42 protein-coding genes, 2 tRNA genes and 9 pseudogenes (1 of these 53 running past the window's edge) are annotated in these 57,671 nt (G+C 57.6%); 15 read left to right on the top strand and 38 right to left on the bottom strand.

The annotated features are described in order from the left end of the window. From hemB to lonB, 12 genes and pseudogenes are all read right to left on the bottom strand, one after another. A protein-coding gene (gene hemB / locus SD70_RS14525; RefSeq protein WP_041048251.1) for a porphobilinogen synthase crosses the window boundary here: on the bottom strand, nucleotides 1-682 show its 5' portion. 317 nt of this gene lie to the left of the window's left edge; the window shows 682 of its 999 coding nt (coding positions 1-682); its start codon is at nucleotides 680-682; its stop codon lies off the left edge, out of view. A gap of 41 nt (nucleotides 683-723) precedes the next feature. Further along, the gene (cobA, locus tag SD70_RS14520; RefSeq protein WP_041048250.1) at nucleotides 724-2,265 is read right to left on the bottom strand and encodes a uroporphyrinogen-III C-methyltransferase; all 1,542 of its coding nucleotides are present in this window, start codon (nucleotides 2,263-2,265) and stop codon (nucleotides 724-726) included. Nucleotides 2,266-2,279: 14 nt separating this feature from the next. Further along, nucleotides 2,280-3,235, bottom strand: a pseudogene (hemC, locus tag SD70_RS14515) (hydroxymethylbilane synthase). Between the two features lie 56 nt (nucleotides 3,236-3,291). Next, nucleotides 3,292-4,257: a precorrin-2 dehydrogenase/sirohydrochlorin ferrochelatase family protein gene (locus SD70_RS36950; protein ID WP_052487445.1), complete on the bottom strand. Its 966-nt coding sequence runs from the start codon at nucleotides 4,255-4,257 to the stop codon at nucleotides 3,292-3,294. Nucleotides 4,258-4,261: 4 nt separating this feature from the next. Next, nucleotides 4,262-5,095, bottom strand: coding sequence for a cytochrome C assembly family protein (locus tag SD70_RS14505; protein ID WP_041048249.1), 834 nt, complete (start codon nucleotides 5,093-5,095; stop codon nucleotides 4,262-4,264). Between the two features lie 24 nt (nucleotides 5,096-5,119). Next, a pseudogene (gene hemA / locus SD70_RS14500) lies at nucleotides 5,120-6,537 on the bottom strand (glutamyl-tRNA reductase). Between the two features lie 198 nt (nucleotides 6,538-6,735). Next, nucleotides 6,736-7,272 (bottom strand): hypothetical protein, encoded by a 537-nt coding sequence (locus SD70_RS14495; RefSeq protein ID WP_052487444.1) that lies wholly within the window; start codon nucleotides 7,270-7,272, stop codon nucleotides 6,736-6,738. Between the two features lie 109 nt (nucleotides 7,273-7,381). After that, complete coding sequence (gene speD / locus SD70_RS14490; protein ID WP_041048248.1) at nucleotides 7,382-7,783, bottom strand: adenosylmethionine decarboxylase; 402 nt, start codon at nucleotides 7,781-7,783, stop codon at nucleotides 7,382-7,384. 406 nt (nucleotides 7,784-8,189) lie between these two features. Further along, nucleotides 8,190-8,777 carry a hypothetical protein gene (locus tag SD70_RS14485; RefSeq protein WP_041048247.1) on the bottom strand — a complete coding sequence of 196 codons (588 nt, stop codon included), beginning with the start codon at nucleotides 8,775-8,777 and terminating at the stop codon, nucleotides 8,190-8,192. Nucleotides 8,778-10,165: 1,388 nt separating this feature from the next. After that, nucleotides 10,166-10,786 carry a ribosome biogenesis GTP-binding protein YihA/YsxC gene (gene yihA, locus SD70_RS14475; RefSeq protein WP_041048245.1) on the bottom strand — a complete coding sequence of 207 codons (621 nt, stop codon included), beginning with the start codon at nucleotides 10,784-10,786 and terminating at the stop codon, nucleotides 10,166-10,168. A gap of 28 nt (nucleotides 10,787-10,814) precedes the next feature. Next, nucleotides 10,815-13,153, bottom strand: a pseudogene (lon, locus tag SD70_RS14470) (endopeptidase La). Nucleotides 13,154-13,406: 253 nt separating this feature from the next. Further along, entirely contained in the window at nucleotides 13,407-15,122 is a 1,716-nt protein-coding gene (gene lonB / locus SD70_RS14465; protein WP_041048244.1) for an ATP-dependent protease LonB, read from the bottom strand. Between the two features lie 182 nt (nucleotides 15,123-15,304). Here lonB and SD70_RS14460 point away from each other — a divergent pair, with 182 nt between their 5' ends. Beyond that, the gene (locus tag SD70_RS14460) at nucleotides 15,305-16,078 is read left to right on the top strand and encodes an N-acetylmuramoyl-L-alanine amidase family protein (protein ID WP_082053363.1); all 774 of its coding nucleotides are present in this window, start codon (nucleotides 15,305-15,307) and stop codon (nucleotides 16,076-16,078) included. On the opposite strand, the gene SD70_RS14455 is transcribed toward SD70_RS14460, so the two are convergent. From SD70_RS14455 to SD70_RS14430, 6 genes and pseudogenes are all read right to left on the bottom strand, one after another. Beyond that, the gene (locus tag SD70_RS14455) at nucleotides 16,053-16,856 is read right to left on the bottom strand and encodes a divergent polysaccharide deacetylase family protein (RefSeq protein WP_041048243.1); all 804 of its coding nucleotides are present in this window, start codon (nucleotides 16,854-16,856) and stop codon (nucleotides 16,053-16,055) included. The two genes, SD70_RS14460 and SD70_RS14455, sit on opposite strands and share 26 nt — an antisense overlap. A gap of 129 nt (nucleotides 16,857-16,985) precedes the next feature. Beyond that, nucleotides 16,986-18,083 carry a flavodoxin-dependent (E)-4-hydroxy-3-methylbut-2-enyl-diphosphate synthase gene (ispG, locus tag SD70_RS14450; RefSeq protein ID WP_041048277.1) on the bottom strand — a complete coding sequence of 366 codons (1,098 nt, stop codon included), beginning with the start codon at nucleotides 18,081-18,083 and terminating at the stop codon, nucleotides 16,986-16,988. A gap of 166 nt (nucleotides 18,084-18,249) precedes the next feature. Beyond that, a pseudogene (gene clpX / locus SD70_RS14445) lies at nucleotides 18,250-19,513 on the bottom strand (ATP-dependent protease ATP-binding subunit ClpX). Between the two features lie 16 nt (nucleotides 19,514-19,529). Beyond that, a complete protein-coding gene (gene clpP, locus SD70_RS14440; protein ID WP_041048242.1) occupies nucleotides 19,530-20,114 on the bottom strand; it encodes an ATP-dependent Clp endopeptidase proteolytic subunit ClpP in 585 nt (194 codons plus the stop codon). A gap of 147 nt (nucleotides 20,115-20,261) precedes the next feature. After that, nucleotides 20,262-21,623 (bottom strand): trigger factor, encoded by a 1,362-nt coding sequence (gene tig, locus SD70_RS14435; protein WP_041048241.1) that lies wholly within the window; start codon nucleotides 21,621-21,623, stop codon nucleotides 20,262-20,264. 123 nt (nucleotides 21,624-21,746) lie between these two features. After that, nucleotides 21,747-22,733, bottom strand: coding sequence for a hypothetical protein (locus tag SD70_RS14430; RefSeq protein ID WP_156158025.1), 987 nt, complete (start codon nucleotides 22,731-22,733; stop codon nucleotides 21,747-21,749). 122 nt (nucleotides 22,734-22,855) lie between these two features. Here SD70_RS14430 and SD70_RS14425 point away from each other — a divergent pair. Then, nucleotides 22,856-22,929, top strand: a tRNA-Gly gene (locus SD70_RS14425). A gap of 6 nt (nucleotides 22,930-22,935) precedes the next feature. Further along, a tRNA-Arg gene (locus tag SD70_RS14420) sits at nucleotides 22,936-23,009 on the top strand. A 124-nt stretch (nucleotides 23,010-23,133) separates the two neighbouring features. Here SD70_RS14420 and SD70_RS36035 read toward each other — a convergent pair. Further along, on the bottom strand, nucleotides 23,134-23,289 hold the full coding sequence (locus tag SD70_RS36035) for a hypothetical protein (protein WP_156158024.1): 156 nt from the start codon (nucleotides 23,287-23,289) through the stop codon (nucleotides 23,134-23,136). A 182-nt stretch (nucleotides 23,290-23,471) separates the two neighbouring features. Between SD70_RS36035 and SD70_RS14415 the strand changes: the two genes are divergently transcribed. Next, on the top strand, nucleotides 23,472-23,711 hold the full coding sequence (locus SD70_RS14415) for a hypothetical protein (protein WP_041048239.1): 240 nt from the start codon (nucleotides 23,472-23,474) through the stop codon (nucleotides 23,709-23,711). Between the two features lie 302 nt (nucleotides 23,712-24,013). Here the strand turns inward: SD70_RS14415 and SD70_RS36030 are convergent, their stop codons facing one another. Beyond that, nucleotides 24,014-24,124 (bottom strand): DUF4023 family protein, encoded by a 111-nt coding sequence (locus tag SD70_RS36030; RefSeq protein ID WP_156158023.1) that lies wholly within the window; start codon nucleotides 24,122-24,124, stop codon nucleotides 24,014-24,016. A gap of 174 nt (nucleotides 24,125-24,298) precedes the next feature. On the opposite strand from SD70_RS36030, the gene asnB reads away from it, so the two are divergent. After that, the gene (asnB, locus tag SD70_RS14410) at nucleotides 24,299-26,143 is read left to right on the top strand and encodes an asparagine synthase (glutamine-hydrolyzing) (RefSeq protein WP_041048238.1); all 1,845 of its coding nucleotides are present in this window, start codon (nucleotides 24,299-24,301) and stop codon (nucleotides 26,141-26,143) included. A 1,030-nt stretch (nucleotides 26,144-27,173) separates the two neighbouring features. Here the strand turns inward: asnB and SD70_RS14405 are convergent. From SD70_RS14405 to SD70_RS14380, 6 genes are all read right to left on the bottom strand, one after another. After that, nucleotides 27,174-28,031, bottom strand: a complete 858-nt coding sequence (locus SD70_RS14405) for an SDR family oxidoreductase (protein ID WP_041048237.1) — start codon at nucleotides 28,029-28,031, stop codon at nucleotides 27,174-27,176. Nucleotides 28,032-28,036: 5 nt separating this feature from the next. After that, nucleotides 28,037-28,669, bottom strand: a complete 633-nt coding sequence (locus SD70_RS14400; protein ID WP_041048236.1) for an XTP/dITP diphosphatase — start codon at nucleotides 28,667-28,669, stop codon at nucleotides 28,037-28,039. After that, a complete protein-coding gene (rph, locus tag SD70_RS14395) occupies nucleotides 28,653-29,459 on the bottom strand; it encodes a ribonuclease PH (protein ID WP_231571217.1) in 807 nt (268 codons plus the stop codon). The genes SD70_RS14400 and rph overlap by 17 nt, the downstream gene beginning before the upstream one ends. 274 nt (nucleotides 29,460-29,733) lie before the next feature. Beyond that, a complete protein-coding gene (locus SD70_RS14390; RefSeq protein WP_041048234.1) occupies nucleotides 29,734-30,789 on the bottom strand; it encodes a GerMN domain-containing protein in 1,056 nt (351 codons plus the stop codon). A gap of 250 nt (nucleotides 30,790-31,039) precedes the next feature. Next, nucleotides 31,040-31,774: a phosphatidylglycerophosphatase A family protein gene (locus SD70_RS14385; protein ID WP_052487442.1), complete on the bottom strand. Its 735-nt coding sequence runs from the start codon at nucleotides 31,772-31,774 to the stop codon at nucleotides 31,040-31,042. Then, entirely contained in the window at nucleotides 31,741-32,001 is a 261-nt protein-coding gene (locus SD70_RS14380; protein ID WP_041048232.1) for a hypothetical protein, read from the bottom strand. Before SD70_RS14380 ends, SD70_RS14385 begins: the two co-directional genes overlap by 34 nt. A 173-nt stretch (nucleotides 32,002-32,174) precedes the next feature. Here SD70_RS14380 and SD70_RS14375 point away from each other — a divergent pair, with 173 nt between their 5' ends. Both SD70_RS14375 and SD70_RS14370 read left to right on the top strand, forming a co-directional pair. Beyond that, nucleotides 32,175-32,540, top strand: coding sequence for an ASCH domain-containing protein (locus tag SD70_RS14375; protein ID WP_052487441.1), 366 nt, complete (start codon nucleotides 32,175-32,177; stop codon nucleotides 32,538-32,540). Between the two features lie 16 nt (nucleotides 32,541-32,556). Further along, nucleotides 32,557-32,994 carry a DUF2269 family protein gene (locus SD70_RS14370; protein WP_041048231.1) on the top strand — a complete coding sequence of 146 codons (438 nt, stop codon included), beginning with the start codon at nucleotides 32,557-32,559 and terminating at the stop codon, nucleotides 32,992-32,994. A 2-nt stretch (nucleotides 32,995-32,996) separates the two neighbouring features. On the opposite strand, the gene SD70_RS14365 is transcribed toward SD70_RS14370, so the two are convergent. From SD70_RS14365 to SD70_RS14325, 9 genes and pseudogenes are all read right to left on the bottom strand, one after another. Continuing rightward, complete coding sequence (locus tag SD70_RS14365; protein WP_041048230.1) at nucleotides 32,997-33,977, bottom strand: MBL fold metallo-hydrolase; 981 nt, start codon at nucleotides 33,975-33,977, stop codon at nucleotides 32,997-32,999. A 193-nt stretch (nucleotides 33,978-34,170) separates the two neighbouring features. Continuing rightward, entirely contained in the window at nucleotides 34,171-34,863 is a 693-nt protein-coding gene (locus SD70_RS14360) for a PIG-L deacetylase family protein (protein WP_052487440.1), read from the bottom strand. 51 nt (nucleotides 34,864-34,914) lie between these two features. Further along, the gene (locus SD70_RS14355; RefSeq protein WP_041048228.1) at nucleotides 34,915-35,919 is read right to left on the bottom strand and encodes a zinc-dependent alcohol dehydrogenase family protein; all 1,005 of its coding nucleotides are present in this window, start codon (nucleotides 35,917-35,919) and stop codon (nucleotides 34,915-34,917) included. A 20-nt stretch (nucleotides 35,920-35,939) separates the two neighbouring features. Continuing rightward, nucleotides 35,940-38,443 (bottom strand): annotated as a pseudogene (locus SD70_RS14350) (beta-mannosidase). A 10-nt stretch (nucleotides 38,444-38,453) separates the two neighbouring features. Continuing rightward, nucleotides 38,454-39,515, bottom strand: a complete 1,062-nt coding sequence (locus SD70_RS14345; protein ID WP_041048227.1) for a BtaManbiosPhlase — start codon at nucleotides 39,513-39,515, stop codon at nucleotides 38,454-38,456. 14 nt (nucleotides 39,516-39,529) lie between these two features. After that, nucleotides 39,530-40,473 (bottom strand): annotated as a pseudogene (locus SD70_RS14340) (MTP-1 family protein). Between the two features lie 16 nt (nucleotides 40,474-40,489). Continuing rightward, on the bottom strand, nucleotides 40,490-41,329 hold the full coding sequence (locus SD70_RS14335; protein ID WP_041048225.1) for a carbohydrate ABC transporter permease: 840 nt from the start codon (nucleotides 41,327-41,329) through the stop codon (nucleotides 40,490-40,492). Next, on the bottom strand, nucleotides 41,316-42,197 hold the full coding sequence (locus tag SD70_RS14330) for a carbohydrate ABC transporter permease (protein WP_041048223.1): 882 nt from the start codon (nucleotides 42,195-42,197) through the stop codon (nucleotides 41,316-41,318). Before SD70_RS14330 ends, SD70_RS14335 begins: the two co-directional genes overlap by 14 nt. After that, nucleotides 42,197-43,527: pseudogene (locus tag SD70_RS14325) on the bottom strand (extracellular solute-binding protein). Before SD70_RS14325 ends, SD70_RS14330 begins: the two are co-directional and overlap by 1 nt. A 378-nt stretch (nucleotides 43,528-43,905) precedes the next feature. Here SD70_RS14325 and SD70_RS14320 point away from each other — a divergent pair. From SD70_RS14320 to SD70_RS14305, 5 genes and pseudogenes are all read left to right on the top strand, one after another. After that, nucleotides 43,906-44,927, top strand: a pseudogene (locus SD70_RS14320) (LacI family DNA-binding transcriptional regulator). A gap of 402 nt (nucleotides 44,928-45,329) precedes the next feature. Beyond that, nucleotides 45,330-46,604: a YncE family protein gene (locus SD70_RS36945; RefSeq protein ID WP_197081044.1), complete on the top strand. Its 1,275-nt coding sequence runs from the start codon at nucleotides 45,330-45,332 to the stop codon at nucleotides 46,602-46,604. Continuing rightward, nucleotides 46,601-48,121, top strand: coding sequence for an alkaline phosphatase family protein (locus SD70_RS36940; RefSeq protein WP_197081043.1), 1,521 nt, complete (start codon nucleotides 46,601-46,603; stop codon nucleotides 48,119-48,121). Before SD70_RS36945 ends, SD70_RS36940 begins: the two co-directional genes overlap by 4 nt. A 91-nt stretch (nucleotides 48,122-48,212) precedes the next feature. Beyond that, nucleotides 48,213-51,329, top strand: a complete 3,117-nt coding sequence (locus SD70_RS14310) for an efflux RND transporter permease subunit (protein WP_041048222.1) — start codon at nucleotides 48,213-48,215, stop codon at nucleotides 51,327-51,329. 62 nt (nucleotides 51,330-51,391) lie between these two features. Beyond that, nucleotides 51,392-52,096 (top strand): annotated as a pseudogene (locus tag SD70_RS14305) (SDR family NAD(P)-dependent oxidoreductase); the annotation flags it as partial. Between the two features lie 400 nt (nucleotides 52,097-52,496). Here the strand turns inward: SD70_RS14305 and SD70_RS14300 are convergent. After that, complete coding sequence (locus SD70_RS14300; RefSeq protein WP_041048221.1) at nucleotides 52,497-52,724, bottom strand: putative holin-like toxin; 228 nt, start codon at nucleotides 52,722-52,724, stop codon at nucleotides 52,497-52,499. A 597-nt stretch (nucleotides 52,725-53,321) separates the two neighbouring features. Between SD70_RS14300 and SD70_RS14295 the strand changes: the two genes are divergently transcribed. Then, nucleotides 53,322-53,546 (top strand): helix-turn-helix domain-containing protein, encoded by a 225-nt coding sequence (locus SD70_RS14295; protein ID WP_041048220.1) that lies wholly within the window; start codon nucleotides 53,322-53,324, stop codon nucleotides 53,544-53,546. Between the two features lie 746 nt (nucleotides 53,547-54,292). On the opposite strand, the gene SD70_RS14285 is transcribed toward SD70_RS14295, so the two are convergent. Further along, a complete protein-coding gene (locus SD70_RS14285) occupies nucleotides 54,293-54,994 on the bottom strand; it encodes an LrgB family protein (RefSeq protein ID WP_041048218.1) in 702 nt (233 codons plus the stop codon). Continuing rightward, the gene (locus tag SD70_RS14280) at nucleotides 54,991-55,365 is read right to left on the bottom strand and encodes a CidA/LrgA family protein (RefSeq protein ID WP_041048217.1); all 375 of its coding nucleotides are present in this window, start codon (nucleotides 55,363-55,365) and stop codon (nucleotides 54,991-54,993) included. The genes SD70_RS14285 and SD70_RS14280 overlap by 4 nt, the downstream gene beginning before the upstream one ends. Nucleotides 55,366-55,473: 108 nt before the next feature. Here SD70_RS14280 and cidR point away from each other — a divergent pair, with 108 nt between their 5' ends. Together cidR and SD70_RS14270 are read left to right on the top strand one after the other, a co-directional pair. Continuing rightward, nucleotides 55,474-56,364 carry a cidABC operon transcriptional activator CidR gene (cidR, locus tag SD70_RS14275; protein WP_041048216.1) on the top strand — a complete coding sequence of 297 codons (891 nt, stop codon included), beginning with the start codon at nucleotides 55,474-55,476 and terminating at the stop codon, nucleotides 56,362-56,364. 127 nt (nucleotides 56,365-56,491) lie between these two features. Then, a partial coding sequence (locus SD70_RS14270) for a DEAD/DEAH box helicase (RefSeq protein WP_041048215.1) occupies nucleotides 56,492-57,671 on the top strand: 1,180 nt, incomplete at its 3' end.

Raw genomic sequence — 57,671 nt, 5'->3', positions numbered from 1 at the left:
TCTGGTACGTCTTGCGGTCGCCGAACTGCGGCGTGGAGTGCGCTGCGTCGCGGAAAGGTCCGTAGAACGCGGAAGCGTATTTAACCGAGTACGCCATGATCGGCACACCGGAAAATCCGGCTTCGTCGAGCGCTTGGCGGATCGCCTGCACGTAGCCGTCCATCATGTTGGACGGAGCGATAATGTCGGCGCCCGCCCGCGCTTGCGAAACGGCCGTCTTGGCGAGCAGCTCGAGCGATTCGTCGTTGTCGATATCGGCGTGGCCGGTGAGCGGATTGTGCTTCACTACGCCGCAATGCCCGGTATCGGTGAACTGGCAAAGACACGTATCGGCGATGATGAGCAGCTCCGGCTGCCACTCTTTAATGAGCCGAGTCGCCTGCTGCACAATGCCGTTGTCGTCATATGCGGACGAGCCGCAAGCGTCTTTCGTTTCCGGTACGCCGAACAGCAAAATGCCAGGGATGCCGAGCGCAGCCACTTCGTCGATCTCGGCGCGCAGACGGTCGAGAGACCAATGGTACACGCCGGGCATCGACGGTATTTCTTCTTTAATGCCGGTGCCGTGCGTCACAAAGATCGGGTAAATCAGGTCTTGCACCGCGAGCCTCGTTTCCTTCACCATGCTGCGCAGGGCGGCGGAGCCGCGAAGACGGCGGTGCCGAACAGTCGGGAATGACATATTGGAAATCCTCCTTATGAGAACCGGATGAATGGAACAGATCAGCGATGGCCGCCGCCAGCCACAATGCTTTGCAGCAGCCCTTCAATCGTAGCGTTTTCCGCCAGGTGAGTCACGGTTAAGCCTGCTTCGCGGGCGGTCTGAGCCGTCACCGGGCCGATGCAGGCGATGCCGACGCCGCGCAGCAGAGCGAGCGGGTCAGGCTCGCCAAGCAGCTCGAGCGCTTTAAGCAAATTCGTCACCGTCGACGAGCTCGTGAACGTGACGACGTGAATCGCCCGCTCGCGCAGCAGCTCGAGCGCTTCTTCGCCGCCCTCCAGCGAAATGACGTTCTCGTAGGCGTCGACTTCCGCCACTTCGAGCCCCATCGCTTTGAGGGCGTTCGGCAGCGTGTCTTTGGCGATATCGGCAGCCGGCAGCAGCACCCGCTGCCCGGATTGCACGAGCGGCTGCAAAGCCAAAGCAAGCGAATCCGCCTGATATTGCATCGGCAGCGCCTCGGCGATGAGGCCGCGCTGCCGCAGCGCCGATGCGGTCTTGGGACCGACGGCGCCGATGCGCACGCCGGCAAGGGCGCGGATGTCGAGCGAGAGCTCGGCCATGCGGCGGAAAAAGTAGTCCACGCCGTTGACGCTCGTAAACAGCACCCAGTCGAAGCTCGATACGGAGCGAATCGCCTCGTCGAGAGCGGCCAGCGCCTCCTCCCGCGACGGGGAGCGGAGCTGAATGACCGGGAACTCGACCGGCTCGCCGCCGAGCTCGTCGATCCGGTCGACCAGCTCGCTCGCCTGGCTGCGCGCGCGGGTGACGAGAATGCGCCGCCCGAACAGCGGCTTGTTCTCGAACCAGGCCAGCTTCTCGCGCAGCTTGACCACTTCGCCGACGATAATGACGGCCGGCGACTGAAAGTTCGCCGCCCGCACTTTGTCCGCGATGTCGGCCAGCGTTCCGGTCAGCGTCCGCTGCTCCATCCACGTGCCCCAGCGGATGAGAGCTACCGGCAGGTCGGCCGGTTTGCCGCAGGCGATCAAATTTTTGCTTATTTGTTCGATATTCGCCACGCCCATAAGAAATACCATCGTCCCCGCAGCTTTGGCAAGATGCTCCCAATCGACGGCAGAATACGTTTTGTTCGGATATTCGTGCCCTGTCACGATAGCGAACGACGACGTGAAGTCGCGGTGCGTCACGGGAATGCCGGCATACGCCGGCGCGGCGATGGCCGACGTGATGCCCGGAACGATTTCAAACGGGACGCCGTGCTCGGCGAGCAGCTCGGCTTCCTCGCCGACGCGGCCGAACACGCTCGGGTCGCCGCCCTTCAGCCGGGTGACGACGTTCCCTTCCAGCGCCAAATCGACGAGCAGGCGGTTAATTTCCTCTTGCTTCATCATGTGCTTGTCTTTCGCCTTGCCGACGTAGACGAGCTTCGCTTCTTTTTTGCGGTGCAGCAGCAGGCGCGGCGTGGCTAGCCTGTCGTAGACGATGACGTCGGCCTTGCGGATCGCCTCTAGGCCGCGCACCGTAATGAGCTTCGGATCGCCGGGACCGGCGCCGACCAAATATACTTTGCCACAGTTCAACCGGAATCACACCTTTACGGCTTCACAGCCTCCAAAATACGGCCGGCGCCGCGGGCGACCAGCTTCGCCGCGACTTCCCGTCCGAGCTGCTCCGGATCTGTGCCGGAGCAAGTTTCTTTCAGCAGCTCTTTCCCGTCCGGCGAGCCGACGAAGCCGGTCATCGTGAGCAGCGGCGCGCCCTGGCCGGGGCCGGCTTGTTCCGGCGCCAGCGCCGCGTACGCGCCGATCGGCACTTGGCAGCCGCCGTTCAGGCTGCCGAGAAAAGCGCGCTCGGCCCGTACGGCGAGCGCGGTCGGCTCATGCTGGAACAGGCGCAGCAGCTCCAGCAGCGGGGCGTCGTCCGCCCGGCATTCGACGGCGAGCGCGCCCTGCCCGACGGCCGGGACGCACGTCTCGGGCGAAAGCAAGGCGGTGATGCGATCGGCCCAGCCCATCCGCCTCAGGCCCGCGGCGGCGAGCAAAATCGCATCGAAGCTTCCGTTTCGAGCTTGCGCAGCCGCGAATCGATGTTGCCGCGGATCGTTTCGATCCGCACATCCGGCCGCGCGTGCTGCAGCTGGCTCGCGCGGCGCAGCGAGCTCGTGCCGACGCGGGCGCCGCGCGGCAGCTCCTCCAGCGTGGCGGCCACGCTGGAGATGAGCGCGTCGCGCGGGTCTTCCCGCTCCGGCACGGCACCGATCGTCAGCCCTTGCGGCAGCTCGAACGGCATATCCTTCATGCTGTGCACGGCGATGTCGATGTCGCCGCTCAGCATGCCGTCCTCAAGCTCTTTGGTGAACAGCCCTTTGCCGCCTACTTTCGACAGCGTGACGTCGAGAATTTGATCGCCTCGGGTGACGATTTTGCGCAGCTCGAATTCGGCCTCGATGCCGCGGGCGGCGCACAGCTCGCGCAGCCGGTCGACAACCCAGCCGGTTTGCGTCAGCGCCAAAGCGCTTTGTCTAGTGCCAACTACAATGGTGCGTTTCATAGTGCCCCCTGTTAAATATGCCATTTCGCAGCTTATTAAACGTAAGTATAGCGAACCTAAAGCTTCTCCGCCAGTCGTCGTACCGTCTCCGCCGTCGGCTCGCGATCCAATGCCGCCAGCCAGTCGTGCTGCCAGCCTGCGGGCAGCGCGCCGCGGCACAGCAGCGCAGCGCCGTCCAGCTTGTCCAGCTCGCGGTGCAGCTCTTGCCGCCTGGCCGTCTCGGCGACGCGGCTGCGCAGCATGAGGCGCGCTTCGGCCAGCCAATCGAGCCACGCTTCGTGCTCGGGGCCGTAACGCTCCTCCAGCTCGCGGCGAATGCGCCGGGCCGCCGCAGGGCTGGCGCCGGCGGTAGAGACGGCCAGCGTCAGCTTGCCGCGGCGTACGACGGACGGCATGAGCAGCCCGCTCGTCTCCGGATCGTCGGCCACGTTGACCCACGCCCCGCTCGAACGCGCCTCGGCGGCAGCCCGCTCGTTCACCTCGCGCGAGTCCGTTGCTGCGAAGACGAGGTCGGCCCCCGCGGCATCCCCAACGCCGTATTCCCGCTTGAGCCATACAATACGCCTCTCGGACGCCCATATTGCCAAAGCTTCCGTAACGGCAGGGCTTATGACGGTCACTGCCGGTCCGGCTTGTCCGCACGAGGAGGCGCCGTCCCATTCGACATGTACAGGGGACGAGGGAGTCCCGTCCCGTCCGGCGTGTTCCGGAGAGGATGGGCTCCGATCTCGCTCGGCAAGTTCCGGGCTGGAGGAACCCTCGTCGCCCCCGACGTGTTCGGACGAGGCTTGCCCGCCACACCCGGTAAGTCCCGGCGAGGTGCCCGCGCCCCGCCCGACGGAGCCTGGGCTAGGGGCGTCCTCCCTTTGCATGGGGGCAGCCTGAGCGGCAAGCGGCTGAGCCTCGTTTTGCCCGGAGCTCGCTTCCAGCAGCGCGGCCACCTTGCGTTCGGCGACCGCGCCTCCGCCTATGACGACGCAGCGCATTCCGTCCAAACGCAGCATGATCGGCAGCCAGCCCATCTCCTCACCCCATCCATATCCAGTCGTGGAACTCCGATACAAGGTCGGTCACGATGAAGTTGATAACGACGATGACGAACGCCGCCAAATTCCATGCCGCCAGCTTGCGCCCCTCGATTCGCAGCGACCGGCGCTGGTACAAATAAAACACGTAGGCGGCCAGCACAAACAGCGAATTGACGACCTTCGGATCGAGGAACAGCTGCCGGTTGCCGTCGATCGCGATCCAGACGACGCCGAGCGCGAGCGCCAGCAGCAGCAGCGGCGCGCCGATGATGACGGATATGTAGGCGTAGCGGTCCATTTTTTCCAGGCTCGGCAGCCGCTTCATCGTCGGCGACCAGTCTTTGGCCTTCAGCTTGCGGTGCAGAAACAAGTACATGCCCGACAGCACCGCCGAAACGGCGAACGCAGCGTAGCTGCAAATGGCCAGCGACACGTGCACGAACAGCAGCTCGTCGTTGACGTTCCAGTTGTGCAGCGTCGGCGAAACGCGCGGATTGCTGAAAAAGTTGAGCGCCAGCACGCCGAACCCGAACACGTTGATGAAAAAAACGAGCAGTTCGATGCGGAACACCCGCACCATGAAGAGCGAAATCGTGACCAGCAGCCAGGAGAACAGAAACAGCGTCTCCGACCCGGAAAACACCCAGGACGCCCGATGGCTGTACACGTTCAGTCCCAAATATACGGTTTGCAGCACCCATACAAATGAAAGCAGCCCCGTTCCGACTCTCTTCACTTTCCGGTTCGCGTGCGCGACATCCGAGAAGTAGAAGAGGAGGCTCAGGGCGTACAAGTATAATATAGCGTCAACTAGCCAGCCTTTGGTAACCATAGCTTCCCTCCGAACCGCAGCCGCTTACGATTGACTGAAAGCTTGCGCGGGAGCGAAACCGAATGCCGGCGCGCCGTCCTCCGTAGCAGCCGCTCCGGGTTTGATGGCGGGCGCACCCGGACGATCGCCGCGCTCGGCCGCCGCCGTGGCCGCTTCCGCAGCTTCCTGCTGGGCCAGCAGCTCCTCCAGCGCAAAAATTTTCGTGAACGTATCCAGCGCTTCGTCGCCGCGGCGCTCCGCAGCCATTTCTTTAATGCGCACGATCGGATCGCGCATCATTTGATTGACGATGCTTTTCGTCAGCTTGCGGATTACTTTCAGCTCATGCTCGTCGAGTCCCGGAAGCTTCTTGACAAGGCTCTCCATCGTCTCCCGATGGATGAGCTCGGCTTTCGTCTGCAGCGCTTGAATGACGGGGGAGACGCCAAGCGTCTTTTTCCACTGCGCGAAGGCGATCATCTCGCTTCCGATCATGCTCTCGATCTTGGCTGCCGTCTGCTTGCGCTCGGCCAAATGATTGTCGACGATCGCTTCGAGATCGTCGATGTCGTACAGGAACACGTTCGACAGCTCGCCGATAGCAGGATCGAGGTCGCGCGGCACAGCGATGTCCATCATGAATAGCGGCCGCGACTTGCGCTTTTGCAGCACCGCAGCGAGCTGCGCCTTCGTGACGACATAGTCCGCCGCACCGGTCGAGCTGATAACGATGTCGGCTTCGACCAGCCGCCGCTGCAGCTCTTCCATTCGGCACGGAATGCCGTTGAATTTGGCCGCGAGCTCGACGGCTTTCTCGTAAGTGCGGTTGAGGACGAGCACTTTGCCCGCGCCGCTCGCGTACAAATGCTTGACCGTCAGCTCGCTCATTTTGCCGGCGCCGAGAATGGCCACCGTCTTGCCTTCGTACGAGCCGAAAATCCGTTTGCCGAGCTCGACTGCCGCATACGAAACGGATACCGGATTTTCATTGATGCCCGTCTCGGAGTGCGCCTTTTTCGCCAGCGTCACGGCCTGTTTGAACAGGTTGTTGAAGAACGTGCCTGTCGTCTTCTCTTGCTGCGCGAGCAAGAAGGCGTCCCGCACCTGGCCGAGAATTTGCGTCTCGCCGAGCACCATCGAATCGAGGCCGCACGCCACGCGGAACAAATGCTCCACGGCGCGCTCGTCTTCGTACGTATATAAATGTTTGGCAAACTGCTCGCGCGGAATGCCGAACCACTCTTCCAAATAAGCCGGGATGTAATGCCCGCACAAATGGGCCCGATCCACGACGACGTACAGCTCCGTCCGATTGCAAGTGGCCACGATCACACTCTCGAGAACGATCTTGGTGCTGTTCAGCTTGGCCAAGCGCGCGGCAAATCGCGCTCCGCGATCGCGAACTTTTCGCGAATTTCGACTGGGGCGCTGCGGTAATTCAGACCTGTCACGACAATATGCATTCGGGTTCCACCTGCCTTTCTATCGCTCTATTATAGCACAGAGCACGCGAAAATCCGACAAAACATTTGACACAATTATGAACCATTCCGGTCCGGTCCCGCTGCGACATTCGTCACACAAGCCGCCCCGCCGCTTAAGAGAGCGGATGCAGCCGCGACCCCTCCCTATCGTTTCCCAGTTTCGGGCTTGCCATCCGCTCACTTCTGGCTATGCTTTTGCAGCAGCTTTACGAGCTTCTCGTCCGTTTCGGCGATCGCCCTGTTCTGGGAGGCGACGACGGCGTCCCCCGACGACAGCAGCTTGCCGTAGCTTTCCTCGAGTTCGGCAAACAGGCCTGCCGTCTCCTGCAGCAGCGCCGCTTCATCCGGCTTCACCGCTCGCGTGCCGCCAAGCTGCAGCCGCAGCATCAGCTGAGACAGCTCCGTCAAGCTGTGCAGCGGCGTCAAATTTTGCTCCCCCACAGCCTTCACAAGCTTATCGTGCGTGAATGCCGCCGTGTAGAGCGCCTGTTTCAGCGGTTCGAGCTCCGCCGCCGTCTTGGCGCCCGCCGCTTGCTTCAGCTGGCTGCCGAGCAGCTCGATATGCAGCTCCGACACTTGATACAGCAAACGAACCGCCGATTCGTCGCTATGCCCCCCGCTGCGCAGCATGCCTACCGTTTGCGATACCGACCAAAGCAATAAAATGGCTAATGCAGCCGCAGCGGCGATCCGCCCGGCCCGGAACTTGCGCACCCCGGCATTCCTCCCCGACTTGTCTTGCTCTACACCATTGTATGCGGCCGGGGCAAACAAATAACCACGGCCGCTTATAGCCGTGGTTATCACGTTCCGTTCGATTGTATTATTTCACCAGCTCAGGCAGCTGGATAGTCGGCGTTTCCACCTGTAGCTCACCGACGCCGCGAACCAGCTTCTTCGCATACACTTTCTCCGGTCTGAGCACGGAGATCATGTAATCGATCGCGAGCTGCGGATCGACGGTTTCACCGCATGTATAGCAGTCAAGAGCGGCGAAGCCTTTCTCAGGATACGTATGAATGGAGAGATGACTTTCCGACAGCAAGACGAGAACCGTTGCGCCTTGAGGCTCGAACTGCTTGGACTGGACCGACAGCACCGTGGCGCCGCAAGCTTCGGCAGCTTCCACCATTTGCGCCTGCAGCCATTCCGCATTCGTCAGACGCTCAAAATCGGCACCCCAAGTATCTACAGCAACATGTCTTCCGAAAGTTGAATATTCCATCTTTCGGTTCCCCCTTCCCAGGAATAAAATTTTGTGAAAATTTCATCCGCTAGGACCTACGTCATTCACTTCTCGAGGGAATAATCTCTCGCAACATATTCATGTCCTGAGTGAATCCTGGTTCCTATATTGTTTTCAACGAAGTTAAAAATAACATCTCTTGACCATAAATGCAATAGTTTTTTTTGGGTGCGGTGCCACCATACCTACCATATGCGATGAACTCAGTCACGGTGCGGGTTCGAAGCATTTTGAACAGGCCTAAAACTGCCCCTGTCTAATAGGCAAAACGAGCCGTTCGGAGAGGGCGGCGGCGCGGTTTGAAAACCGGCTGTCCGCCGTTCGTTCCGACAGCAAAAAAAGAAGCCCCGCATGGCGGGACTTCCTCGCCGCGGCGGACCGCAGCTCAGGCTTCGAGGGCGAACAGCTTTTGCGTCAAACGCTGCAGCCGCTCGTCAATATGATGATTCAGATTCATGCCCTTCAAGTCGTTTCGCAAATCGAGCAATTGATTAATCTGGTTATAAGTGCGTTCAATTTCCAGCTCGACGTCGCGGCTGCGGAACATTCGCTCCAGCATGCCGATAGTGTCTTTATACTCGTAGACGGTCTGCTCGCGGCCGTTCTTCTGTTCGATAATTTTGCGAACCGCGCCTTGCTCGTAGTGATAAATCATCGTATATCCGGTATAAATGCGTTTCACGACGGCGCTGCCTTTGAAATGGTTGACGGCTTTGCGCATCGCATTGACCAGCCTATGGTTCGTAATCGTACAGGATCCTTCGCACACGTAACGCCCTGACACCCATTCGAACGGAAGGACGATTTCCTGACCTCCGTCGTCTTGCAGCACCACTTCCTGATTTCCGTTGTCCAACACTTTCACTTGAAGAGTCGCTTGCTCGCTTACGAACATCGATACGAACTGCTGCAGCTCGTCTTCGGTTAATTGCAGGCAGGTTTTGACGTATTCGGTCGCTAACCTTTGTGCCATAAAAAATCCCTCGATTCTTTTATTTCCAAACCGTGTGCGCTTACTTCCCCTTATATTATACTACACGGAAGCTTAATATTCCTGCGCGCCAGCGATGGAAATCCGGCGAATACGGGAAAAAATCGCATCCATCCGAGGGAGGTTCGGGAAGGATGCATAAAATAATGCGTTTTGCTCGCAAATCCTCCGGTGGTTGCGGTACTTTCGAAACATTCCGTTGCGGGGCGCGAGCGAACCGGGCCTTTCGTCAGGACGGTGTCGGGTCATCCGGCGAAGTCTCCTTTAATTACACTCGGTCGTCTTCGCCATAAACTCTGCGGTCGCCGCTGTACCGTATCTAGGCGGCGTGCATTCTCTGTTGGTCGTCGCTGCACCGCGCCTCGGCGGCGTGCATTCTCTCGTTGGCCGCCGGTGTCCGCGCCTCGGCGGCGTGCATTCTCTCGTTGGTCGCCGGTGTCCGCGTCGCCTCAATGGAACCGCGTCAGCCGAGGCGATCAGAACAAAGTCGCTAATCAGCGTCCATTTAAGCCCTATTTACGTCAAAATGGGCAAAACAGGCGATTAGCGAATACAATTTCCTTGTCCAGCGACAAATAGTCGTTGCGAGAGACCACCAGGTCTTTGTTGCATAATTTCTTCAAAATCGTCCCGAAAGAGCGCCGCGCGGTACTCTAAATAGAGAATTTCGACGCTATTTATCCTTCAACATCAGTTCGTGGGGTATTTCCTGCTGCAAACTCCCGACAAATAACATTCCCGCGCACAATGCTCGGCGTGTTTTGGCGGCAGACAAACACTTTAGCAAAAAATGCACAGCCGCACGCCCACAGCCAATAGCTTGCGAACCAACACCAGACATAGCGCAGGCACACCATTCCCCAAACTAACATCAGACATTGCGCAGACACACCATTCCCCAAACCAACACCAGACATTGCGCAGACACACCATTCCCCAAACCTATACCAGACAAAGTGCAGACACGCCATTCCTGCAAACGAATGCCGGTCATAGCGCAGACACCGCCAATGTCGCGAAACAGCGTCCTAAGCGCCTTATGCTTAATACCCATAATGTACAGCCGCTGTAAAACCTGCCGCGAGCAAATCCACGACCAACGCCCCGCCGTAAGGCGGACACTGCCAACAAACCGCTGCCGCAACGCGCGCCTCCCACATCGCCCCGCAAAAAAACAAACCGCCGGCAAGGGCGGTTTGAGGCTGTCGAGTTAGGCGGAGCGAAGAATGGGAATGTACCTTTGAACACGTGTTCCAACCTTATTTTCGGATCATTGGAACACGAGTGTGGGCGATGCCGGAGACCCATATTCTCAGGTCCGCAGCGCAGCCCACTTTCTTGAGCAGACTGAAACCGCCGGCAAGGGCGGTTCAATCTTTTTCCAGCGCGGCTTCTGCCGGGTCGACGTATCCGATGGCCTGCTCGATATGGCTCCACAGCTCTTCCTTGCCCATCCCCGTCTCGCTGGAGAACAGGAAAAACGGGTCGTCCTTCGGCATGCCAAGCGTCTCCTTGACGACTTTCACGTGCTTTTGCCACTGGCTGCGCGGCATCTTGTCGGCTTTGGTGGCGACAACGGCGATGGGCAGGCCGATATGCCGCACCCAATCGTACATCAGCAGATCGTCTTTACTCGGTTCGTGCCTGGAGTCGATGAGCAGCAATAGCAGCTTCAGGCTCTCCCGATTCGTCAAATACTGCTCGATGAACTGCCCCCACTTCCGGCGCTGCTCCTGCGACACTTTGGCATAGCCGTAACCCGGAAGGTCGACGAAGTATAAGTCCTGATTGATCAGATAAAAATTCAGCGTCTGCGTCTTGCCGGGCTGCGAGCTCGTCCGGGCCAAGTTGCGGCGGCCCAGCATGCGATTGATGAGCGACGATTTCCCGACGTTGGAACGCCCTGCCAGAGCGATTTCCGGCAAGGCGTCCTGCGGGTATTGGCTTGGCGACACCGCGCTGATGATAAATTCGGATTGATTGACCTTCATAGCAACCACCACATTTTCCGCGTCAACATTACGTTCCTATTTCGACCGGCTTGACGAGAGCTTGCTCCAGCACTTCGTCCATATGGCTCACCGGGATAAACGTCATATCGTTTTTGATCGATTCCGGAACTTCCTGCAAGTCTTTCTCGTTGTCTTTCGGCAGCAGCACTTTGCGAATGCCGGCGCGGTGAGCGGCGAGCGATTTTTCCTTCAATCCGCCGATCGGCAGGACGCGGCCGCGCAGCGTAATTTCCCCGGTCATGGCGACCGCGCGGGAAACCGGAATGTTCGTGAGCGCCGAAATGAGCGCCGTCGCCATCGTTATGCCCGCCGACGGGCCGTCCTTCGGAATGGCGCCTTCCGGAATGTGAATATGAATATCGTTCTTCTCGTGAAAATCCGGCGCGATGCCAAGCTCCAAAGCCCGCGAGCGCGTATAGCTGAACGCCGCCTGCGCCGACTCTTTCATGACGTCGCCGAGCTTGCCGGTGAGCGTCAGCTTGCCGGTTCCCGGCATGACGGTCACTTCGATGACGAGCGTTTCGCCGCCAACCTCCGTCCACGCCAGCCCCGTCACGGCTCCGACCTGATCGCGCTCTTCGGCCAAGTTGTAGCGGAACTTTGCCGGTCCGAGGTAATCGTGCAAGCTGTCTGTCGTCACGTGGACTTTGCGCTCGGGGTTCGCGACAATTTCCTTGGCGGCCTTGCGGCAAATGCCGGCCAGCTGCTGCTCGAGATTGCGCACGCCCGCTTCCCGCGTATATTCGCGAATGACCTTCATCACCGCCGCGTCATCGAGGGCCAGCTGCTCTTCCTTCAGCCCGTGGTCTTTGCGCTGCTTGGGCAGCAAATATTTGCGGGCAATCTGCTCTTTCTCGAGCTCCGTATAGCCGGGAATATAAAGCACTTCCATCCGGTCGAGCAGCGGCCGCGGGATGTTGTGAACGGCGTTGGCCGTCGTCACGAACATGACGCTCGACAAATCGAACGGGACTTCAATGAAATGATCGCTAAAAGTGCTGTTTTGCTCCGGATCGAGCACCTCCAGCAGCGCCGAGGCCGGATCGCCGCGGAAGTCCATCGCCATTTTGTCGATCTCGTCGAGCAGCATGACCGGATTGTTCGAGCCGGCGTTTTTGAGCCCTTGGATAATGCGGCCCGGCATCGCACCGACATACGTGCGGCGATGGCCGCGAATTTCCGCTTCATCGCGGACGCCGCCGAGCGAAATGCGCACGAACTGGCGTCCGAGCGAGCGGGCGATGGAGCGCGCGATCGACGTTTTGCCGACCCCCGGCGGTCCGACGAGGCATAGAATCGGCCCTTTCAGCTTCTGCACGAGCTGCTGCACGGCCAGATATTCAAGCACCCGCTCTTTGGGCTTCTCCAGGCCGTAATGGTCCTCGTTCAAAATGTCCTCGGCTTTGCGGATGTCGAGATCGTCCTCCGTCCGCTTCGACCACGGAAGGGAGAGCAGCCAGTCGATATAGTTGCGGATGACGGCGCCCTCGGCGGACGTTCCCGGCATTTCTCCAGCCGGTCGATCTCCTTCTCGATCTTCTCCCGCACTTTGTCCGGAACGCCCGCTTCCTCCAGCTGGCTGCGCAGCTCCTCGGCTTCGCCGGCGCGACCTTCCTTCTCGCCGAGCTCTTTCTGAATCGCCTTCATTTGCTCGCGCAAATAGTACTCTTTTTGCGTCTTCTCCATCTGCTTTTTGACGCGCTGGCTAATTTTGCGTTCCAGCTCGAGCACTTCGCGTTCGTTGTTCAAAATGTTCAGCAGCTTCTCCAGCCGCTGCTGCACATCGACGGTTTCGAGAATATCTTGTTTATCCTTGATCTTGAGCGACAGATGGGAGCAAATTACGTCCGCCAGCCGGCCGGGCTCGTCGATGTCGGACACTGCGGCGAGCGTTTCCGGCGTCACTTTCTTGGAAAGATTGATGTAGTGCTCGAACTGGTTCAGCACCGTCCGCATCAGCGCATCGATCTCGGGATTCGTTTCTTGCAGCTCGGGCAATTCTTTGGCGTGAACTTCGTAATAGTCCTCGTTGCTTAGAAACTCGGTAATTTCCGCGCGCATGATGCCTTCGACGAGGACGCGAATGGTCCCGTTCGGCAGCTTCAGCATTTGGCGCACCTTGGAAATCGTTCCGACCCGATATATGTCTTCTTTGGAAGGCTCTTCGATATTGATCTCGGACTGGGTGCACAGCAATATCATACTGTCGTCGACCATCGCCCGCTCCAGCGCACGCACGGACTTTTCCCGTCCGACATCCAAGTGCAGCACCATGCTCGGGTAAACGAGCAACCCCCGCAAGGGCAGAAGCGGCAGGCGCCGTATTTTCGCTTTGTTCGGACCCATGTTGCACCTCCTGTACGGCTTGCCTTTAGCGGCGCGCAAGGCGCGCACGGCTTTTAGCTCATTGTATCAAATGCGTTTCCAAAACACCAATCCGGCAAGGGTAAACGCCAAAGTATAGGCACAGCTTCTCTTTCCGACGGAGCAAAAAAGCGGCGAGCGCCGACGGAAGACGGCGCGCGCCGTTTCCGCCGGCGAGTGCGATCGTATCGACTAAGCCCCGCGCTCGCAGCCGCTCCGGGCGAAACCTAAGCTGTTACAATTGTGCTTCATTCGAGGCGTTTGCATGCAGCACCGGCATATCCCGCGGCACGACAAGTTCGAAGGGCTTGGATGGCTGGCGCGCCGCCCGCTTCGTTTCGAGGCCAAGGGCGTGGTGCAGCACCTCCTCGATCGTCTCCACCGCGATCACTTGAACGCCTTGCAAATCGGCGAAAATTTCTTGCCAATTCTCCTTCGGCACGATAACTCGCGTCGCCCCGGCTTGGAAAGCAGCCTCCACCTTGGCGACGACGCCGCCGATCGGCTTCACTTTGCCGTGAATGCTCACTTCCCCGGTCATGGCCAGCTTGTTGTCGACCGGCACGTTGTAAATTGCCGAGGCAATGGCCGTTGCCATCGATACTCCCGCAGACGGGCCGTCAATCGGCGTGCCGCCGGGGAAGTTGATATGCAGATCGTAGTCGGAAGTCGGCAAGCCAAGATTGCGCAGCACTGTCAGGACGTTTTCCACCGAGCCGCGGGCCATGCTTTTGCGCCGCAACGTGCGTTGGCCGCCCCCCATCTCTTCCTCGTCGACGACCCCGGTAATGGTGAACTTGCCGGCTCCCGGCGCAGCCGCCGCGATGGCGATGACCTCGATCTCCAGCAGCGTCCCCATATTCGGACCGTACACGGCAAGCCCGTTGACGAGCCCGACCTGCGGCTCCGGCGGAACTTTGCGCTCCGGGCGCGGCGGGATTTGCGACGAATGGACGACCCATTCGATATCGGCTGCCGTGATGTGGTCGCGCTTGTCGGTAAGCGCGATGCCGGCCGCGAGCTGAATAATGTTGACCGCTTCGCGCCCGTTCGTGGCGTACTTTTTGACGACGGCGACGGCTTGCGGATTGACCGGGAAGCCAATTTTGCGCAGCGCGTTATCGGCGATTTCGCCGATTTCGTCCGGCAGCAGCGGGCGGAAAAAGATTTCCAGACAGCGGGAGCGGATCGCCGGCGGAATTTCTTGCGGCGTCCGGGTCGTCGCCCCGACAAGGCGAAAATCGGCGGGAAGACCGTTCTGGAAAATATCGTGAATATAATTCGGAATGTTGGCGTCTTCCGAATTATAATACGCGCTCTCGAGAAATACTTTGCGGTCCTCGAGCACTTTAAGCAGCTTGTTCATTTGAATCGGGTGCAGCTCGCCGATCTCGTCGATAAACAAAATGCCGCCGTGCGCTTTCGTCACGGCTCCCGGCTTCGGCTGCGGAATGCCGGCGACGCCCATCGCTCCCGCTCCTTGATAGATCGGATCGTGAACGGAGCCGATGAGCGGGTCGGCGATGCCGCGCTCGTCGAAACGCGCCGTCGTGGCGTCGATTTCGGTAAATTTGGAATCGAACCGGAACGGGGAATCCGGATTCTTCTTCGCTTCTTCCAAAACGACGCGGGCGGCGGCGGTTTTGCCTACTCCGGGCGGGCCGTAAATGAGCACGTGCTGCGGGTTCGGTCCGCACAGCGCGGCCTTTAGCGCCTTAAGGCCTTCTTTCTGGCCGACGATGTCCTGCATCGAGGAAGGACGCGTTTTCTCGGCAAGCGGCTTCGTCAGCGACACCGAGCGGAGTTTGCGCAGCTTCTCCAGCTCCTTCTTGGATTCTCTATCGACGGCAGACCGGTTCGTCTGCTGGTTGCGCAGCAAGTTCCAAAAATACAGGCCGATAACGACGGCAAAAAACACTTGCACCAACATCAAAATCACGCTTAAACTCATGCACGATGCGCCTCCTTATCCTGCGGGCGGTAATAGTATCCTTCCACCTAGTATTTCCTTGGAAAGTTCCGGCTAATCCGCATTCGGCATAAACTTTTGGCTGGCAATACATAGCGGAATCGAGGAGCGTTTCTAGGCGCACGATAACTTATAACGATAAGGGAATGGGAGTGATGCGCTTGATGAACGATGATAAGCGGCTTACGCCGTCTTCAAGACAAGCCCGTTTACCGATAACATATAAGCAAGGTCATATAGCGCCGCTATACAAACTCTTATATTGCTTGCTCGCCTGCTGGCTAACCGTTCTCTCATTCGCCGTGCCGGTTGCCGCCGCCCCTGCGGAGATCTATTTGCCGAACCCGGACGTCGTGATCGATGCCGGCCACGGCGGGGTCGACGGCGGCGCTTCGCACGGCCCCTGGCTCGAAAAGGATCTCAATCTGGCGCTTGCCAAAAGCTTGTATCGGTCGCTCGCGGCCAAACATCTGATCGTCGCCCTTAACCGAACCGGAGACTACGCGCTTAGCGACGATAACCGGTGGCTGCGCATTCCGAGCCGCCATAAACGCGATTTGGCGCAGCGTACGGGACTGGCCAACGAGCTTAGGCCGAAGCTGCTCGTCAGCCTGCACCTCAATACGTCGTCCGATCCTAGACAAAGCGGTCCGGTGGTGCTGCACCAGCGTGACACCTCCAGCCGGTTGGCGGCGGCTCTTATCCAGCAATCGTTGAATCGCGTATACGGCACCAACAGCAGAGCTCCGGCCGTCGGCCGCACGTATTATGTGCTCAACCATGCGGCATGTCCCGCCGTCATTGTCGAGCTGGGCTACTTGACGAACGCCTCCGACCGGTCGCGGCTAACGACCAGCCACGAGCAGCAGCGCATCGTTCAGGCGCTGGCTGAAGGAATCGGGCAATATTTGCTTATCGAGCGAGTTCTCGGACGGTGACAAACCGCGTCTGCCGCTCCAGCTCGGGAATAGCTTCGCGCAGCACTTGCGGCGTCTTCTTGCCGGGCCTGCCGACGTGGCCGATCACGACGCAGGTTTCCTGCTTTTGCAGGCGCTTCTTGATTTCGCCGACTTGCTTTTGCACATGTGCGGCGGAAGCGACGTCGTCCAGGAACAGCTCGTTCTCGACATATTTAACGCCGAGCTCGCGGGCGATTTTCCCGGTTACGCTGAAGTAATTCGTCTTGCTGTCGAGAAAAATCAAGCCGCGCTCTTTGCAAACCTCGAGCACGATGCGCATCACCCGCTCGTCCGATGTCGCTTTCGAGCCCATATGGTTGTTGACGCCTTCGGCGAACGGCACTTCGTCGATAGCCGCTTCGACGCGCCGCCTGATTTCTTCGTCGCTCAAATTCGTCGTAATCGCCCCGGGTCCGAGCGAGCGGCTCATGCCCCGGAGCGGCTCCATCGGCAAATGGACGATAACCGCCTTGCCCTTGGCATGCGCCCACTCCGCATCCCGCTTCGTCGTCGACAAAAACGGCATAATCGCTACCGTAAGCGGGATCGGCAGCTCGATAATGTCCTCCGTCCCGGCCATGCCGTTGCCCAAATCGTCGATCACGATGGCGAGCTTCTTGGCGGGTACGGGCGGCATAACCTCCGGCGCGGCGGGGAATGCGGCAGGTTCGGCCCAAGCGGCCCCCGGGCAAAGCCCCCATAATAGCAACAAGCTCATCGTCTGCAAAATAACTGTTTTCGTCTTATGCCGGTTCATTTCGCGAATCTCCTTTTCGTTGCAAAATATTGTCATAACCTTATGTATTCGCTAATGAAACCGCCTTTATACGGCAACAACGCCGAACCCGCTAGCGCAGGTTCGGCGTTGTTTTGGCAAATATGGCGTTTAATGTTTGCGGCCGGGGATGACACCCGTTTCTTCGTAGGCTTTCACGATCACATCGATTTCCTTCTTCAGCTCGTTCAGCAGCTCGTCTTCGGGCACTTTGCGCACCATTTCGCCGTAGCGGAACAGCATGCCTTCGCCGCGGGCTCCGGCGATGCCGATATCCGCCTCGCGCGCTTCGCCCGGCCCGTTGACAGCGCAGCCGAGCACCGACACTTTGATCGGCACTTTGATTTTGGAAATGTACTCCTCCACCTCGTTGGCGATGGAGAACAAGTCGATGTCGAGACGGCCGCACGTCGGGCAAGAGACGAGCGTCGCCGCATTGGTGATGAGGCCGAATGTTTTCAGCAGCTCGCGCGCAACTTTCACTTCTTCGACGGGATCGGCGCTGAGCGAAATGCGGACGGTCGAGCCGATGCCCATGTGCAGCAGCGTGCCGATGCCGGCAGCGCTTTTCACCGTGCCGGAGAACAGCGTCCCCGCTTCCGTAATGCCAAGGTGCAGCGGGTAATTGAAAGCGGCGGCCGCCTTCGAATAAGCGGCGATCGCCATCGGAACGTCGGACGCTTTCAACGATACGATAATATCGTGAAAATCGAGCTCCTCCAAAATGCGAATATGGTACAGCGCGCTTTCGACCATCGCTTCCGGCGTCGGGTAGCCGTACTTTTCGAGAAGATGGTTTTCCAGCGAGCCGGCGTTAACGCCGATTCGGATCGGAATGCCACGCTCTTTGCACGCCTTGACGACCGCTTCGACTTTCTCGCGGCGGCCGATGTTGCCGGGATTGATGCGCACCTTGTCGATGCCGTTCTCGATCGCAGCCAGCGCAAGACGGTAATCGAAATGAATATCGGCGACAAGCGGAATATGAATTTGCCGCTTGATGTCCTTGATCGCTTCCGCCGCTTCCTTGTTGTTGACGGTAACGCGCACGATTTGGCAGCCGGCTTCCTCCAGCCGGTGAATTTCGGCTACGGTCGCTTTCACGTCGGCCGTCTTCGTCGTGCACATGCTTTGGATGATAACTTCGTTGCTGCCCCCGATTGTCAAGTTGCCGACTTTCACCGGCCTCGTCTCTGTGCGATGGAACATGAAGGCGATCTCTCCCATGAACCCAAAACATCCTCCGCTCCGCCCGGCGCCAGGCGGCGCCGGACGAATTGGAGGCTGTCCGGGTGATTAGTATGCGTTAAAATTGTGAGGTTCCCGGAAAGCACTCGGCATAGGCTTCGAAGCTTCGCATCACTTCCAGGGTTCTTTACGCCGATTCTTCTTTCTTCTTGTTGCTCGGCTTTTCTTCTTTCGTACCGAGCACCGGCGCGATCGAGTCGCCCACCACTTCTTTGGTCACGACGCAATTCGTGACGTCCGTTCGGGACGGCACCTCGAACATGACATCGAGCATAATTTTCTCGATGATGGCCCGCAGCCCGCAGCGCCGGTATTGCGCTTGATCGCTTCTTTAGCGATAGCCTCCAGCGCCTCGGCGTTGAACTCGAGAGCGACGTTATCCATCTCAAGCAGCTTCTGGTACTGCTTGACGAGCGCGTTGCGCGGTTCGGTCAAAATGCGCACGAGCGCGGCTTCGTCCAGCGGCTCGAGGGTGGAAATGACCGGCAGACGGCCGACAAATTCCGGAATGAGGCCGAACTTGAGCAAGTCTTCCGGAAGCACCATCGACAAGTACTCGCCCGGCTTCAGATCGCCTTTGCCGCCTTCGGTGGAGAAGCCGATCACCTTTTGCCGATGCGGCGCTTGATGATTTGCTCCAGGCCGTCGAACGCTCCGCCGCAAATGAACAAAATGTTCGTCGTATCGATCTGGATAAACTCCTGATGCGGGTGCTTGCGTCCGCCTTGCGGCGGTACGGAAGCGACCGTGCCTTCCAAAATTTTAAGCAGCGCCTGCTGCACGCCTTCGCCGGAAACGTCACGGGTAATGGACGGATTTTCCGACTTGCGGGCAACTTTATCGATCTCGTCGATGTAAATAATGCCGCGTTCGGCTTTCTCGACATCGTAATCGGCAGCTTGAATAAGCTTGAGCAAAATGTTCTCGACATCTTCGCCGACGTAGCCGGCTTCCGTCAAAGACGTGGCGTCCGCGATCGCGAACGGAACGTTGAGAATTTTGGCCAGCGTCTGGGCCAGCAGCGTTTTGCCGCTGCCGGTCGGACCGAGCAGCAAAATGTTGCTCTTCTGCAGCTCGACGTCTTCCAGTTTGTTCTGGGAGTTGATGCGTTTGTAATGGTTGTACACGGCGACGGACAGCGATTTCTTCGCCTGGTCCTGGCCAATGACGTACTGGTCCAGAATGGAGCGAATTTCTTTCGGCTTCGGAACGTCTTTCAGATCGAGCTCTTCTTCATGGCCGAGCTCTTCCTCGACGATTTCCGTGCACAGCTCGATGCATTCGTCGCAAATATATACGCCGGGACCGGCTACCAGCTTGCGCACTTGATCTTGCGATTTGCCGCAAAACGAGCACTTCAGCTGACCTTTTTCGTCGTTAAATTTAAACAAGCGGATCACCCCTTGATTAGTTAGTCTGAGTGATTACCTCATCAATTAACCCGTAAGCTTTCGCTTCCTCCGCGCTCATGAAGTTGTCGCGGTCGGTGTCTCGTTCGATCTTGTCGTACGGCTGTCCGGTATGATGAACGTAAATCTCGTTCAGCTTTTGTTTCGTTTTGATAATCCAATCGGCGTGAATTTTGATGTCCGCCGCTTGGCCGCGAACGCCGCCGAGCGGTTGGTGGATCATAACCTCGGCGTTCGGAAGCGCAAAGCGCTTGCCCTTGGCGCCGGCTGTCAGCAGCAAGGAGCCCATGCTTGCAGCCATGCCGACGCATATGGTGGATACGTCAGGTTTGATGAACTGCATCGTATCGTAAATACCGAGTCCCGCCGTAACGGAACCGCCGGGAGAATTGATGTAAAGGCTGATGTCTTTCTCGGAATCTTGCGCCGCCAAAAACAGCAGTTGGGCGATAACAAGGTTCGCCACGTCGTCGTCGATGGCGCTTCCGATGAAAATGATTCTATCCTTCAACAGCCGCGAGTAAATGTCGTACGACCGTTCCCCGCGCGCTTCTTGCTCCACAACCATTGGGATGAGACTCATGGGATTCAACTCCTTTGCATCGCCTTAGCCTTGCGGTTCGGTGCTCACTTTATTGTATCAGATTTATGTACCGATGTCATACTGGAAGGCGCGGAGGATAAAACAAAGGCACGCGCTTATGCATACGTGCCTTGACCCTTATAATATTTATTCCTTGTCTTCCTTGGCTTCTTTCGCCTTCGTCGCCCGCGGCTTCTTCGGCTTGCCCGCTTCGGCGCCGCTTCCGGCAACGCTGTTTTCCGTCAAGAACTCGACGGTTTTTCTGATGACGACGTCTTGCTTCAACCCTTCGAGGTTGCCGCCTCCCTCGACCGCAGCGCGAATCTCCGCTACGGGGCGGTTCATGCTGTCGGCGATCTTTTGCAGCTCGGCATCGACGTCAGCATCGGAAGCTTCGATGTTCTCGGCTTTGGCGATCGCTTCAAGCACGAGGTTATTGCGCACGCGCTTCTCGGCGTCGGCGCGCATTTGTTCCTTCAACGCGTCCTCGTTCTGGCCAGAGAACTGGTAGTACAGGTCAAGCGTCATGCCTTGGGAACGGATGCGGCGCTCGAACTCGCGCAGCATTTGGTCGACTTCGGTCTCAATCATCGCTTGCGGAATGTCCACTTCCGCGTTCGCAGCCGCCTTCTCCACGACAGCAGTCTCCAGCGCCGCTTTCGCGCTTTCCTGCTTGCGCTCGGACAGCCTGGACTTGATGTCCTGCTTGTACTCTTCCAGCGTATCGAACTCGGAGACGTCCTTCGCGAATTCGTCGTCGAGCTCCGGCAGCACTTTGCTCTTAATGTCGTGCAGCTTTACTTTGAATAATGCTGCTTTGCCCTTCAGCTCATCGGCATGATAATCTTCCGGGAAAGTGACGTTGACTTCTTTCTCCTGGCCTTTCTCCATGCCGACGACTTGCTCTTCAAAGCCTGGAATGAAGCTGCCGGAGCCGAGCTCGAGCGAATACTTCTCCGCTTTGCCGCCCTGGAACGCTTCGCCGTCCACGAACCCTTCGAAATCGATAACCGCGATGTCGCCCTTCTCTGCCGCGCCCTCTTCCTTGGTGGCCAGCTCTGCGTGGCGCTGCTGCTGGCGGTTCAATTCTTCCGCCACTTCTTCGTCGGTTACTTCGGAGTCCTGCGCCTCCACTTCGATGCCTTTATACTCGCCCAATTGCACTTCCGGCTTGACCGTTACTTTCGCTTTGAACTTCAGCGGCTGGCCTTTCGCGAACTGCTCGATATCCACTTCCGGACGGTCTACCGGCTCGATGCCGGCTTCCTCGACCGCTTGTACGTAAGCCTCGGGCAAAATAATATCGATAGCGTCCTGGTACAAGCTTTCGACGCCGAAGCGCTTTTCAAACAGCTGGCGCGGCACTTTGCCTTTGCGGAAGCCCGGTACGCTGACGCGCGCAACCACTTTCTTGAACGCTTTGTCGAGTGCGGAAGCGACTTGCGCCTCGTCCACTTCGACTTCAAGAACCCCTACGTTCTTCTCTATTTTTTCCCATGTTGCTTTCATTTTATGCTTTCCCCTCCAAAAATGTACGCTGACGTAATTTCACGAACTGCGGCTTACGCAAGGCATGTCCGTACGCGTTGCCATAATTATAACCATTATAGTATACCATAAAACATTTTGAATTCAAGGTGCAGCCGGCGGTACCGGCAGCATGAGCCGCGCAAACCGTTTGAGCTCTTTGTAGGCGGCTTCCCACTCGGGCTCCAAAGCGCTCGTAATCCCGTACAGCTCCGCCAGCTCGGCAACATCCGCCGCGCCGAATATGAGCTCGAGCAGCATGCGGTGCAGTGCGGCCGCCCAGGCGTCGACCGCCCCTTCCCGGTCCGCCGCGGCGACGTCCCGGTAAATCGGAGTCGCGTAAGCATAAGCGAGAAACTCGAGCCACGTTTGCCGGGCGAAATACGAAAAATCGGGCTGGCTCACCTCGCTGATTTCCTCGATGCGGGCGATAATATCGCGAATCGGCCCCGGGTAATCGTCGAAGCTGACCGGCGTGTCCTCCACTTCGGCTTGTACTGTCCGGCCAAACTTCGGGAACCGGACCGCCCCTTTGCAGCCCCGCTTCTTGAGCGTTTGGAGCGCACGGAACTGCACCATCGGATGAGTCTCGGTCGTCGCGAGCCATTGTATAATCAATTCGTTCAAATCGGAACGTTCGGCGAATGCAAGCTGTTCCAACGCCATAAGCTGTCGTTCCGGCGAAGCGGCAGCGTGCAGCAGCTCGATGAGCTGCAAGCCGTAGGCGCGGTTTTGCCCGCTTTTGTCGCTCACGTACTGCCGGACGTACTGTTCCTCGCCGCTGTCCCCGTCTTCCTCGTCTTCCTCGTCTTCCGGTTCGCCAGCCGCCGCGCGGCCTTCGCCGGGACGGAGCAATGCCGTTTCCGGAAACATCGTTTGCAGCCAGTTCAGCAGCGCCGACCACTCCTCGGCCTTGTCCGCAGCGACGCCGTGGCAATCGCGCAAAAACAACAGCAGCTTGACCGCTTCCTCGTAGCGTTCGCGCTCCAAATGGACGGTGAGCTCCTTCTCGTAAAACCGGACGGTCGCTGGCAGCAAAATGACGTTATTCGGCGTCTCGACGATGATCATCACCTCCCCGGCAGGAAACACCTTCGTATGCCGTCCGATGCCATCCCAGTTTACCGAATTTGGAGCGAGAAAGCAAAAAAAGGAGCGGACTTCATATTGATTTTCGCAAATTGCTATGCTATAGTAGTCAACGCACGATTCATGCGGGTGTAGTTCAATGGCAGAACTCTAGCTTCCCAAGCTAGCGGCGTGGGTTCGATTCCCATCACCCGCTCCACCGTTTGTCCCAGTAGCTCAGTTGGATAGAGCATACGCCTTCTAAGCGTACGGTCGGGGGTTCGAATCCCTCCTGGGACGTACTCATGGCCAGGCGATCAAATTTTGCCGCCGCTCAGGCGGCTTTTATAATGGGGATAACGCAAAAAACAGCCCATCTGCAGGCGGAAACGCCTGACGGGCTGTTTTTTGTTTGTTGTGCCGGTTACGTTCGTTTCGCGGTGCGCGGATCGGTAACTCCCGGCGGAAAAGGCTGCCCGACCGTTCGGGCAGCGGTCTTGCGCGTTTTGTGCATGCCCACGGCGCCGTTCTGGAGCGTGCCTAGCTCCGCCGCCTCCGCATTCGTCTGATGGTCCTTCATGCCGAACACTCCTTCTTATGACGGCTAGGTTGACGTACAAGGGATAGTTTGCTCTGCTTTGCGCCACAAGCGTCTAGCACAAGTTGCCGGACGTGGGAGAAGACTACCGCGCTTGCTGCGGCTAAACAGCTTGGGGCTGTTGTATAATAGGGGCAACGCATTGCGATGAAGGAGGGACTGGCATGAACGAAAAGGAACAGCTCGAGCAGCAAATGACGGAGACGCTTACCGAAGGCAAAATGGAGGCGCAAGAGCCGGACGAGGCCGCCAGGGAAAGGCTGCGGCCGCGCTACGAGATCCGTATCCAGGCCAGCACGGATCCGATCGTCGCGGAGACGCGCAAGTTCCGCACGATGGCGAAGGAAATCGATGGCAGGTACGATCGTTATGTGCGGCAAGCCGAGCAGCAAGATTGCCCGTGAACCGGAATCGCCTTTCGAGAGGAACCGCCTTACGCCGTCTTTATGGCGAGCGCGTCTCCCGTAGCGGCGTTAAGCGAGTATAGCAGCTTATGCTTATTGACCTACTGAAAAAGCCGGCGGCGTTACGATGAACGCTGCCGGCTTTTTTGCGTAGCAAAACGTATTTCTTCTCTCCTTGGCGTTAAGCTGGCGGTGAGACGCCCGGCACGTTGCTCAACGTTACTCCTCCGACTAACGCCTCGGCGTTAAGCTGGCGGTGAGACGCCCGGCACGTTGCTCGCCTTACACCTCCGGCTTAACGCCTAGTGCTTGCTGGGGAGCCTTTTCTCAGGGTGCTTGTTGCCGCGGGTCGCTTGATTCCGCTGCGCGTTCAGCTGTTTCCGATGCAGCCTGCTGATAAAATGGCTATCCATCTCGAGCCCTCCTAGAGAAGAATAGTCTTGCCCCGTTACTATACCCGCACCGGAAAGCCGCGATACCGCAGCCAAATTGGGCGTTCTTTCGCGGTGGACAGACATTTTCCAACACGGCGGCGCATACCCTTTATCATCTCGAAATGTACCTACTGGGGAAAGGGATGAACGTCAATGTGCGGAATCACGGGATGGATCGATTGGCGTAAAGATTTGACACAATACCCGTCCGTTCTCGTCAACATGACGGAGACGCTGCAAGCGCGCGGACCGGATGCTTCCGGCACATGGTTATCGCAGCATTGCGCCCTCGGGCACCGGCGGCTGAGCGTAATGGATCCGGAGAACGGGGCGCAGCCCATGATTCGCAAAGTGGGTGACGCAACGTATACGATCGTATATAACGGTGAGTTATATAATGCACCCGAGCTGAAGCGGGAGCTGGAGCAGCGAAGGCACCGGTTCAAAACGACGTGCGACACGGAACTGCTGCTGGCCTCTTATATCGAATGGGGGCGGGCTTGCGTCGAAAGGCTCAACGGCATTTTTGCGTTCGCCGTATGGTGCGATCAGGAGGAGGAGCTGTTTCTTGCGCGCGACCGGCTCGGTGTGAAGCCGTTGTTCTACGCACACCTGGACGGCGCCTTCCTGTTCGGCTCGGAGCCGAAAGCGATTTTGGCGCATCCGGATATGAAGGCCGAGATCGGAGCCGAGGGGCTCGCGGAAATTTTCGCTATCGGTCCTGCGCGGACACCGGGGCACGGCATATACCGCAACATGGCGGAGCTGAAGCCGGGGTACTGCATGACCGTGAACCGCGGCGGGGCAAACGTGCGGGCGTACTGGAAGCTGGAAAGCAAGCCGCATGAAGACGATGTGGACGAAACAGCACGGACGATCCGCGAGCTGCTGCAAGACACGGTCATTCGCCAGCTCGCCTCCGACGTGCCCGTATGCACGCTGCTGTCCGGCGGTCTCGACTCGTCGGCGCTCACGACGCTGGCCGCAAACTTTTACAAGGAAACGGGCAAAGGCGTGCTGCACACGTATTCCGTCGATTACAAGGACAACGACAAGCATTTTAAGGCGAACGCCTTCCAGCCTAACGCCGACGCGCCGTGGATTCACCGCATGAGCGAGTTTTTGGGGACGAACCATACGTATGTCGAGTTCGATACGCCGGATCTGGTGGATTCGCTGAAGGCCGCCGTCTATGCCCGCGATACGCCCGGCATGGCCGATGTGGACGGCTCGCTTTACTTGTTTTGCGGTGAAATCAAGAAGGGCGCCACAGTGGCGATTTCCGGCGAGGCGGCGGACGAAGTGTTCGGCGGCTATCCGTGGTTCCACCGCGAAGATGCGCTGAACGCCGCGACGTTCCCGTGGTCGCTTGCGCTGCAGGGACGGATCGATCTGCTGCATCCCGAATTCGCCGACTGGATCAAGCCGCGCGAGTATGTCGACCGCCGCTACGCCGAAGCTTTGGCCGAAGTGCCCCGGCTCGCCGGCGAGACGGGACAGCAGAGCCGGATGCGGGAAATGTCGTATTTGAACATCACTCGGTTCATGCCGACGCTGCTGGATCGTAAAGACCGGATGAGCATGGCGGTCGGCCTCGAGGTGCGGGTGCCGTTCTGCGATCACCGTCTCGTCGAGTACGTCTGGAACGTGCCGTGGGAAATCAAGACGGCCGGCGACCGGGAAAAAGGCATTTTGCGCCGGGCGCTGCGCGGCATTTTGCCGGACGACGTGCTGACCCGCAAAAAAAGCCCGTACCCGAAAACGCACAACCCTGCCTATGCCGCAGCGGTGCGCGCATGGGTGCTCGACATTTTGGACGACGCTTCCTCCCCGCTTCATTCGTTTATCGATGTCCCGAAAGTGCGCGCGCTGGCGGAAACGGCGGACGAAACGTTCAACCTGCCGTGGTTCGGCCAGCTCATGAACGGGCCGCAAATGTTCGCCTATTTGGCCCAGGTCGACGTCTGGCTGCGCACGTACAAAGTGTCCATTCAGTAACGGGGTGGGGCGATGGAACTGCGGTGAGGGTTATGCGGTTCGTACTTGGGGGACATCCGGCGCAGGTGCGAGGAAAGCGAGTAGTGAAGCTGCCGGGCCTAAGGCCGGTCGGCTTTTGGAAATGCCTCCGCAATTGCTCTAGCAGCAACTGCGGAGGCATTTTTGTGTGGTAGGCTGCTGTAGTTGCTCATATGGCAATTGCGGAGTTGGTGAGGGCCAACTTGCCTGGGTAAGGCACCGCAAGTGCTCTAACGGCAACTGGGGAGGGTATTTTGCGGGATATGGCTACTGTAGTTGCTCAAAAGGCAATTGGGGAGTAAGCAAAATTTGCCTCCACAAAAACACCTTAGAGAAATCACGTTCGGAATGCGGAACACCAAGTGAAAGCGGAACGCTTGTCCCATAGAGCATTTCACTGAGCTGGGTATAACTCCTTGGTGCAAACTTTATCATAACGGATATTTTGTCTTCTACTGCCGATAGTCGAGAGATTCGCCAAGGGCCTAACAGCACTTCTCATCGTTAGTACCGACACAGCAAGAAAGCTCAGTTAGTCAACAGCGAATTTTTTCGCTAATTTTCGATTTCCATGACGCTGTCTTGAGCGGATATTCAGACTTTTTCGCTTAACGCCAGAGGATTCCATAGGCAGCGTACAAAATTCGTTGTTAGCGTATATTGGGGCGCTAACTGAAGTTCTACGCCTTTTGATTCCAAATTAACGTCCTCATCATCTCTGCATAAAGAACTTGGGCTTATCGAGACCCCCCCCAGCTTTAAGCAAACTTGGGCTTAACATAGCTCCCAGTTTCACATGGCCTGAGCATTCCGCCAACTGCAACCGAGGACCACGCAACAGACGTTCCCAACCTAACTGGGATGCCGCAAAACGAGCGGCCAAACTAAACTTAGCGTAGCAAACATGTTCTCCAATGCGCAGGAGCCAGAGCGGACGCCAAACGCTACACAAACAGCAAAAGACCGTTAGAGCCGCTCCCTGGCTCCATAACGGTCTTTTTGCACTTACCACTTACCGCCAGCAGTCGGCGTAATCGCGCACGTACTGCTCGAACGTCGTCGGCTTGCGGCCAAGCAGCGCTTCGAGTTCAGGCGTGACACGCTTGGCGAGGCCGAGCTTGGTTGTGAAGTACAGCGCCACCATCACGTTCACGAACTCGCGCGGCATGCCGCGGCACATCATTTCCCGCCGGAATGCGCCGGCTGACGGATTGGAATACGTGATCGGACGGCCGAGCACGCTTGTAAAAATGGCCGCCGCTTCGTCAAACGTCAGCGCAGCGCCCCCCGTTAACGTGTAGCCGTGGTGCGCATATCGCTCCGGGTCGCAAAGAACCGCCGCCGCCGCCTCGCCGATGTCGCGCGTATCGACGAACGATACCGGCGCCTTTCCGGCCGGGATGAAAATGTCGCTCCGTTCGCGAATGTCGGCGCAGTGCGCAGTGTTCAAATTTTGCATGAAGAAGCTGGGCCGCAAAAAAGTGTACGGCACACCGGAATTTTTCACATATTTCTCGATGCGGTAGTGAGGAGGCAGCGGATTGCGCTCAATGCCGAGCAGAGACAGGAACACGATGTGGCGGACGCCGCGTTCCTTCGCCCGTTGAATGAACGGCATCATCGGCTTCGGGTCGGCGATGGTCGGGGGCCGGAGAAGAAACAGCCCCGACACCCCGTCCAGCGCCCGGTCGAACGTCGCCGGCTCGAGAAAATCAAAGCGGACAAGCTCGACACGGCTTCCCCACTTCTCCCTCGCCTTCTCTGCTTTCGTCACTGCCCCGCGTACGCTGGCACCCCGGCGCAGCAAGTGCTCGGCGACGAATTCCCCGACGTTTCCCGTAATTCCCGTGACCAAAACCGATGCCGACATGCTTCTCACTCCTCCCAGAACGAGATCATTTGGCGAAGGGCCTGCGCCCGGTGGCTGACGGCGTTTTTTTGCTCCGCCGTCAGCTCCGCCATCGTCAGCCCGAACTCCGGCAAGTAAAAATGCGGATCGTACCCGAACCCGTTCGCACCGCGCGCATCCGCGACGATTGCCCCGGCGCAAACGCCTTCGGCGGTCCGCACGCGGCCTCCGGGCTCGGCGTACGCCAGCGCGCATACGAACCGCGCCGCGCTCAGCAGCGCAGGCCGCCCGGCTTCGGCCGGGGCCAGCAGCGCGCCGCGCCGCTTCAGCTCGGCGATCAGCTTCGCATTGTTCGCCGCATCGTCCGCCGGCTCGCCGGCGTAACGGGCCGAATAGACGCCGGGCGCGCCGTCCAGCGCGTCCACGCACAGGCCCGAGTCGTCCGCAAGCGCCGGCACGCCGAGCGCGGCCACGACCGCGCGGGCTTTGATGAGCGCGTTGGCGGCGAACGTGTCGCCGTCTTCGACAATGTCCGGGAAGCGGTCATAATCGTTCAGCGATCTCACTTCCCAGCCGAGGGGCTCAAACAGCGCCGAAAATTCCCGCGCCTTGCCGCGGTTTTTGGTGGCGACGACGAGCGTCTTAGTCGCTGGCCGCATCGCTTCCGCTCCTTCCGCCCGCGGATTTGCGCTGCCTGGACGCATCTCCTGCAGATGCGATGCGGTTCGCGATCGGGCCGAGCACCTTTTTCTGCTCTTCGATCGCCCGCCCGATGCCGATTTCGGCAAGGAGCAGCAAATCGTCGAGCTCGCTCCGGGAGAACGGCGCTTCCTCGCCCGTCCCTTGAATTTCAACGAACTTCCCTTCGCCGGTCATGACCACGTTCATATCCACTCTGGCGTTAGAATCTTCTTCATAATTCAAATCGAGAATGGGCGCTCCTTTCACGATACCGACGCTGACGGAAGCGAGAAAATCGGTGATCGGGTAGCGGGCGAGCGGCTTTTCCTTGGACAGCTTCTCGATGGCGAACGCCAAAGCCACGAACGCCCCCGTAATCGACGTCGTGCGCGTTCCGCCGTCCGCTTGGATGACGTCGCAGTCGAGCGTAATCGAACGCTCGCCGAGCGCTTCCAGATCGATGACGGCGCGCAGCGCCCGCCCGATCAGACGCTGAATTTCCATCGTGCGTCCGCCCAGCTTGCCTTTCACCGCCTCGCGCTGATTGCGGACTTGCGTCGCGCGCGGCAGCATCGAGTACTCGGCAGTTACCCAGCCTTTGCCTTGTCCTTTCAGAAACGGAGGCACCCGCTCCTCCACCGTAGCCGTGCAAATGACCTTCGTTTCGCCGACCTCGATCAGCACGGAGCCTTCCGCATGCTTATTGTAATTAGGGGTAATTTGGATCGGACGCAGTTCGTCTTGTCCCCGGTTATCGCTTCTCGCCACTGTTGCGCTCATCCTTTCTTGCTACCTCGGAAAGTATAAGCGGCGCCTAAACTTTCCGATTCCGCTGCGGCAAACGCGCTCGTCCCGGAAGGACGGCGTAAGCCGTTGATCCTTGTAGCTCTCTACCATTGTAGCAAAGCGGGAATGGAAAATCGAACGTCACCCCGAAAGCAGCAAAAGGAGCCTCGCCTGAAACGTTTCGCCGCCGGTTTGCGCCGCAGCGTTGTCGCAGATTGGGCTCCTTTTGGGTTAAGTCGCGGAAACGACTCGGGGATTACATCGGCGCCGGGTTCAAATGATCCGGCCGCGTCACCGGTTTGGCATACGACTGCGCATCGGTGGACGTCACTTTCGTGTCGCCGTTCACCTGAATTTGCACTTTCGCCGCGCCGGTATTTTCGGTGAGCGACAAGATGACGGACTGCAGCGCGTCGGCCGGCGCTTTTTTGTCTTCGCCCAGCAGCTTGTCGGAGAAGTTGACGGTGGCCACCTCGCCGTCGATCTTCACGTCGCTCTTCAGCTCCAGCGATGGCGCCAGCGCGGAGACGAGACCTTTGCTCGCGTCGTCGCCCGGCCCCTGAATGAGCTGGTCGATGACCGCTTTCGCGATGTCGTCTGTGCGCTGGATGAGACGGGTGACCGGCACGAAGTACGGATAATTTTGATTCGATTTATTGATAAAATATAGCGTCACAGGAGTGGAGCGGCCGTAGTCGACGCCTTGTCCTTTCTCGATGTTGATGCCCATCGCCCGCGTCAGCGGTTCGTCAAGCGGGGTGCCGTCCTGCGGCATCTCCTTCAAGAGCGTCCCCTGCACCTTCACTTGCACTTGCTGGATCGACGGGAAGCCGGTCAGCGTCCAGGTGATCGCTTCGAGCATTTTGCGTTCGTCCTGCGGGTTGTAGTCTACGAATTCTTTGCTGAAATCGACGGTCGCCAGCTTATCCTTTACGTCGACGGACAGCTTGACGCCTTTCGGCAGCGGCGCCGTGAAGCCTTCCGGCAAAAGGTCTGCGACAGGCCCGCCGTCGACCATGTATTGCAGGGCCGTAGTCGCCACCGACGGCGATTTCGGCAAAGGCAGCGTGACCGGGGCGATAAAGCCGTTCCTGTCTTTCAAATAGACCGTCGTTTGCATCGAATTTTTGACGTCGACTGGTTTTGCAGACGCCTGTACGGCGCTTACGTTCGGGGCCGTGCCCCCGTCTGTACCTGCGGGCGGAGGATCGATTTGCGATTTCTGCCCCAGCCCCAGCATCGAGCAGCCTGAAGCGAGCAACACGAACGCCCCCGTAACGGCTCCCCATTGAATCCATTTATACGGTTTCATATTGTCCTGTTCCTCCTCGGTTCCGTGGTAGTACATGTGTATGTACGCCTTGTCCGCTTTAGTACGGATTGTCCGAAAAAAACGGCCAAGCCGCAGCTATGCGCTGCCGCGGCCGGCCGGGGAGGAACGGATGAATCAGGCTGTCCGGGAAAGGCGGAGCGGAGGAGGGATGCGGGCCGGAGATCGCAGCCAAAGACCCGCTCCGAATCCGCAGCACAGCCATACTTTCCCGCGGTGCCGATCCATCTTTTTATTTCAACGGCTTGCTGTATTTCGGCGTATTGTTGTGGGCCAGACGGCCGCACGCCGCCGCCGCGATGCCGCATACGATGTCGTCGATGAACGTATTGCATTTGCCTGCTTCGTGATTGCTGTCCAGCTCGGCGATCACGCCGGGCTTCGCCTTGTCGAGATAGCCGAAGTTGGTGATCGCGATCGTGCCGTAAAGAAGCGGAATGGCGGAAGCCACGCTTTCGTCGACGCCGAACAAGCCTTCGTCCTGGCCTACCGTATAGTTGTACTGCTTGCTGAACTCTTCGGCCTCGACCGCCGTATCGATTTTGATGGCGAGCTGAATGGCGTGGAACGTTTGCTGCTTGCGGAGAACGCCGAGCACGTGCTCCTCGCACAGCTTGCGCTCCATGTCCGGATTGTACGGCCGCTGCAAGCCGTCCACGATATCGACGATCTCCTCCAGCTCGACGCCGCGCGAAGCGAGCAGCTCCAAATTGCGCTGCGTATAGTCATCCTTCACGCTGTCCGAGAACACGGCGCTCGCCGCGCAAGCGACGATTGCGCACACCCCTTTGGACAAAAACGACTTGGGCCGCTTGCTCGGAAAAAAAATGCGGAATTTGCAGTCCACGAACCCGAACAGCGAAATCGCGCCGCTCCCGTACATGCCGCAAATCGACATCGCCATCGTGCGGTGCACGTTATAGGAAGGATCCTTCATGCTGGCAAGCAGCTCATGATCGTGCCGCACTTTTTTTCCAGCTCCATAAGCGTCGTCATTACATTGTACGTCTCCGTCTTGCTGAGAACGCCGAACAGCGCGTCGGTAATCGCTTCGGTCGGAATTTTCCTGATCCCTTTCACTTCCACTAGCAGGCGCGCCACCGCTTCTTCCAGAGCCGCTTGCGGGTACGAACGGAACAATTCGGTTTGAAACTCCTGAAAAATTTCCGCTTTATCTTTTAGAAAGCTTCTCATCTCTCCGCCTCCTGTTATTGCTCGTGTCGTTGTTCGCTCATTATATCATAATCATCCGGCCCCTCGTCAGCTTGGACTCTCCGCGCAAGCGCCAATAATGTTTGGGGCATTAGCGTTTTGTAGGGTATACTGGAAAGCGGCAAAATGATCAGGAAAAAGGAGGATACATAGCCATGAACGATTCCAATCTCCCTGAATCCCGCGAGGGAGCCGGCCTGCCGCCGAAAACGTGCTCGATCGACCGCCTGGTGACACGGGCTGCGGACGTGGACAAAGTGCTGAGCGGCGCGAAAACGGCAACCCGCCGTAACGGCCGGTACGCCGATGTCGGCGAGATCATGGAGTTGCAAGGAGAGCGCTTTGAAGTAACGAAAGTGTACCGGCAATCGCTCGGCGAGCTGACGGATGCCGATGCAGCGGCGGAAGGGTTCGGGGACGTGGCGGCTTATCGCGACAGCATATTGGCGCTTCATCCGGGAATGCCGTGGCTGCCGCATATGCAAGTGTGGGTTCACGAGTTCCGGAAGGTGCAACCCTGAGTAGAGGAGGGCTGCAGTGCTCTATTCGGTGCTGCTGTACGTGCATATTTTCAGCGTCATTGTGTCCATCGGGCCGTACTTTGTACTGCTGCCGATGCTTGCCAAAATGCGTGCGGAACCATTCGAGACGCTGCAGGTATATTGGGCCTCATTTACGTTCACGGTGAAGCTGACGAAGCATGCCGGGCATGTGCTCATCGCCACCGGAATCGCGCTCGCCTGGCTCGGCGGATGGAGCTGGCGCACGCCTTGGATCGCCGCGACCGCGCTCGTGCTGCTGGCGTCGCTGTTGTTCCTGGCAAGAGCGTTCTCGCCGCTGCTGCGCAAGCTGCGCGCGCCCCATGACAACCGCACCGAGCTCGTAAACAAGCTGCGCCGGGCGCTGCTTGTTTACTTGTTCGTGCTGCTGCTCATGATGTGGTTCATGGTAGCAAAACCGTCGTTCGGACTTTAGCGTTACTTGCCTGTCGCCCGGAACTGCCACGTTCCGTCCGCCGCCCGTTTGCGGACAGCGCGCCCTTCCCCTTCGAGATAGACGAGATGCGCCAGCGTTTCGGCCAGCGCAAAACGAAGCTGGTGGACGGTAAGCCGCTCGCCGAACACCGAGAGGCACAGCGCATAGGCGCTGAGCGGCTCGCCGAGGCGGCCGAGCATAAGCTCGAGCCGCTCCTCGTGATGCGCGACGAGCTCCAGAGCGCGCTCGGTAAAAGCGGCGAACGGATCGCGGTGGCCGGGGAAAGCCCGTTCGACCGGCAGCTGCGCGACTTCGTGCAAGCTCAAGAGGAACGAAGCGAGCGGGTTCTCTTCGACGCCGGGCATCCATGCAACGTTGGGCGATATGTGCGGCAGCACGTGATCGCCGCAAAAGATGCGGCGCTTGGCGGCATGGTAGAAGCATAGATGGCCGGCGGCATGCCCGGGCGTATGGATTGCTCGGTACAGCTCGCCGCCGAGCCGTACCGTTTCCCCCGGTTCCAGGAACGTTACGCGCGGCTGCGGCGTCACTTGCGCCACGAAGCTGTCCATATGCGCTTCCATCGCCCCGCACATGTCGATGTCCATGCCGTGTTCGGCAAACAGCGCCGTTAGCGCATCCGTCATCGCCGCCCGCTCGCCCCACAGCAGCTGCGACAAACGATGGCCGAGACTGGACATCAGCACCGGCGCGCCGCTCCGCTCCTGCATCCACCCGGCCAAGCCATAGTGGTCCGGGTGATAATGCGTCAGCACGATGCGCTCGATGTCGCGGTAGCCGACGCCCCGCTCCCGCAGCGCCTCGTTCCAGCATTCCTCCGCCTCCGCGGTGTGCAGCCCCGGGTCGATAACGGTATAGCCGCCGCTCCCCTTGATCATATACGCATTCACCCACCGCAGCGGAAAAGGCAGCGGCACCTTTACTTGCACAATCTCGTCCTCATGCTCAATCACATGCTGCATTTCGATTCTCCTATCTGTCATTGCTTGTGAGTTCCGATCTTTTTATTATGCCACAAAACGAGGGCCGTTGGCTGCTCGCTTCCTTAAGAAGGCCACGTGAACGCAAAAAAGACAGCCCGCTATCGAGCTGTCTATCCCGTATTCGCCAAAAGTCCGCACTCAGTACTTCTTCAGATTGGAATATACCTTCGCCCTATATCGTCAAGCTTGTGCGATACACCTTACGGAACGTTTCCCGCCGCAGCTCCGCTTCCGAAGCGGCATTCGCCCTAAGCCAGTTCAAGTACTTCGTTCCGAACGGCTCTCCGTCCGTGCCTTGGCTGGCGTGAGCGTCCGCTGCGCGCAGCTTCCGCTCCCATGTGGCCGCAACATCGACAGTGTAATTCGGTTCGTCGGACCAGAACAAATACACTTCCTGCGGCTTGCACGGCATGAGCCCTGCAGCGGCATGCTGCGGAAAGTACCAGCAGCCGTCCGCCAAATACGCCGCTTCGGCCGCCAGCATGCCGACGGTGCGGTGATCGGGATGGAACTCGTACTTGCGCCAAGGATCGAAGGTAATCAAAATATCGGGCTTTTCCTCGCGGATGGTCCGGTAGATCCGCTCTTTCAGATCGGGGCTGTCCGCAAGCGCCCCATCATCGTAATCGTACCGGATCAGCTTGCTCACTCCCAGCGCTGCGCATGCTTGCTCCATTTCCCGCACGCGCATTTGCGACAGCATCTCCGGCGTAACGGCCGGATCGTGCGTGCCTTTGTTGCCGTTCGTCGCTACCGCCACAACGACCCGGTGCCCCTCTTCGGCCAGCTTGGCGATCGTTCCGCCGCACGCCGTTTCGTCGTCGGGATGGGCAATGACGACCAGCACGGTCCATCGTTCCTGCATACCGCTCCCGCTCCTTCCTATTTCAACCCTGTCAACGTAATCCCTTCAATTTTAATATAGAATAACGCCTTTGGTTACGTTCATTTGCGGGTATCGCGCCATGATGTCCGGGACGTCCTCAAGCGAGAAGCGATGGCTGATCAGCGGCTCGACCTGCACGATCTTGCTTCGGATCAGGGCGATCGCATCCTCATGCGTATGCGGGTTAATAAACGAACCGGTCACGCGGAGCTCCTTGGCAAATATCGCAAACGGCTCCACGGCAATTTGCGTATCCGGCGAAGCGACGCCGAACAGCAGCACTTGCCCGCCTTTGGCTGCAGCATGGAAGGCGAGCTCCATCGACTCTTTGCGCCCGACGCATTCGATGACGACGTCGGCGGCATTTTGCAGCGCTGCTGCGGCCCCCGGGTCCGCAGGGGACACGGCTTCCGTTGCGCCAAGCTCGAGCAGCTGCCGGTGCTTCTCCTTGACCGGTTCGCTGACGATAATTTTCGCTGCGCCCTGCATGTTTACCAGCTGCAGGAAAAGCTGGCCGATAAAGCCGCCTCCGATGATAAGCACGGTGTGCACGGGACGGACGTCGATTTTGCGAAATCCGTGCAGCACGCAGCCGAGCGGCTCGACCATCGCGGCTTCGGCGAAGCTCATCTCGTCCGGAATGCGGTAGCAGTTGGACGCCGGAGCCGTGCACAGCTCGCCCATGCCCCCGTCGCGGGTGACGCCGACGCTTCCAGCCGGTCGCACAATGCGGGAGCCGCCACGGCAGTAGCGGCAGCCGCCGCAATAAATGTTCGGGTCGACCGACACCCTGTCGCCGGGGGAGAGCGACGTAACGGCCGCGCCTGTTTCCACTACTTCGCCGGCCAGCTCATGCCCGAGCACGATCGGCGGCGTCACCGCGGCGGAACCCGGATTGCCGTGGTAAATGTGCTGATCCGTGCCGCAAATGCCGCAGCTTTTCACCCGAATCCGAACCTCGTCCGGCTTCAGGCCGGGCGTCTGCCAATCCGTTACTTCCATGCGGTGCTTGCCTCTCAGTACCGCCGCTCGCATATCGCTTCAGCTCCTTCGCTTCAAATGCTGTTGATCGCGGTTACGGCAAGCGAGTCCCACGGAATCGGCTTGCCGTCTGCCTGCGTAATGCGAATCTTCTTCGTCACATGCGGGAGCAAGTCGAAGAAATTGTCGTCCATCACGAGCCGCTCCGCGTCGAGCTCGATTTTGACCATGCGCGCGAAACGGCTCGCCGTGACGGACAGCTCCTGCTTCTGCTCATCCAGCTCAATTATAAGCTGTGCCGCGGGAAACTTCATATCTTTGTGATCGCGGAAATAGTAGAAGTTATCTTCAGTTTGACCGGTGAGCGAGCGTACGACGCAGACGGCAGAAGCCGGATCGAGCCCCGCCAAAGCTTCTTGCTCCGCGATCTCCCCCAGCATCGCCGAATCGTTCGGCGCTACCGAGACGCCATACTTCTTCGCAAACCGCACGTTCCCGTCAAAATCGTACACGGCCAGCTCCACCGTATCTTCGCAGGCTTGCAAACGGTCGTTCAGCGCCCACAATTTCAAGCCGCGGCCCGGATCATGCTGAACGGTCAGCAGCACAGGGCTGAAAAACTTGCGGGCATAATGGTACGACGCCTTCGGCAGACCGTAGTAATCGATCGCCGACCAGCTCGTGCCCGGCCAGCAGTCGTTCAGCTGCCAGAACAGCGCGCCGCTCGTGCCCGGTCGGTTTCTGCGGTAATGCTCGATGCCGTATTTCAGCCCTTCCGCCTGCGTCAGCTCGAGAAGTTGATGTACTGCTCCATATTTTGCGGAATGCCGGTGTAGCCTTCCATCAGCATGATGCCTTTGAGATGGTGGATATCCTTGTTGCGGTACGCCATTTCGTCGCTGCCCCAGCAGAAGCCGTCAGCCGGGACGTTGCGCTTCAGCGTGTAACGGTTGGCGGAGGCGTGCATGCCGAATTCCGATGCGAACTTGGTCGTATCGCGGGCGAAATTTTTGAAGCTGATGCCCTCGATGCTGTAATCCTGCACCTGCGGCTGCCCGAACACGCGCGGCTCGATGTTGCCGTGCCACACTTGCCAATTGTGCGTATCGCCTTCGTCGCGCGAGTTATGGTCGTTACCGCCGTAAGGGGAACTCGGCCAAAACAGCCGCGTCGGGTCGAGCTGCGCGAGCAGCTCGGGCATCAGCTCGTGATAAATTTTCTCGCCGTAAAACGGATCGCTGATTTCGCCGGACGAATAGAGCGCCTCGTACAGCCAGTCGTTCTCGTTGTTCCCGCACCAGAGCGCGAGGCACGGGCGAGAGCGCAGCCTTTTGACGACAGCCGTCACTTCTTCGCGGACGTTCGCCATAAAGTTTTTGTTGTAGTCGGGGTACAAGGCGCAGGCGAACATGAAGTCCTGCCACACCAAAATGCCGAGCCGGTCGCACTCGTCGTAGAACACGTCTTTCTCGTAAATGCCGCCGCCCCAGACGCGCAGCATGTTCATGTTGGCGTCTTTGGACATTTGCAGCAAATGCTTGTAGCGGGAATCCGGCGCCGCAGCGACGAAGCTGTCGATCGGAATCCAGTTGGCGCCTTTGGCGAACAGCTTCACGCCGTTCAGCACAAAGGTAAAGCTGTGGTCGCCCTTCTCGTCCTTCAGCTGAACTTCCAGCGTGCGGATGCCGAATTTGCTCGCATGCTCGTCGACCGGCTCGCCGTCCGCGAACAGCCGCACGCGCAAATCGTACAGCTCGGGCGTGCCGAGATCGTGCGTCCACCAAAGCTTCGGACGATCGACGCGAAGCGCTAAGGCCGCCCGGCCGCCTGCGACTTCTACTTTTGCGGCCGCGATCGCCGCGCCGCCGTACGAGAGCTGCACTTCCGCTTCAAGCAGCTTGCCTCTCGCAAACCGGGCGATTTCCGCATCGACATGCACGACAGCCTGTTCCTGGTTGGCGGACTCGGTCCGGGCGTACACATGGCGAATCGCCGCGTGCTTCTTCTTCCGCAGGTGCACCTCTTTCCATATGCCGGCGCAGACGAAGCGCGGTCCCCAGTCCCAGCCGAACTGGCTTTGCGATTTGCGCGTCCAGATGCGTTTTTTGCTGAAGCCCGACCAGTAATATTTCACTTTTTCCTGCACGTGAACGGCGATGGGGTCGAACTTGACCGCCAGCACGTTTTTGCCGCGCTTCAGTTCGCGCGTCACTTCAAACGTATGGCTGATGAACATGTTGTCGGTCGAGCCGAGCTCGACCCCGTTCAAATAAACGGTCGCATACGTATCGAGCCCCTCGAATTCGAGCTCCATCCGCTCGCCCGGCAGCAGCTCGTCCCGCCATTCGAATACCGTCCTGTACCACCATACTTTTTCTTCCACCCAGCGGCATTTTTGATCGTTGTGGCCGAAGAACGGATCGTCGATGATGCCCCGCTGGATGAGCGCGGAATGAACGTCGCCGGGCACCGCGGCCGTCATCCAAAAGTAATCGATATAGTCCGGGGACGCCACTTCCAAATCTTTCGCTTCGCCTACCGCGAAATCGCGAATTTTCCAGTTACAGTTCAATTTCATTTCGTAACCCCTAGTTGTAAGTCAAGCTGTCGAGTATTTCTTGCAGGCTAAGCTCGGCGCAGGCCATGGACGTGTCGGCCACGCCGTAATACATTTTGACGACATCACCCTCCACGGCCACGCCGCAGGAGAATACGACATCGCCGAAAAAGCCTTCCTTCTCGTACGGAGCGTCCGGCTCGAGAATCGGCTTGTCGGAACGCGCGATAACCTTCGTCGGATCGTTCAGATCGAGCAGCAGCGCGCCCATGCAGTAGCGGTGCTCCGCTGTGGCGCCATGGTAAAGCTCCAGCCACCCTTTGTCCGTGCGGAACGGCACCGCGCCGCCGCCGATGCGAGCGCTGTCCCATTTCCCGGGACGAAGTCCGGCCAAATGGCGGTGATTGCCCCAATACAGCAAATTGTCGGATTCGGCGATCCAAATTTCCGGCATGCCGATGCTTTTCGTCGTAGGGCGGTGCAAGGCGTAATATTTGCCGTTCACCTTCTCCGGGAAAATCATAACGTCCTTGTTGTCCGGGCAAAATATCATGCCGTGATGGTTATAGCTGACAAAATCCGTGGTGGACACCATCGATTCCCCGATCCCGACCGGAGAGACGGCGGAGAAATAGACGTAGTACGTATCGCCGATCTGGGTCACGCGCGGGTCTTCGATGCCGAAAGTCTCCTGCTCATTGGACGGATAAACGAACGGCCCGTCGTCGATCGTGAAGCGGTGGCCGTCTTTGCTGCGCGCAATGCGGATATAAGATATCGACGTCAAGTAAGCGAACCCTGCGCTCTGCGTCTTGTCGCGAATGACCCGCGGGTCGGAAAAATCGTACCGCGCGTCGTCTTTGCGCAGCTCGATCAGCTCCAGCTTCTTCGCCTTCGGATCGTATACCGGGGCGAGCACAACGTTCGGATCGGGGCTGACCGGACGTTCGGCCACGCGGAGCAGCATCAAAATTTCGTCCTTATATTTGGCAATGCCGGCGTTAAACGCGCCGATCACCTCAAAGCCAGGATGATAAGGCTTCACGTCGGCAGGCGTAATCAACGGATTTTCTTCATAGCGGTATACGTTCATGCTGTCTGAGCTCCTTAGCGTTCGTATTGGAGGAATGGATCAGGAATCGTAATGCGGTGCGCCTCGGCGTCGCTGATTCCGGCGTACAGATCGGCCGTGCCGTCGGACTTTCGGACCAGCCCGCCGCTGAAAACGACGTCGACCAAGTCCGGACGCTTGGACGCCCCCGGCAAAAAGTCGGCGCGAACCGCAATCAGCTGTATGTCGGAATATTCGCCTGTCGCCGGATCAAGCGCAAAAACCATCGGATAATAGTGGCGATTGCCTTCGTTGTCAAAAGATGCGATATGTCCGAGCACACCGATCAGGCCGCCCTTAAGAAGACGCGGTTCATTCGCTCCGCCCCACTCGGCGTCAACGAACTGCCCCGCGAGCAGAGGCGTCTCGTCGATGAGCTGCTGCGTCAAATGGGCGAGAGACGGAATGCGGCTGAAGCCGATTTTGCCACGCCCCCCCTTGTCGCCCTGAGGCTCGTAAACACGCCGATGCTGCCGTCCCGCAGCTGTACCAAACGAAGGTCCTTCATCCCGTCCGGCCCTTTGAAGAACGGCTGCAGCTCGGCGACACAGCTGCCTTTGTAGAACACAGTGCGCCAGGCGAGCGCATTGTCAAGAGCAGGATGCGGATAAATCTGCACGCCGCCGAGCACGAGCTGCCCGTCGATGCGCGTGAAGAAAGGGTCCTGCAGCGTCAGGCGCGGCGCCCCTTCGCGCGGCACCCACCGGCCGCCCCGCTCGACGAAAAAGACGATTTCCGAATGCTCGCTGTCGCGCGATTCTACCCGGCCTGCAATCACAAGCTCGCCATCGTCCTCGAAAGGAGCGGTAATGTTATATACGTCTTTGTCTCCTACTTCCGCGAACGCAAGCTTGACCGGCGCGGCAACCGGCCGCCCTTTCTGCTTGTATTCCCGCAGCAGCGCCTCGCACGTTTTCACTTCGGATTTGCTGAGCTTAATCAATGAAATGGCTCCTTTATTTCAGACTGAACTGCATGCCCTCTTTGAATTTCTTGCTATAAATCAAAAATATGATCACGATCGGCAGCGTTAGAAGCACGGAAGCCGCATACATCGGACCGGGATATGCGCCATACGGACCGAACATTTGCGACAGCAGCACGTTCAGCGTCAGCATGCCGTCGCTGCGCACCACGATCATGTCCCATAGCAGCTCCGTCCACCGCTCCATCAGCAGGAACAGGAAAATGACCGTCGTGATCGACTTCGACATCGGGACCATAATTTTGTACAGGATTTGCAAATCCGTCGCCCCGTCCAGCTTGGCCGCTTCGATAAACGCCGTCGGAATCGCTTTGAAAAAGTTCGTGTACATGAAAATCGCCCACAAGCTGACCGCCTTCGGGATGATCATCGCCCAATACGTGTCGTACAATCCAACCTTCTGAATAACGAGAAAGTTCGGCACGAGCAAAATGATCGCCGGAAAAAACATCTGGAACAAAATGACGTTGTTCACAAAGCTTCTGCCGCGGAACTTCACTTTGGCCAGCGCATACGAAACCATCACGCCGAACACCATCATCAGCAGCGTCGAAGCGAGCGATACGAAGACGCTGTTGAAGAAGGCGTGCAGCCAAGGCCTCGGTACGCCGGATTCGCCGCCGGTGAAGAGCCATATATACGATTTGAGCGTGTAGGACGTCGGAATCAGCTTGCGGTCGACCTGATTCCAGGCTGCGAACGAGCTGAGCACCATGTACAAATACGGGAACACCATGACCAGCAGCAGGGCGGTAGCGACGATATAGCGGACCGTTAAGCGGAATTTGCTCCTGTCGTTAGACCCAACCATTGCGCTTCCCCCACATTTCCAGCAATTTTCGGATGATATAGATGGAGATGAACGTCACGACCGAAGCGATGATCGCAACCGCCGACGCATAGCCGGCCTGCAAATTTTTGAACGCCTGGTTGAAAATTTCCATCTGCCACGTGTTCGTCGCGAAATTCGGACCGCCGCCGGTCAACTGATACACCTCGGTGAAAATGCCGAACGTCACGCCAACCGACAGGATGAGCGTCGTATAGATCGCCGGGTACAGCAGCGGCAGCGTAATCGTCCAAAACCGCTTCGTTTCCGTTACGCCGTCGATAGCCGCGGCTTCGTACACTTCCTTCCCGATGCTTTCCAGCCCCGAAGTGAGAATGAGCCCGTAGTAGCCGATAAATTTCCAGGCGATGATGACGGACACGACCATGAGGGCGGAGAACGGAGAGCCGAGCCAATTGATCTTCAGTCCGAATTGCTCCCTGAGAAACACGTTGATCGGGCTGCTGTACGACAGAAACCCTTTGCCGATGAGCGATGCGACGACACCGGAAGACAAATACGGCAAAAAGAACCCGACCATGTAAAAGCTTTTGAAGCGCGGCAGCCCTTGGATCAATACCGCCACGACGAGCGACATGACCGTGACGAGCGGCACGAACACGACCATGAACTTGAAGGTGACAAAAAAAGCCGCTCGAACGGCCGGGCTCCCAAGCGCCTTGATGAAATTGGCAACGCCGACGTTTTGATAATCGGGAGAGATGAGGTCCCAATTCGTGAACGCCAAGTATAGCGACCAGGCGAGCGGCACGACAAAGAAGACGACCGCAAAAACGAGGTACGGGCTGGTGAATAACCAGCCCAGCCCGTTATTGTTTTTGGTACCCATTACTTGAGTGCCCCTTCGATCGCTTGCTTCATGTCGTTCCAGCCGGTTTGCGGATCTTTCTCTCCTCTGACAACCGGATTCAAACCGTTCTGGCCGATCATCGTTTGCAAATCGTTATACTTGGCGTTGTCCATAGGCGGCACCGCATAAGGCACGTAGTCGGCATACATCTTCAAAGCAGGGTTTTTGTCCAAAATCGGTTTAAACGCGTCGTTCTTCGTCAGGTCGTCGCGAGCCGGCGGCAGGTTCGTTTTCTCGAACCATTGCGCGTCATGCTTCGGATCCGAGTAGACCCACTTGATGAAATCCATCGCCGCTTGCTGCTTTTCTTTCGGCGCGGAAGCGTAAATGACAAGGCCTTTCGTATCGGCAAAAGTTTTCGGATGATCGGTCTTCACGTCGTCCGGCACCGGAGGCGCAGACAGCGCGAACGTCTCGCCAAACTTCATCTCCGGATACTTGTCCGCCCACGTATTGAACGTCCACGGGCCGAGGTCGGAGAATACGCTGACGCCGGTTTCGAACGGATCCGTTACGTTTTCGGCGAGCAGCGCCTTTTCTTTGCGCAAGTTGTCGAAGAACTGCAAAGTAGCCACGCCGGCTTTGTCGTCGCCAACGAACTTGCTGCCTTCGATGAACTTGTTGCCGTCGGAAGCGGCGTTGTAGATCATGAAGAAGTCGAACCATCTTTTCCAAGCGGTCGGGTCAGCCAAATCGCTTTCGCCCATACGTATTTATCCGGATATTTCGCTTTCAGCTTCTTGGCCAAATCGAGCACTTGGCTGTATGTTTTCGGAGGCTCATTGAAACCGAGCTGCTTCAGAATATCGATTCTCCAGCCGAACAGCATGGCGTTGGAGTAGATCGGCAACACGTATTGATGGCCGTCGGCAAACTTCCACGAGCCGATCGTGCCCGTCATGTTCCGTCCGGAAACGACGTCGTTCCAGTTCGGCAGCGTATCGAGCGGCACGAGCGCTTTGCTGTTCGCCAGCTGCGCGGCAAAGCCGCGGGATATGTTCTCGGACATCGTCGGCGCGCTGCCGCCGGCAATGGCGGACTGGATGTTCGCTTCCGAGCTCGGCGTTTCTTTCATCGGGCTTACGTTAATTTTCACCTTCGGGTTGACCGATTCGTACTCCTTCGCAATAGCGGTCCAGTAAGCTTGCTGCGGAGGGTTCGGAGACGCCCAGAACTCGATTGTGGTCACGCCGCCTCCCGCTTGTCCGGCAGGTTGCTGCTGCTGCGCGCCCCCAACTTTCGTTGAGCAAGCTGCCAACATCGAAACCGTCATCGTTACTGCCAATAGCCCAGCGATTTTCTTTTTCATAGCCTTGCGAGGCCTCCTCCAAGTGTGATTGAAGCATAAGGGCAATCAAGCGCTCGATCCCCAAAATGACAATAATGTTGTTATGTCACGTGATTTAAAATTACTTTATAAGGGTGAAAGCGCTTGTAACAACATTATTTACGAATTACTTACAAAAGTCAACATCATTCTCGCAATGTTCACAAGAAAATCAAACCACCTCGACAAATGTTGTTTTATTTTCGATTTGCTTATATAATGTTTGTAATTGCATTTAGTAACGTTACTTTCATCTTTCGCTTGACGCTATAATAATATTTAGCTAGTTTTGTGATAAACCGTTGCCGCATCCTGAATCTTCAAAGTCGGCAGTCCTCGAGAAAGGTACAGTGGATACGAATGAAAAATAAAGTGACCATGCAGGACATCGCGGATCAATTGAACATATCGAAAAACTCCGTCTCGCAAGCGCTGACCGGCAAAGCGGGCGTAAGCGAACAGACGCGCAAGCTCGTTCTCGAAACCGCCCGGCAGTTAGGTTACCTGTACCCGGAAGGCCGCTTGAAAAAACCGCTCAACCGCTCGGGCAACATCGGGCTGATCGCTTCGGAGTTCGCGTTTGCCCAGAAGAGCTTTTTTGGCGAAATCTATTTGTCCATCGAACAGGAAACGTCCGCGCGCGGCATGAATTTGCTCATCCAATCGATTAACGGGCAGGCCAAAGACAATCTTGTTCTTCCCACTTTTGCGCAAACCATGCAGTCGACGGCATTTTCGTGCTTTCGCACATCAGTACGGAATACATCAATGCGGTGCTGGACACAGGCATTCCCACCGTCCTCATCGATCACCATCACCCGAAAATCGAGGCTGACTGCATTCTTACGAACAATCGCTTTGGGGCGTACGAAGCCACTCAGCATTTGGTTGAACTCGGCCATCGGGACATCGGGTTTGCCGGCAACATCGGATTTTCTCCTAGCTACTACGAACGGCTGGAAGGCTACAGGATGGCGCTCGAAGATTGCGGCATTGAGCCGGATCCCGATTTTATCCTTAAGGATGTATCCGACGCGCTTGACCAAGGAGATGCCGTCTATGATCGGTTATCCCGCATGAAGCGGATGCCGACGGCATGGTTTTGCTCGAATGACGGCCTCGGCTTTCTGTTTCATTCCAATTTGCAGAAGCTGGGCTTCAAAATTCCGGACGACATATCCGTCTGCAGCTTCGATAACGGGCAGTTTTCGCGCATCACGACACCGGCCACGACGAGCGCAGCCATCGATTTGACGCTGTTCGGCAAAAAAGCCGTCGAGCAGCTGTTTTGGCGGATGGCCCATCGGGATGAGCCCCATGTGGAAATCCTGCTGCCGACCGAATTGATGATCAGACAATCCACCGCCGCACCGCGCAAATAAGAGCGCAAAGGGCCAGGCTTACGTTCCTCCAGGAACGCGAGCCTGGCCCTTTTTGCTTCTCAGTTAGAGATGGGAATAACATGCGAAAGTTAAATTGATTCCCGGCAATTATTAAGATTGTTTGATATTTTTGCCGAATTATGTTGGCGAATTGCAATCCGTTGGCCTATTAAGGCGTCCCCCATACCGCCCTGTTATTTGTCGAAATCATTGGTATATTTTGTTTTATGACCTTTTTTTACCATATTTTTAGCCGGTAAGGCCCATGCTGACAAGTCCATTGGCACGAATTTGTCCATTAACACGATCTACACGCCCTTCTGACGCTCGCTTTACATTTCCTGGTTACAGTTTTGGATGTAGGCTCTAGCCAGGAAGCCTAAGATGAGGAGGGAATTAAAGTTGAAGAAACTGCGGGAGCACGTCAGCAAGAAAAAAATCGTCGCCCTCGTTTCGGCCGGAACGCTCCTTGCCGGCGCAGGCAGCGCTTACGCATGGGTAGGAAACCCGTTCGGAACGAGCATGGTCGGACGCCAGTCCGACGACAAGGCGCTCACGCCCGTCAACCAGTTCGTCACCCCAGCCGGGCAGCAAGTGGAGTTTGGCGGCAATCCGCTTTCCGTCAAAGTGCGTCCGGACGGCAAGACCGCTGCCGTATTGGTCGGCCGGAACAATTACGGCGGAGACGGCGTCAACATCGTCGATCTGAAGACCGGAACTCTCGTTGTTCAAAATTTTTCCTTGAAGCTCAGCCATATGTGGGGCTTGGCCTACTCTCCCGACGGCACTCAGCTTTATGCGACGGGCTCGTCCGGATCAACGGGAAAAATTGTCGTCATGTCGGTTGCCGAAGACGGAACTCTCGCCGTGAAAAATACGATCAACCTGCCTTTAGCCAGCGTCGGCGGCAACATCAATCCTCAAGACATCGTGCCGGAGCCGGACGGAAAGACACTGCTCGTCGCGCTTAACCGCGATAACAGCCTTGGCGTGATCGATCTGCAGACGAACCAGCTCACCGCCCGCATCCCTGTAGGCAACGCTCCGACAAGCGTCGTCGTGAGCGGCGGTACGGCATATGTGACGAACGTAGGCGGCAAGAAAGCCCAGCCGGGAGATTTTACGGTGGATTCGTCCGGTACGCCCGTATTGGCGACGCCTGCGGGAAGCTCTGCGTCGGGGACCGTTTCGGTCGTCGATCTTGCCGGCCTATCCGTCAAGAAAACGATCGATGTCGGCCTTCAGCCGGCGCGGATGACCGTGTCCGGCCAATATCTCTTCGTTGCCAACACGAACAGCGATACCGTATCGGTCATCGATACGAATACCGACGATGTGGTGCAGACGATCAAAGTCGAGCCGTACCCGAACGCTCCGCTCGGTTCCGCGCCCAACGCCGTCAAAATGGTGGATGGCAACCGGCTCGTGGTCAGCCTCGGCCGGAACAACGCTTTGGCCGTATATGACTGGAACGGCCCGGCCAAAACGCCGCGCCTTCTCGGGCTTGTCCCGACAGCATGGTTCCCGGTCGATATCGCCGCGGACGATGCCAACAAACGCCTCCTGGTCGCCAACGCGGACGGGGTCGGTTCGCTTGGCCTGAGCCGGAACTTGACGATCCAGGGAATCAGCGTGAACGGCCACTCGGCTTATGCGCAGCAGGATCGATCTCGATGATCCCGCTCCCGTCTTCCAACAGCGAGCTCGTGCATTGGACGGACGAAGTGTACGCCAACAACAACTGGTTCGATATTGCCGGCCGGAACGCCAAGCCGCGCAACAACAAGAAGCCGGCGGCGATGCCCGAACGAATCGGCGAGCCTTCCCCCATCAAGCACGTGTTCTATATCGTCAAGGAGAACCGCACCTACGATCAGGTGCTGGGCGATATCGGGCGCGGGAATTCGGATCCGTCCTTGACCCAGTTCGGCGAAAACGTCACCCCGAATCTCCATAAGCTGGCGAACACGTTCCCGCTGCTCGACAACTTCTACGTCTCCGGCATTCAATCGGCCAGCGGACACCAATGGGTGATGCAGGCGACGAATACCGACTACGAGGACAAAGAGACGGATACGGCCAACGTTCGCAGCTACCCGGGCGGTGCAGGCGACTCGCTCGCTTACGCTTCGACCGGCCACATTTGGGACAATGCCTTGAATCACAACGTCTCCGTCGTCAATTACGGCGAAGACACGACGCAGTTTACCGGTCCGGAGCCGTTCGGCACCTGGACGGATTGGTACAACGACTATTTGATCCTGTCCGGACAAAAGCAGGGCAATCTGCACGTGCCGATCGGGCACTATCAGGCGACGAGCGATATTCCATCGCTGAATCCGATCACCTATAAGCCGTTCCCTACGTTCGATTCGGCGATTCCGGACCAGTATCGCTATGAAATTTTCAAACGGCAGTTCGAGGAATACGTGAAAAACGGCAATTTGCCGGGGCTCGTGCAAATGTGGGTCATGAACGACCACACCGCCGGCACCGCCAAAAACTTCCCGACGCCGCAGGCGCAAGTTGCGGACAACGATCTTGCCGTCGGCAAAATCATCGATCTCATCTCCCACAGCCCGTACTGGAAAGACTCCCTTATCGTCATTACGGAAGACGACGCGCAGAACGGCCTCGACCATGTAGACGGCCACCGCGCGCCCGCTTTCCTGATCAGCCCGTGGGTCAAGAGAGGAATTACCGACAGCCACTATTGGACGGTCATCAACATGGTCCGGACGATCGAACAAATTTTGGGTCTCCCGGCGATGAACCAGAACGATGCCGCCGCCTTGCCGATGAGCGAGCTGTTTACCGACGAGCCCGACTTCACGCCGTACGACTTCGTGCCGAATCGCATCGCGCTCGATAAGATGAACGGAACACCGGGATCGAATCTGCCGGCAGATCCTATCGCGCCGGCCTCTGCAACCGTAACATCATCCACGTACGGGACGAAGCAGGACACGAAAGAGATCGAGAAGCTGTGGATGGAATGGTCCGATCAAAATAAAGTCAACCTCAGCGGTCCGAACGCGGGTCCGGACAAAGTGAACGCCAACATGCTGAATCATGTGGTATGGTACGCGACGAAAGGCTTCGATCAACCGTATCCCGGCGAAGACAAAGTGCTTACGCCGGACGAAGTTGCCGAACAACCGGCAAGCAAAGCCCCTTCTCCGGCGAAGAACTGAAGCGGCAATGCCTCCCATGCCCCTCCGCTTTCATGACGGAGGGGCATAAGTTTTCCAGCATCCGCTTTGCGGCAAGGAGTGAACTCTTCGCATGAACAAACTGATTACGGCGTCCATGAACCGAATCGTCCTCGTTGTCACATGCCTCGCCCTCATCCTCGTCTGGGGAGGCATGTCCGCTTACCGGATGCAGCGGGATTACTTGCCGCCGATCAACAATCCGTCCCTGCTCGTTACGGCGCAAGCTCCGGATTATGAAGCGGAACAAATTCAGGCGTCCGTCCTCGGGCCCTTCGAAGACGCTGTCCGTAAAGTCGATGGCTTGGAATCGATGGAAACGAACAGTTTTGACGGCGGGCTCCTGATCGGCCTTCATTTTCCGTTCGACTTCGATATGCGCCGTGCGGAGAGCGACGTAACCCGCGCATTGGATCGCGTTTCTTTGCCGGTCGGCGTCGGCAAGCCATCGGTAACGAGAGTAAGCTCAAGCTCTTTTCCGGTCATAAAGCTAAGTTTGACGAGTCCTTCGGGGAAAATGGAAGAAGCCGCTTTGCGCACAACGGTTCAGGCGCAAATCGCCGCCGAGCTGAAAAGTTTGCCGGGAGTAAGCGATGTTCGCGCAACCGGCGCGGCAAAATACGGTTACGCCCTCACGCTCCGGATGGCAGACCTCGGTAAAAACGGCATAACGGTCGACGATGTGAAGCAATCGCTTACCGGCATTCAATCGACGTGGATGCAGGGCAGCATTGCGAACAGCCGGGTAACGATTCCCCTGCAAGTCCCCGGCCTGACTATTAGCGAACAGGAGCTCAAGCAGCTCCCGGTCCGCGCCGCGGATGGACATACCGTTCCTCTTTCCGCCGTCGCCGACTTGTCGGAGTCGATGCTCGATGTGCAGACGATTACCCGGACCGACGGGGCGGCCAGCGTATTTTTCGACGTGCTGAAAACGCCGTCCGCGGGCATTACCGAAGTTTCGCACAACGTTCGCAGCCGGATTCAGGACGTCCCCGGCGTAAAGACGGGAGATATCAAGCTGTCCGTGCTGTTCGACCAAGGCGAGCAAGTTAGAGCCTCTTTGTACGGCCTCGTTAAGGAAGGGCTGCTCGGCTGCCTGCTGTCGATGGCCTGCGTCTTTCTCTTTTTCCGGAACGTCCGGTCTACAGCGCTTATTGCCCTATCGCTTCCGGTCTGCCTGACAGCTGCAACGGGACTGCTTCACGCGATGGGCATCAGCTTGAACATCCTGACCGTATCCGGTCTGATCGTAGCCATGGGCAGAGTGATTGACGATACGATCGTCGTCCTCGACAATATTCACCGCAAAATCCGGGAATCGCACGGGCGAGCGACCTCGGCCCTCATCGCGGAAGCTGCGGGCGAAATGATTCCCGCCATCGCCTCCTCCACGGCGACAACCGTTGCCGTCTACATCCCGATTGCATTCGTCCGAGGCATGATCGGCGCCGCTTTCTCCGGGTTCGCTTGGTCCATCGTCATTGCGCTGCTGACGTCGCTGCTCGTCGCCGTTTTTGTCGTCCCCGCTTTTTATTGTCTAGGGTATGGAAGACGGGCGAACGATTCGGCGCTTTCCATCGAGCCCATTGCGCGAAAACTGTTAAGCGGAGCGTTCCGGAGAAGAAGAGCGGTCATCGCCGTATGCGTCCTTTTATTTGTTTTATCGGGCGTAGGCGCATGGCTCTTGCCCGTTAATTTTTTGCCGGCCAACCGGTCCGGCCAAATCAACGTGCAGCTGGAGTTCCCGGAGGGGACTGCCTTGACGCAACTAGACGCTGCGGTGAAACGGATGGAGCAGGCTTTGAAGCCGAACAAGGACATCGCCTCGTTCTCTTCCGTTCTCGGTTCTTCCTTCACCCCACAATTTGACGATGTGTTCGATGCCGGCGGAGGCTGGATCCAGAGCGAAAGTGTCGCCAATATTGCAATCTCGGTTACGAACGGCGCCGAGCTTCAGACCGTCATCGATCAATTGCAAACTCAGCTTGCCGGCCTCGCGGGAAGTGCGGCAGTGACGGTAACGAATCAAAATATTGCCGGCGACGATTCGCAGCTCAAAATCGAGCTTTCCGGAGCCGACGCCGCGGCGCTCGACGCCGCGGCCCGGCTCATCCGAAGCAAGCTGCAGCATATTCAGGGGCTGAGCGTGGCCGGCGCTGTCAATGATAAAGAAGCACTCCCCCGCTTCCGGCTCGCGCTCGACCGCGCGGCATTGGACAAGGCGGGAATCCGGCCGGAAGATGTGTACGAGCGGATTCGGATCTATTTGTCCGAAGGGGCGCGAATCGATGTAAACGCGGGGCATAAGGAAACGGTCCCGCTTGCCATCCATACCGACAAGTTTGCACTTGCCGGCGGTTCACCCGCCGCGGCCGATCCGCAGACGCAAATTTTGACGCTGCTCGGGCAAGAAACGTTCCAAGGGCGCGACGGCCGGACGTTCCGGCTGAACGAGCTTGCGTCTTTAAGCCCTGCGAGCGCCCCGTCCGTCATTCAGACACGCGAAGGGCGCCCCTTCTCCGTCGTTACGGCAAATATTACCGCGAGGGATGTAGAGAAGATTGCCGGACAAGTGAAAGATTTGGTCGACGGCTTGCCTCTGCCTGCAGGAATTAGGCACAGCATCAACGGAATTTCCGCACAGGTGGATCAGATGATTTATGAAACGGGAATCGCTTTGGCCGTATCCTGCCTGCTCGTCCTCTTCATCCTGAGCCTCGTCTTCAAAGGCTGGCGGGCGCCGCTGACCGTATTGATCTGCATTCCTTTCGCTTATACCGGCTCAGTCGTCGGCATGGCCGCTACCGGAGGCGAGTGGAACCTGGCCTCGCTGGTCGGACTGCTCATGCTTTCCGGAATCGCAGCAACCAACGGCATCGTGCTGGTCGATAAAATCGAGCGCAACTTGGCCGGCGGCTTAGCTGCACAGGAAGCGATCCTGCAAGGCGCAGCGTCGAGGGTGCGTCCGGTGCTGATGACGGCGGTGACGACCGTTCTGACCCTGCTGCCCTTAATTTTCCTGGGTAATAGCGATGCCGTCATTTCGCGGTCGCTGGGCATCGTCGTCGTATGCGGCATGATCAGCTCCACGCTGATCAGCCTGCTGATCATCCCGGTCATATACGATTGGATATGCAGTCCCAAAGTGTCCGCGCGGGTAGCCGCCCGCTATCTGCAAACGGAGTAGCAAAAAGCCCGACGTGCTGGCTTTGGACGAAGCCGGCTTTACGAACGTGAAGCTGTACGCCGGCAGCTGCGGCTCGCGGAAAAAACTTAATCTTAGCCGCCCGCAGAACGGAAAAATTGGAAAAGTTAAAAGCAAAAGTGGCTGACCTTAACCCAGATCTGGATGTTGTCATTCGAACGGGTGACTTATCCGCTACTGCGAATGTTTATAAATTCTACGAAAGTCTTCAGGATTATCGGATCGAAACCTGGATTAATAATGCCGGATCTGGAAGCTTTGCTTCCGTTCTGGAACAAAATTTAAATAAAGTTACGGCGATGCTTCACTTGAATATTGAAGCCTTAACCGTTCTGACTTCTCTCTATGTGCGTGATTATGCAAATGTTGAAGGGGTGCAAATCATCAATATTTCTTCGGGAGGAGGATACCAAATTGTCGGCAATTCTGTGGCCTACTGCGCGACAAAATTTTATGTAAGTGCCTTTACAGAAGGTATAGCGCAAGAATTGAAAGAAAAAGGAGCCGCCATGCAAGTAAAAGTCTTGGCTCCTGCTGCAACTGCGACTGAATTTATTAAAAGCGCTTTGGACTTGGATGCGTTTCGTTATGAAGGAGTAGTTCCCAAATTTCATACCGCAAAAGAAATGGCTGGATTTTTATTAGATCTTTATGATAGCGAGAAAGTTGTTGGCATCGTGAATGGAAATACGTATGACTTCGAATTAAGAGATCCGATTTATCCGTATGTGGGGAGGGCAACAAGCTAGTATTTGATAATCCCCTGGCTCGAAATACACAACACTTCAATCAACCATTCAACAATCTGCAAACAACAGCGTTACAGCCCATCCATCCTTCCGGATGTTACCTTGCTTCACTTGGCCTTTTTCTTGGCGTCCCGTTCGACTTGACCCGGCCACAGAAGCCGGAGCGATTGGATCTCGTACGAGGATAGTCCGATTGCGAAGGGAGAAGATAGAGAGGTTTAAGGCCGTGGCGGGCTCGAGTTGGAGCGCTGCGCTTGCCGGTAGGCGGGCTATTGCGGCCCAAAGCTCAAGGTTGCATTCCGTTCAACGTTTAGGAAACGAGCTTGAAGAAATCACTTTTAAACATGTCGGATGATGATCAAACGGTTGGTTGTCAACCCGCTTGTTGAAACCGCATCACCTATGTTAAAATCGCATTAGAAAGACCGAGTGCGGCGAACACTCGGCCTATACAATTGGCTTGGACGGGATGCCCCTTCAAGTTGATGAATGGAACAAAAACCCACCTTCGGCGGTCAACCTTAGGGTGGGTTTTTACTTTCTCTTGATTATTCGCGATGTAGGTTAATAGAGCAACGACAAATGTTGAAAAAGCGATCATGATGAGGATTGCATCTTTACCTTCCATGGCTTCACCTCTTTTCGAAGGGAAACCATGCCTACCCAGGTTCAATTGTAAAAATGTATCTTACTCTAATTTCAGAATGTGATCAAACGTTCCTATTAATCCCACGAAAAGGTAGCCTTCCTTGTGAGATACTATAAAAACTGGAATTCCTTGCGGCCGCAGCGAAGACAGATTCGATTCCATTAAAGGCGCACTCTTGAACAGAGTGTATTGCACCCGGCGAGCATCGTTAACAAATTGCGGGAGGGCCGCGTGGGCTTCGGAACAGCGTTCTTGCAGAATGCGTTGGCTCCTGAGCTCATACGGCCCCTGTTTTCGGTGCAATATCGCTTGACGCGATAAATTGGCCGTTTCGGGTAGCAGAATCAAAATTTTGTCGCAGCCTAATCCCCGAGTCGTCTGTTTCGCCGTAAAACAGGGGGCGGCTTCGCCTTATTGGCACCTTCAGCAGAAGAAAAGCACATGTGCCGTTAAATGCCGCTTGCAGCCCATTTTTCCTCGTCACCGCACCCTTGACAATCGCCGCTCATACAATGAATTTGACTGTATCCCTATACCTTGTAACATAAAAATACTCGGGCAAGGAGGGGTGACAAATTGAAGGGCAGCGACCATAACAGCAAATTCTTGCTGACGAACCGCGAGCGCGAGGTCTTCGAACTGCTGGTCCAGGACAAAACGACAAAAGACATTGCACAGCAACTCTTTATCAGTGAGAAGACTGTTAGAAACCATATTAGCAATGTCATGCAGAAGCTGAACGTCAAAGGTCGTTCACAAGCAGTTGTCGAGCTGATCAAGCTTGGGGAGCTGAAAATCTGACCTCTGTCAGCCTTTGAATCCGCGACAGCCTTCGTGTCTGCCAGTAGCAGGCGCGGGGGCTTTTATGTGTTCCGTTAAGCCGCAAAGTCGCTGATTTGAGTCATTTGTTGCACTATTACGGCATAAAAGTTCGCAAACCGTGCCTAGAGACCAGTTGTTCCGTATCGAGCGAACAATTGTCGTAAACATAGTCAACGTAGTCTCTACCATCGCAAATTTCCCTTTTGGCCGCCGAAACAGCGTCACCATGTTCTCCAATTAGCGACCTTAGGCGCTATTTATTCGAAAATGCCCCTCGAGTCTGGAAAAAGCATACGGAGGTCGAACCATTTTCATTTACGGCGGTGACTGTCAGGTAGTCATGTTTGATTTCCCAACACCCAAACGACAAATTCGCTCTGTGACCCTGGAGTGGGCATCCTACGCCGCTTTTCCCGAGATGCAGCGACGCGTGGCGCTAATCCCCGCCCTTGCTAGATCGTCTCTATCGTTGTGGAGGTGGAATTATGGAAGGTCTTTTTGTCGATCTTTTCCTTTATATTTTCTCGAAACATAAATATAGAGTTACCACGTTATTTAACCTGGACGAATACTATAAAGCTACATATCAATTAAGCACAAATGATATTTCATACCGAACAAGAATAAAAAACATGGAGCCTTTTGGGTCAGCCGGTGGAATCGGTTATAACACTCAATACGATATCTATGTCAAGAAGAGAGACCGTTACGTCGCGGAAAAAGCGTTATCCGGGTCCACCGGATAGAAATAGGTGCAGCGGCGCCAAAATCCACGGCGTTATGGCAAGCGTAACGACTGCGGCAAGAATCATCGAAATGCTCGAGACCGTTCCGGAGACGCTGCTGAATTCGAACGCCTTGGACGTGCCCGCCCCGTGCGAGCTCGTGCCGAGCAATATGCCGCGGGCGATGTCGCCCCGGATGTTGCACAGCCGAATGACGGCAGGCCCGGCAACCGATCCGAAAATGCCGGTCATCATGACGGCGACGGCGGTGATCGTCGGAATGCCGCCAATCGTCTCGGACACGTTCATCGCAATCGGCGTAGTGACCGAATGCGGAAGCAGGCTGTAGATGAGCTGCTTGTTCAAATGCAGCGCTTCGGCCATCCAAAACGAAGAGGCGACAGCCGCGGCAGAACCGGCCAGCACGCTGGCCAATATTTCGGCTGCGTGCTTTTTGATCAGGTCAAAATGTTTGGATAACGGAACGGCAAAAGCGACGGTGGCCGGCCCGAGCATATCGGACAGCCAGTGAGCGCCGGCATTGTACGAACCGAACGGCGTGCCCGTCGTAACGAGCAAAATTACGAGTGCCGCCGGCGTAGTAATAAGAGGCGATAATAGCAATAACGGTTTGCGCCGGTAAAGCCGCTTGGACAACATATAAATGAGTATGGTGCCGAACAAGCTTGCCGCTTCGATCATGACGGACGCGCCCCCTCCTTCCTTTTGGCGATGCTTTGCGCAACGAGTCCGCTGCACATCATAACGACCACCGTCCCTAGCGCAACGACCAGCACGATCTGCACTCCGCTGCTGAGCAGCAGGCTGCGGTACGAGACGATGCCGACGGCAGGCGGAATGAAAAACAGCAGCATCTCGGCGGTCAGCCAGCCGGAGCCGGCTTCGAGCCACTCGCGGCGCAGCACTTTCGTCTGCAGCAAAACAAAAACGGCCAACATGCCCGCAATGCTGCCCGGAACGGGAAGACGCAGCCAGAGGACAAGCTTGTTCATAGCCCACGAGATCAATATAAAAACGAAAATTTGAACGATTGTGTTGAACGCTTTCTTCACGCCGCCCCCCCTTTCTCATTGAAAGTGTACAGCGGCTTCTTCCATAGGTAAAATACATATATAGAATGTTTTTCATGCCATCTGTCTATGGAAAGCAGGAACCAACGTATGGATATGCGGCACTTGCAATATTTTCTCGAGGCGGCCAGGTGGAAAAGCTTTACGAAAGCCGCTCAGGCGCTCTATATTACGCAGCCGACGATCAGCAAAATGATCAAAAACCTCGAGGAGGAGCTGGGCGTCGCATTGTTCGACCGCATCGGCAAACGCATTGAGTTGACGGATGCCGGCTCGGTTTTGCTGACGCAAGCCCAGCATATGGTCAAGTCGTTCGAGGAGATGACGTCGCATCTCGACGAATTAACGAAGGTAAAACGGGGCCGCATCCGGATCGGACTGCCGCCGATGGTCGGTGCGAGTTTTTTCCCGAAAGTGATCGGGCAGTTCCGCGAGCAGTATCCCGGGATTATGCTGCAGCTGTTCGAGGACGGTTCGAAAAAAGTCGAGGCCGACGTCGGGGCTGGGGAACTGGATATCGGAGTCGTTTTGCTTCCGACTAACGAGGAGCAGTTCGCTTCGTTCCCGTTCGTCAAGCAGAGGCTCATGCTTGTCGTTCATCCGTCGCACCGGCTCGCCGGAAGCCGCGAAGCGTCTCTTCTCGACCTGAAGGACGATGCCTTCCTGCTGTTCCATGAAAATTTTGCGCTGCATGACCGGATCATCGCCGAGTGCGCGCGGCTAGGGTTTGAGCCTAACGTCGTGTACAAAAGCTCGCAGTGGGATTTCATCAGCGAGATGGCGGCGGCCAATCTCGGCGTCGCCTTCCTGCCCGAGGCGATCTGCCGCGAGCTGGACGAAGACCGGGTGCGAATCGTTCCGCTTACGAACCCGGCGATTCCGTGGCATTTGGCTATGATATGGCGTAAGGACGGCTATTTGTCGTTCGCGGCGCGGGAATGGATCGCTTTTGCCCGACAAGCATTGTCCGGAAACGATTAGGGACGCGCGAAGCGGGCGGGCTCCGTCCGTTCCAACCGAATGTCTCGGACTGCAGGTTGGGTTAGACGGCCGCCTGTAGTAAAATGGAAATAGCAGAGCAACCGTTCGATCGGAGGGGATTTTACGGATGAGTACGGACAATTCCGCAGGATTGGAACGCTTCGGCTTTCATCCGGTCATTCGCGCTTGGTTCGAGGCGCAGTTCGGCACCCCGACGGGTGTCCAGCTGCAAGCGTGGGAGCATATCCGCAGCGGCGCGCACGCGCTGATCTCTTCGCCGACCGGCAGCGGCAAAACGCTGGCGGCTTTGTTGCCGTGTCTGGACGATATCGTGCGCGACAAAGCTGCAGCTGCAGCGGGCACCTGGACGCCGGGCGTGCGGGTGCTGTACGTAACCCCGCTCAAAGCGCTAAACAACGATATTCGCCATCACGTCGTGCACTTTGCCGAACAGATGGCCGGGCACGCGGACCGGCTCGGGCAAAACGCGGCCTGGCCCGGCTTGACCGTCGGCGTGCGCACGGGCGATACGGCGCAAAGCACGCGCGCGTCGATGCTGCGCAAGCCGCCGGACGTGCTCGTGACGACGCCGGAGTCGCTATACTTGCTGCTTACCTCGCCTCGTGCCCGCGATATGCTGCGCACGGTCCGCAGCGTGATCGTCGACGAAATCCACGATGTGGCGGGAGACAAGCGCGGCATGCACTTGTCGCTGACGCTCGAGCGGCTTGTGGCGTGGTGCGGGCGCGAGCCGCAGCGCATCGGGGTGTCGGCGACGCAAAAGCCGATCGAGCGAATCGCCCGCTTCCTCGGCGGCCGGGACGATGACGGCCGCCCCCGCGAGGTGCGCATCGTCGAGCATTTCGGCGACAAGCGCTACGCGCTGCGGGTCGGTTTGCCGGAGCCGCTCGGCCGTACCGCGAAATCGACCGAAGACGCGGTATGGACGCCGCTCGTGCGGCGCGTGCTGGCGCTGATCGAAGAAGCGGACGCGCGCACGGCGCTCGTCTTCGTCAACAACAGGCGGCTGAGCGAAAGGCTGACGCTGCGGCTGAACGAGCGGGCCGGCGACGATTTCGCCCGCGCGCATCACGGCAGCGTCGCCCGCGAGCAGCGGCTCGAGGTCGAGACGCTGCTCAAGGAAGGCCGCCTCCGCTGCCTCGTCGCGACGTCGTCGCTCGAGCTCGGCATCGACGTCGGCCACGTCGATCTGGTCATCCAGATCGACGCCCCGGGCAGCGCTGCGGCTGCGCTGCAGCGCATCGGCCGCGCCGGCCACGCTGCCGGCGCCGTGAGCCGCGCGGCGC

It is taken from the genome of Gordoniibacillus kamchatkensis, from assembly GCF_000829455.1.
In the GTDB taxonomy this organism is placed as follows: domain Bacteria; phylum Bacillota; class Bacilli; order Paenibacillales; family NBRC-103111; genus Gordoniibacillus; species Gordoniibacillus kamchatkensis.
Note: the sequence above shows the minus strand (reverse complement) of the source record. Positions and strands in the feature narration are given on the sequence as shown.

Excerpts from the sequence above, each read along its gene's own strand:
- SD70_RS14330 (WP_041048223.1), bottom strand. The coding sequence starts at position 42,197 with ATGGGTACCAAAAACAATAACGGGCTGGGCTGGTTATTCACCAGCCCG.
- SD70_RS14375 (WP_052487441.1), top strand. The coding sequence starts at position 32,175 with ATGAACGATTCCAATCTCCCTGAATCCCGCGAGGGAGCCGGCCTGCCG.
- SD70_RS14380 (WP_041048232.1), bottom strand. The coding sequence starts at position 32,001 with ATGAGAAGCTTTCTAAAAGATAAAGCGGAAATTTTTCAGGAGTTTCAA.
- SD70_RS14365 (WP_041048230.1), bottom strand. The coding sequence starts at position 33,977 with ATGCAGCATGTGATTGAGCATGAGGACGAGATTGTGCAAGTAAAGGTG.
- SD70_RS14505 (WP_041048249.1), bottom strand. The coding sequence starts at position 5,095 with ATGGTTACCAAAGGCTGGCTAGTTGACGCTATATTATACTTGTACGCC.
- SD70_RS14285 (WP_041048218.1), bottom strand. The coding sequence starts at position 54,994 with ATGATCGAAGCGGCAAGCTTGTTCGGCACCATACTCATTTATATGTTG.
- SD70_RS14405 (WP_041048237.1), bottom strand. The coding sequence starts at position 28,031 with ATGTCGGCATCGGTTTTGGTCACGGGAATTACGGGAAACGTCGGGGAA.
- SD70_RS14300 (WP_041048221.1), bottom strand. The coding sequence starts at position 52,724 with ATGGAAGGTAAAGATGCAATCCTCATCATGATCGCTTTTTCAACATTT.
- SD70_RS14390 (WP_041048234.1), bottom strand. The coding sequence starts at position 30,789 with ATGAAACCGTATAAATGGATTCAATGGGGAGCCGTTACGGGGGCGTTC.
- SD70_RS14455 (WP_041048243.1), bottom strand. The coding sequence starts at position 16,856 with ATGAACCGGCATAAGACGAAAACAGTTATTTTGCAGACGATGAGCTTG.
- asnB (WP_041048238.1), top strand. The coding sequence starts at position 24,299 with ATGTGCGGAATCACGGGATGGATCGATTGGCGTAAAGATTTGACACAA.
- clpP (WP_041048242.1), bottom strand. The coding sequence starts at position 20,114 with ATGAGTCTCATCCCAATGGTTGTGGAGCAAGAAGCGCGCGGGGAACGG.
- SD70_RS14460 (WP_082053363.1), top strand. The coding sequence starts at position 15,305 with ATGAACGATGATAAGCGGCTTACGCCGTCTTCAAGACAAGCCCGTTTA.
- SD70_RS14360 (WP_052487440.1), bottom strand. The coding sequence starts at position 34,863 with ATGCAGGAACGATGGACCGTGCTGGTCGTCATTGCCCATCCCGACGAC.
- SD70_RS14415 (WP_041048239.1), top strand. The coding sequence starts at position 23,472 with ATGAACGAAAAGGAACAGCTCGAGCAGCAAATGACGGAGACGCTTACC.
- SD70_RS14310 (WP_041048222.1), top strand. The coding sequence starts at position 48,213 with ATGAACAAACTGATTACGGCGTCCATGAACCGAATCGTCCTCGTTGTC.
- cidR (WP_041048216.1), top strand. The coding sequence starts at position 55,474 with ATGGATATGCGGCACTTGCAATATTTTCTCGAGGCGGCCAGGTGGAAA.
- SD70_RS14345 (WP_041048227.1), bottom strand. The coding sequence starts at position 39,515 with ATGAACGTATACCGCTATGAAGAAAATCCGTTGATTACGCCTGCCGAC.
- SD70_RS36940 (WP_197081043.1), top strand. The coding sequence starts at position 46,601 with ATGATCCCGCTCCCGTCTTCCAACAGCGAGCTCGTGCATTGGACGGAC.
- ispG (WP_041048277.1), bottom strand. The coding sequence starts at position 18,083 with ATGTTCCATCGCACAGAGACGAGGCCGGTGAAAGTCGGCAACTTGACA.
- SD70_RS14335 (WP_041048225.1), bottom strand. The coding sequence starts at position 41,329 with ATGGTTGGGTCTAACGACAGGAGCAAATTCCGCTTAACGGTCCGCTAT.
- speD (WP_041048248.1), bottom strand. The coding sequence starts at position 7,783 with ATGGAATATTCAACTTTCGGAAGACATGTTGCTGTAGATACTTGGGGT.
- SD70_RS14400 (WP_041048236.1), bottom strand. The coding sequence starts at position 28,669 with ATGCGGCCAGCGACTAAGACGCTCGTCGTCGCCACCAAAAACCGCGGC.
- SD70_RS14485 (WP_041048247.1), bottom strand. The coding sequence starts at position 8,777 with ATGGCACAAAGGTTAGCGACCGAATACGTCAAAACCTGCCTGCAATTA.
- SD70_RS36950 (WP_052487445.1), bottom strand. The coding sequence starts at position 4,257 with ATGGGCTGGCTGCCGATCATGCTGCGTTTGGACGGAATGCGCTGCGTC.
- lonB (WP_041048244.1), bottom strand. The coding sequence starts at position 15,122 with ATGAGTTTAAGCGTGATTTTGATGTTGGTGCAAGTGTTTTTTGCCGTC.
- SD70_RS36035 (WP_156158024.1), bottom strand. The coding sequence starts at position 23,289 with ATGAAGGACCATCAGACGAATGCGGAGGCGGCGGAGCTAGGCACGCTC.
- SD70_RS14355 (WP_041048228.1), bottom strand. The coding sequence starts at position 35,919 with ATGCGAGCGGCGGTACTGAGAGGCAAGCACCGCATGGAAGTAACGGAT.
- yihA (WP_041048245.1), bottom strand. The coding sequence starts at position 10,786 with ATGAAGGTCAATCAATCCGAATTTATCATCAGCGCGGTGTCGCCAAGC.
- SD70_RS36030 (WP_156158023.1), bottom strand. The coding sequence starts at position 24,124 with ATGGATAGCCATTTTATCAGCAGGCTGCATCGGAAACAGCTGAACGCG.
- tig (WP_041048241.1), bottom strand. The coding sequence starts at position 21,623 with ATGAAAGCAACATGGGAAAAAATAGAGAAGAACGTAGGGGTTCTTGAA.